Source organism: Streptomyces sp. NPDC016459 (assembly GCF_040632845.1).
Classification (GTDB): Bacteria; Actinomycetota; Actinomycetes; order Streptomycetales; family Streptomycetaceae; genus Streptomyces.
The window spans coordinates 455,099-500,042 of the sequence record NZ_JBEYCR010000004.1 but is presented as its reverse complement, the minus strand read 5'-3'; the positions used below and the strand labels follow the sequence as shown (position 1 = coordinate 500,042).

At 72.4% G+C, this 44,944-nt stretch carries 43 protein-coding genes, 1 tRNA gene and 5 pseudogenes; 14 read left to right on the top strand and 35 right to left on the bottom strand.

The genetic code is table 11. The features are described from left to right. Together ABZ567_RS14750 and ABZ567_RS14745 are read right to left on the bottom strand one after the other, a co-directional pair. Positions 1-95, bottom strand: a pseudogene (locus ABZ567_RS14750) (XRE family transcriptional regulator); the annotation flags it as partial. Between the two features lie 55 nt (positions 96-150). Next, the gene (locus tag ABZ567_RS14745) at positions 151-615 is read right to left on the bottom strand and encodes a GatB/YqeY domain-containing protein (protein ID WP_360788791.1); all 465 of its coding nucleotides are present in this window, start codon (positions 613-615) and stop codon (positions 151-153) included. A 73-nt stretch (positions 616-688) separates the two neighbouring features. On the opposite strand from ABZ567_RS14745, the gene ABZ567_RS14740 reads away from it, so the two are divergent. Together ABZ567_RS14740 and ABZ567_RS14735 are read left to right on the top strand one after the other, a co-directional pair. Next, positions 689-1,627 (top strand): metallophosphoesterase, encoded by a 939-nt coding sequence (locus ABZ567_RS14740; RefSeq protein ID WP_360788788.1) that lies wholly within the window; start codon positions 689-691, stop codon positions 1,625-1,627. Positions 1,628-1,788: 161 nt separating this feature from the next. After that, positions 1,789-1,862, top strand: a tRNA-Pro gene (locus ABZ567_RS14735). A 66-nt stretch (positions 1,863-1,928) separates the two neighbouring features. Here the strand turns inward: ABZ567_RS14735 and ABZ567_RS14730 are convergent. The 5 genes and pseudogenes from ABZ567_RS14730 to ABZ567_RS14710 all read right to left on the bottom strand — a co-directional run bounded on the left by ABZ567_RS14730 (position 1,929) and on the right by ABZ567_RS14710 (position 5,116). After that, positions 1,929-2,129 carry a hypothetical protein gene (locus ABZ567_RS14730; RefSeq protein ID WP_360788786.1) on the bottom strand — a complete coding sequence of 67 codons (201 nt, stop codon included), beginning with the start codon at positions 2,127-2,129 and terminating at the stop codon, positions 1,929-1,931. Between the two features lie 41 nt (positions 2,130-2,170). Then, complete coding sequence (locus ABZ567_RS14725) at positions 2,171-3,151, bottom strand: TerC family protein (protein WP_360788783.1); 981 nt, start codon at positions 3,149-3,151, stop codon at positions 2,171-2,173. A 185-nt stretch (positions 3,152-3,336) separates the two neighbouring features. Next, positions 3,337-3,477: pseudogene (locus ABZ567_RS14720) on the bottom strand (ATP-binding cassette domain-containing protein); the annotation flags it as partial. 208 nt (positions 3,478-3,685) lie between these two features. Beyond that, positions 3,686-3,889: pseudogene (locus ABZ567_RS14715) on the bottom strand (BTAD domain-containing putative transcriptional regulator); the annotation flags it as partial. Between the two features lie 348 nt (positions 3,890-4,237). Then, on the bottom strand, positions 4,238-5,116 hold the full coding sequence (locus ABZ567_RS14710) for a glycosyltransferase family 2 protein (protein WP_360788780.1): 879 nt from the start codon (positions 5,114-5,116) through the stop codon (positions 4,238-4,240). A gap of 277 nt (positions 5,117-5,393) precedes the next feature. Between ABZ567_RS14710 and ABZ567_RS14705 the strand changes: the two genes are divergently transcribed. After that, positions 5,394-6,599 carry a protein kinase gene (locus tag ABZ567_RS14705; protein WP_360788777.1) on the top strand — a complete coding sequence of 402 codons (1,206 nt, stop codon included), beginning with the start codon at positions 5,394-5,396 and terminating at the stop codon, positions 6,597-6,599. Between the two features lie 146 nt (positions 6,600-6,745). Here ABZ567_RS14705 and ABZ567_RS14700 read toward each other — a convergent pair whose 3' ends face one another. Further along, positions 6,746-7,027, bottom strand: coding sequence for a hypothetical protein (locus tag ABZ567_RS14700; RefSeq protein WP_360788774.1), 282 nt, complete (start codon positions 7,025-7,027; stop codon positions 6,746-6,748). 71 nt (positions 7,028-7,098) lie between these two features. Continuing rightward, the gene (locus ABZ567_RS14695; RefSeq protein ID WP_360788771.1) at positions 7,099-8,490 is read right to left on the bottom strand and encodes a tetratricopeptide repeat protein; all 1,392 of its coding nucleotides are present in this window, start codon (positions 8,488-8,490) and stop codon (positions 7,099-7,101) included. A 195-nt stretch (positions 8,491-8,685) separates the two neighbouring features. Between ABZ567_RS14695 and ABZ567_RS14690 the strand changes: the two genes are divergently transcribed. Beyond that, positions 8,686-9,723, top strand: a complete 1,038-nt coding sequence (locus tag ABZ567_RS14690; protein ID WP_360788768.1) for an Lrp/AsnC family transcriptional regulator — start codon at positions 8,686-8,688, stop codon at positions 9,721-9,723. A 68-nt stretch (positions 9,724-9,791) separates the two neighbouring features. Here the strand turns inward: ABZ567_RS14690 and ABZ567_RS14685 are convergent, their stop codons facing one another. Then, entirely contained in the window at positions 9,792-10,622 is an 831-nt protein-coding gene (locus tag ABZ567_RS14685) for a methyltransferase domain-containing protein (RefSeq protein ID WP_360788765.1), read from the bottom strand. A gap of 62 nt (positions 10,623-10,684) precedes the next feature. Between ABZ567_RS14685 and ABZ567_RS14680 the strand changes: the two genes are divergently transcribed. Beyond that, a complete protein-coding gene (locus tag ABZ567_RS14680; protein ID WP_360788763.1) occupies positions 10,685-12,505 on the top strand; it encodes a prolyl oligopeptidase family serine peptidase in 1,821 nt (606 codons plus the stop codon). Positions 12,506-12,529: 24 nt separating this feature from the next. Then, the gene (locus ABZ567_RS14675) at positions 12,530-13,270 is read left to right on the top strand and encodes an SURF1 family protein (protein WP_360788760.1); all 741 of its coding nucleotides are present in this window, start codon (positions 12,530-12,532) and stop codon (positions 13,268-13,270) included. A 90-nt stretch (positions 13,271-13,360) separates the two neighbouring features. Here ABZ567_RS14675 and ABZ567_RS14670 read toward each other — a convergent pair whose 3' ends face one another. From ABZ567_RS14670 to ABZ567_RS14640, 7 genes and pseudogenes are all read right to left on the bottom strand, one after another. After that, positions 13,361-14,554 carry a hypothetical protein gene (locus tag ABZ567_RS14670; RefSeq protein WP_360788757.1) on the bottom strand — a complete coding sequence of 398 codons (1,194 nt, stop codon included), beginning with the start codon at positions 14,552-14,554 and terminating at the stop codon, positions 13,361-13,363. Next, on the bottom strand, positions 14,551-15,279 hold the full coding sequence (locus ABZ567_RS14665; protein WP_360788754.1) for a SigE family RNA polymerase sigma factor: 729 nt from the start codon (positions 15,277-15,279) through the stop codon (positions 14,551-14,553). The genes ABZ567_RS14670 and ABZ567_RS14665 overlap by 4 nt, the downstream gene beginning before the upstream one ends. 258 nt (positions 15,280-15,537) lie before the next feature. Further along, positions 15,538-15,980: pseudogene (locus tag ABZ567_RS14660) on the bottom strand (Asd/ArgC dimerization domain-containing protein). Positions 15,981-16,033: 53 nt separating this feature from the next. Further along, positions 16,034-17,305, bottom strand: coding sequence for an aspartate kinase (locus ABZ567_RS14655; RefSeq protein WP_360788752.1), 1,272 nt, complete (start codon positions 17,303-17,305; stop codon positions 16,034-16,036). A 140-nt stretch (positions 17,306-17,445) separates the two neighbouring features. Next, positions 17,446-18,114, bottom strand: coding sequence for a DUF5063 domain-containing protein (locus ABZ567_RS14650; RefSeq protein ID WP_360788749.1), 669 nt, complete (start codon positions 18,112-18,114; stop codon positions 17,446-17,448). A 35-nt stretch (positions 18,115-18,149) separates the two neighbouring features. Then, positions 18,150-18,749 carry a recombination mediator RecR gene (gene recR / locus ABZ567_RS14645; protein WP_360788746.1) on the bottom strand — a complete coding sequence of 200 codons (600 nt, stop codon included), beginning with the start codon at positions 18,747-18,749 and terminating at the stop codon, positions 18,150-18,152. Between the two features lie 115 nt (positions 18,750-18,864). Beyond that, the gene (locus tag ABZ567_RS14640; RefSeq protein ID WP_360788743.1) at positions 18,865-19,200 is read right to left on the bottom strand and encodes a YbaB/EbfC family nucleoid-associated protein; all 336 of its coding nucleotides are present in this window, start codon (positions 19,198-19,200) and stop codon (positions 18,865-18,867) included. A gap of 250 nt (positions 19,201-19,450) precedes the next feature. Here ABZ567_RS14640 and ABZ567_RS14635 point away from each other — a divergent pair, with 250 nt between their 5' ends. Continuing rightward, positions 19,451-20,176, top strand: a complete 726-nt coding sequence (locus ABZ567_RS14635; protein WP_360788740.1) for an SLATT domain-containing protein — start codon at positions 19,451-19,453, stop codon at positions 20,174-20,176. A gap of 151 nt (positions 20,177-20,327) precedes the next feature. On the opposite strand, the gene ABZ567_RS14630 is transcribed toward ABZ567_RS14635, so the two are convergent. From ABZ567_RS14630 to ABZ567_RS14620, 3 genes are all read right to left on the bottom strand, one after another. Continuing rightward, complete coding sequence (locus ABZ567_RS14630) at positions 20,328-20,978, bottom strand: hypothetical protein (protein ID WP_360788737.1); 651 nt, start codon at positions 20,976-20,978, stop codon at positions 20,328-20,330. A gap of 148 nt (positions 20,979-21,126) precedes the next feature. Further along, a complete protein-coding gene (locus tag ABZ567_RS14625; protein ID WP_360788734.1) occupies positions 21,127-21,837 on the bottom strand; it encodes a GntR family transcriptional regulator in 711 nt (236 codons plus the stop codon). 70 nt (positions 21,838-21,907) lie between these two features. Beyond that, positions 21,908-23,272 (bottom strand): aspartate aminotransferase family protein, encoded by a 1,365-nt coding sequence (locus tag ABZ567_RS14620; protein WP_360788732.1) that lies wholly within the window; start codon positions 23,270-23,272, stop codon positions 21,908-21,910. A 144-nt stretch (positions 23,273-23,416) separates the two neighbouring features. Between ABZ567_RS14620 and ABZ567_RS14615 the strand changes: the two genes are divergently transcribed. Together ABZ567_RS14615 and ABZ567_RS14610 are read left to right on the top strand one after the other, a co-directional pair. Next, positions 23,417-24,022 carry a DJ-1/PfpI family protein gene (locus tag ABZ567_RS14615; protein WP_360788729.1) on the top strand — a complete coding sequence of 202 codons (606 nt, stop codon included), beginning with the start codon at positions 23,417-23,419 and terminating at the stop codon, positions 24,020-24,022. Beyond that, entirely contained in the window at positions 24,019-24,468 is a 450-nt protein-coding gene (locus tag ABZ567_RS14610) for a MarR family transcriptional regulator (RefSeq protein ID WP_360788726.1), read from the top strand. Before ABZ567_RS14615 ends, ABZ567_RS14610 begins: the two co-directional genes overlap by 4 nt. A 69-nt stretch (positions 24,469-24,537) precedes the next feature. Here ABZ567_RS14610 and ABZ567_RS14605 read toward each other — a convergent pair whose 3' ends face one another. The 4 genes and pseudogenes from ABZ567_RS14605 to ABZ567_RS14590 all read right to left on the bottom strand — a co-directional run bounded on the left by ABZ567_RS14605 (position 24,538) and on the right by ABZ567_RS14590 (position 25,751). Next, positions 24,538-24,936: a type II toxin-antitoxin system VapC family toxin gene (locus tag ABZ567_RS14605; RefSeq protein WP_360788724.1), complete on the bottom strand. Its 399-nt coding sequence runs from the start codon at positions 24,934-24,936 to the stop codon at positions 24,538-24,540. Then, positions 24,933-25,199 (bottom strand): hypothetical protein, encoded by a 267-nt coding sequence (locus tag ABZ567_RS14600; protein WP_360788721.1) that lies wholly within the window; start codon positions 25,197-25,199, stop codon positions 24,933-24,935. The genes ABZ567_RS14605 and ABZ567_RS14600 overlap by 4 nt, the downstream gene beginning before the upstream one ends. Next, positions 25,177-25,368: pseudogene (locus ABZ567_RS14595) on the bottom strand (hypothetical protein); the annotation flags it as partial. The gene ABZ567_RS14600 and the pseudogene ABZ567_RS14595, both read right to left, overlap by 23 nt. After that, the gene (locus tag ABZ567_RS14590) at positions 25,365-25,751 is read right to left on the bottom strand and encodes a hypothetical protein (protein ID WP_360788718.1); all 387 of its coding nucleotides are present in this window, start codon (positions 25,749-25,751) and stop codon (positions 25,365-25,367) included. The pseudogene ABZ567_RS14595 and the gene ABZ567_RS14590, both read right to left, overlap by 4 nt. A 183-nt stretch (positions 25,752-25,934) precedes the next feature. On the opposite strand from ABZ567_RS14590, the gene ABZ567_RS14585 reads away from it, so the two are divergent. Continuing rightward, positions 25,935-26,771, top strand: coding sequence for a helix-turn-helix transcriptional regulator (locus ABZ567_RS14585; protein WP_360788715.1), 837 nt, complete (start codon positions 25,935-25,937; stop codon positions 26,769-26,771). After that, positions 26,768-27,004: a DUF397 domain-containing protein gene (locus ABZ567_RS14580; protein ID WP_360788713.1), complete on the top strand. Its 237-nt coding sequence runs from the start codon at positions 26,768-26,770 to the stop codon at positions 27,002-27,004. The genes ABZ567_RS14585 and ABZ567_RS14580 overlap by 4 nt, the downstream gene beginning before the upstream one ends. Here the strand turns inward: ABZ567_RS14580 and ABZ567_RS14575 are convergent, their stop codons facing one another. Together ABZ567_RS14575 and ABZ567_RS14570 are read right to left on the bottom strand one after the other, a co-directional pair. Next, a complete protein-coding gene (locus ABZ567_RS14575; RefSeq protein ID WP_360788710.1) occupies positions 27,005-27,895 on the bottom strand; it encodes a glycoside hydrolase family 19 protein in 891 nt (296 codons plus the stop codon). A gap of 176 nt (positions 27,896-28,071) precedes the next feature. After that, positions 28,072-29,013, bottom strand: coding sequence for an NADP-dependent oxidoreductase (locus tag ABZ567_RS14570; protein ID WP_360788707.1), 942 nt, complete (start codon positions 29,011-29,013; stop codon positions 28,072-28,074). 203 nt (positions 29,014-29,216) lie between these two features. On the opposite strand from ABZ567_RS14570, the gene ABZ567_RS14565 reads away from it, so the two are divergent. Beyond that, the gene (locus ABZ567_RS14565) at positions 29,217-30,755 is read left to right on the top strand and encodes a substrate-binding domain-containing protein (protein ID WP_360788704.1); all 1,539 of its coding nucleotides are present in this window, start codon (positions 29,217-29,219) and stop codon (positions 30,753-30,755) included. Positions 30,756-30,781: 26 nt separating this feature from the next. Then, positions 30,782-32,809 (top strand): serine/threonine-protein kinase, encoded by a 2,028-nt coding sequence (locus ABZ567_RS14560; protein ID WP_360788701.1) that lies wholly within the window; start codon positions 30,782-30,784, stop codon positions 32,807-32,809. Between the two features lie 90 nt (positions 32,810-32,899). On the opposite strand, the gene ABZ567_RS14555 is transcribed toward ABZ567_RS14560, so the two are convergent. Beyond that, a complete protein-coding gene (locus ABZ567_RS14555; RefSeq protein WP_030209822.1) occupies positions 32,900-34,183 on the bottom strand; it encodes an adenylosuccinate synthase in 1,284 nt (427 codons plus the stop codon). A 142-nt stretch (positions 34,184-34,325) separates the two neighbouring features. Here ABZ567_RS14555 and ABZ567_RS14550 point away from each other — a divergent pair, with 142 nt between their 5' ends. Further along, positions 34,326-35,129: a diacylglycerol kinase gene (locus ABZ567_RS14550; RefSeq protein WP_360788698.1), complete on the top strand. Its 804-nt coding sequence runs from the start codon at positions 34,326-34,328 to the stop codon at positions 35,127-35,129. 32 nt (positions 35,130-35,161) lie between these two features. On the opposite strand, the gene ABZ567_RS14545 is transcribed toward ABZ567_RS14550, so the two are convergent. The 8 genes from ABZ567_RS14545 to ABZ567_RS14510 form a co-directional block, all read right to left on the bottom strand. Further along, positions 35,162-36,358, bottom strand: a complete 1,197-nt coding sequence (locus ABZ567_RS14545; protein ID WP_360788837.1) for a cytochrome P450 — start codon at positions 36,356-36,358, stop codon at positions 35,162-35,164. Between the two features lie 80 nt (positions 36,359-36,438). After that, positions 36,439-37,101 carry a response regulator transcription factor gene (locus ABZ567_RS14540; protein ID WP_360788695.1) on the bottom strand — a complete coding sequence of 221 codons (663 nt, stop codon included), beginning with the start codon at positions 37,099-37,101 and terminating at the stop codon, positions 36,439-36,441. Next, positions 37,098-38,420, bottom strand: a complete 1,323-nt coding sequence (locus ABZ567_RS14535; RefSeq protein ID WP_360788691.1) for a histidine kinase — start codon at positions 38,418-38,420, stop codon at positions 37,098-37,100. Before ABZ567_RS14535 ends, ABZ567_RS14540 begins: the two co-directional genes overlap by 4 nt. An 88-nt stretch (positions 38,421-38,508) precedes the next feature. Then, positions 38,509-40,743, bottom strand: coding sequence for a VCBS repeat-containing protein (locus ABZ567_RS14530; RefSeq protein WP_360788688.1), 2,235 nt, complete (start codon positions 40,741-40,743; stop codon positions 38,509-38,511). Between the two features lie 89 nt (positions 40,744-40,832). Next, a complete protein-coding gene (locus ABZ567_RS14525) occupies positions 40,833-41,702 on the bottom strand; it encodes an alpha/beta hydrolase (RefSeq protein ID WP_360788686.1) in 870 nt (289 codons plus the stop codon). Between the two features lie 104 nt (positions 41,703-41,806). Then, complete coding sequence (gene kynU / locus ABZ567_RS14520; RefSeq protein WP_360788683.1) at positions 41,807-43,009, bottom strand: kynureninase; 1,203 nt, start codon at positions 43,007-43,009, stop codon at positions 41,807-41,809. After that, positions 43,002-43,859: a tryptophan 2,3-dioxygenase gene (locus tag ABZ567_RS14515; protein WP_360788680.1), complete on the bottom strand. Its 858-nt coding sequence runs from the start codon at positions 43,857-43,859 to the stop codon at positions 43,002-43,004. The genes kynU and ABZ567_RS14515 overlap by 8 nt, the downstream gene beginning before the upstream one ends. A gap of 124 nt (positions 43,860-43,983) precedes the next feature. Further along, positions 43,984-44,925 carry a DUF3152 domain-containing protein gene (locus tag ABZ567_RS14510; RefSeq protein ID WP_360788678.1) on the bottom strand — a complete coding sequence of 314 codons (942 nt, stop codon included), beginning with the start codon at positions 44,923-44,925 and terminating at the stop codon, positions 43,984-43,986. Positions 44,926-44,944: the final 19 nt, after the last annotated feature.

Here is a 44,944-nt window from a genome sequence, read left to right as displayed (position 1 = left end):
AGGGCGTGCCAGGTGGTGAGGGATCCGATGGTGCGGCCCTGCTCGATTTCGATGAGGGTGCGCCTGGACAGGGCGGTTCTTTCGGCGAGCTCGTCCGCCCCACCAGGTGGGGCGCCCTCTCTCGTATCTCGTACGGCTTCCGGGGCTGGATCAGCCGGCGAGCAGCTTCTTCACGGAGGCGGCGACCCGCCCGCCGTCGGCCTGGCCGGCGACCTTCGGGTTCACGATCTTCATGACGGCGCCCATGGCACGCGGCCCCTCGGCGCCCGCCGCCTTCGCCTCCTCGACGGCCGAAGCGACGATCCCGTCGAGCTCCTCGTCGCTGAGCTGCTTCGGCAGGTACGCGTCGAGGATGACGCCCTCCGCCTTCTCCCGCTCGGCGGACTCGGCACGACCACCCTGGGCGAAGGCGTCAGCGGCCTCGCGGCGCTTCTTCGCCTCCTTGGCGATCACCTTCTGCACCTCGTCGTCGGAGAGTTCGCGCTTGGTCTTGCCCGCGACCTCCTCCTTGGTGATCGCGGTGATGGTCAGCCGCAGGGTCGAGGAGCGCAGTTCGTCGCGCTCCCTGATCGCGGCGTTGAGGTCGGCCTGGAGCTTCGCCTTCAGCGTGGTCATGGGCCAAGTGTGGCAGGTGGATCACCCCACCCGCCCGCGCATTTACGCCCGACGGGTCTGCGACGATGGGGGAATGCGCGCACGGTACGGCATCCCCCTGAAGATCACGGCAGGCCTCACGGCGACGGCCGCCGCCGGAATCGTCTACGCGGCCGGATTCGAGGCCCGCTCGTTCCGGCTCCGCCGGGTGACGGTCCCGGTGCTTCCACCCGGCATGAGCGACCTGCGGGTCCTCCAGGTCTCCGACATCCACATGGTGAGCGGCCAGCACAAGAAGCGGGCCTGGCTCCAGTCCCTCGCGGGACTCCGCCCGGACCTCGTCGTGAACACCGGCGACAACCTCTCCGACCCGGAGGCGGTGCCGGAGGTGCTCGACGCGCTCGGCCCGCTGATGGAGTTCCCGGGGGTGTACGTCTTCGGGTCCAACGACTACTACGGCCCCAAACTGCGCAACCCCGCCCGCTACCTGATGGAGAAGGTGCAGGGCCGGCACGGCCTGAACGGCAACAAGCCCGTCGAGGGCGCCGTCCACAACCCCTGGGAGGGGATCCGGGACGCCTTCGACGCGGCGGGCTGGGTGAACCTCACCAACACCCGCGGACGGCTCAAGCTGCCGCAGGCGGACCTCGCGTTCACCGGGCTCGACGACCCGCACATCAAGCGGGACCGGTACGAGCGGGTGGCCGGCGGCCCCGACGGCGAGGCCGACTTCACGGTCGGCGTGGTCCACGCCCCGTACCTGCGCACGCTCGACGCGTTCACGGCCGACGGGTACGAGCTGATCCTCGCCGGGCACACCCACGGCGGGCAGCTGTGCGTCCCCTTCTACGGCGCACTCGTCACCAACTGCGACCTGGACACCGACCGGGCGAAGGGGCTCTCCACCCACACGGTCGCCGACCGCACCTCGTACCTGCACGTCTCGGCGGGCTGCGGCACCAACCGCTTCACCCCGGTCCGCTTCGCCTGCCCGCCCGAGGTCACCCTGCTCACCCTGACGTCCCGCGCCTGACGCCCGTCGGCGGGGGCATGCCCCCGCCGAACAGCCCGCTCGTACCGGCCTCCACCGCCCGCCGCCCCTGCGCCGCGCCCCTGAAACCGGATTTCGCCTCAGCGCGCGCGTGGGCTAAAGTAAGCGATGTCGCCGCGACGTGAAGAGCAGAGCAGCGACATCGGGGTGTAGCGCAGCTTGGCAGCGCGCTTCGTTCGGGACGAAGAGGTCGTGGGTTCAAATCCCGCCACCCCGACAGCTGAAGCATCAGGTGAGGCACTTACCAGTTTTGGTAGGTGCCTCACCTTTTGGCGTTTGCGGGTCAGGGGGTCTTGTGGGGGGTGGGGGCCGGGGCTTCCGTGGAGGCGGGGCACTCGGCGTTGTGGCAGGGGCCGGGGCGCCATACCGGGACGAAGACCCCGAGGGTCTTGTGCCGTCCCTTCACCGTCGTGGACACGGGCTGCTTGCAGACCGGGCAGGCAAGCGTCCCTCGGGGGTCGGTCTCATGCTCGGTTTTACTCATCCTTTAACGATAGGCGCTGCGGGCACAAAAGGGACATTCGGTCATTCTTTTTGTTCCTGATCGCGGTCGGGGGGCCCCGGGGCGCGGCGGGGCGGAGGCCGTCGCAGGCTCAGGGCCACGGAGCCCCCCAGGACGACGACGATGACCGCGAGGCTGATCGGAGAGGGGATCTCCGGGATGCTCGTGCTGATCAGCTTGTGGGACGCCTGGAGGATGAGCTTCACGCCGATGAAGGCGAGGATGATCGCGAGGCCCTTGCTCAGGTAGTGGAACCGGTCCAGAAGTCCGGCGAGCATGAAGTACAGGGCCCGTAGGCCGAGGATGGCGAACGCGTTGCTCGTGTAGACGATGAACGCGTCGTCGCTGACGGCGAGGACAGCGGGAACGCTGTCGACGGCGAAGATCAGGTCGGCCGCCTCGATCGCCGCCACCACCGCCAGGAGCGGGGTGGCCACCCGCTTGCCGGCCTCTTTGACGAAGAACTTCGTGCCCGCGTACTCGTCGCGCACCGGCATGATCTTGCGCAGGAGCCGTACGGCGAAGCTCTTGCCCGGGTCGAAGCTCTCCTCCTCGTCCTTGAGCAGCTTGTAGGTGCTGTAGAAGAGGACCGCGGCGAAGGCGAAGAGCACGGCGGTGAAGCGGCTGACCACGGCGACGCCGAGGGACAGAAAGATCCCGCGGAAGATCAGGGCGCCCATGACCCCGAAGAACAGCACCCGGTGCTGGTAGGCGCGGGGCACCTTGAAGTAGGCGAAGATCACGGCGAAGACGAAGAGGTTGTCGACGGACAGGCTCTTCTCCAGCAGCCACGCGGTGGTGTACTCCGTGCCGGCCGTCGTCCCCAGGACCAGGAAGACGACCCCGCCGAAGATCAGGGCCAGTCCCACCCACAGGGCACTCCACGCGGCGGCTTCCTTGAAGCCGATCACATGCGCGGTGCGGTGGGCCAGCAGGTCCACCGTCAGCGACAGCACCACCGTCGCGGCGAACACCGCCCACAGCCAGAACGGGACCTCAAGCACGCCTGGTCCTCCCCGTCGGCACGAGCTGTCCTGTCTCACGGGCCTTTTCCACCAGTCTGCGTCCATTCGGGCGCCGGGACGATTCGGCGACCGCAGCGGAGCTGACACGGCTGACAGCGGCCGGTGGGGGCTGTCAGGCGGTTGGCCGGGGGCTGTCAGGCGGGTTCGGCAGTGTCAGGGGTGTCGAGTCCGATCAGCTGCCGCACCCTGACCGGATCCTTGACGATGTCGTGCCCGCCGATGGTGGCGTGCCCGCCGTCGGGGCGCATCAGTGTGGCCAGAATCCGTACGGGGGTGGTCTTGCCGGCTCCATTGGGCCCCAGGACCGGGCAGTACGCCTCCGTGGAGGCCGCCGACGTGGCGCAGGTCGCGGGGATGCTCGCCGAGCTGACCGGGCACACCCCCGCCCAGGACTCCGGCGTGCTCACCGTGCCGGCCGACGAACCGCTGATCGTCGCCGAGCCGTTCCGCTCCGGCCGCCTCGAGGTCGGCCAGGGCCCCTCCGTGCCGGCCGAGTCTCAGCTCGGCATCGCGGCGGTCCTCGGCCGCCGTGGTGCGCAGGCCGTCGAGGCGGGTCGCGACGGGGCTCGCGAAGGGGGCGTCGAGGACGTCGGCGAGTGCGGCGCCCCGCCACAGCCCGAGCGCCGTCCCGAGCAGCGTGGCCGCCTCGGCGGCCCGGCCGGCCGCGAGTTCCCGTCCGCCCCGGACGGTCAGCTCCTCGAAGCTGTGGACGTCCACGTCCTCGGGGCGTACGGGGAGCCGGCAGCCGCCGGACGCGGTCTCCACCGTCGCGGTCCCGCGGAGAGCCCTGCGGAACCGGGAGACCAGCGCCTGGGAGGCGTTGGCCGCGTCGGCGGGCGGGCCCTCTCCCCACAGGCCGTCGACGAGGGAGTCGGCGGAGACCGTCCGGCCCCCCTGGTAAAGGGGGCGGCTCGGGGTCTCTTCGGGGGCAGCACGAAGCCGAGGAAGCGCGGGCGGGGACGGACGCCGTCCCCACGCCCACGGGTCGAGGGCGTGCTCGCCCCGCGTCCGGCCCGAGTTCAACGTCCGGGTGGGGCCCCGTCCTCCAGGGCCGCTCCCCGGCCCCTAGATCACCGGCGGGCGCCCGAGCCGGGTCATGTGGCGGACGGTGGACCAGCGCATCGGGCGGCGGGGGCCGCCGGAGCGGCGCACGCCCTCCGCGAAGCCGGCGAACCAGGACGCGAGGCCCGGCAGGGAGCGGGTGCGGGCCAGGGTGAGCAGGGTCCAGACGCCCAGGTAGACGGGGACCAGCGGTGCGGGCAGGTTGCGCTTGGCCAGCCAGACGCGGTTGCGGGCGGTCATCCGGTGGTAGACGGCGTGCCGGGCCGGGCTGGTCTTCGGGTGCTGGAGCAGGAGCGCCGGCTCGTAGATGACCTTCCAGCCCGCGTCGAGGGCGCGCCAGGCCATGTCGGTCTCCTCGTGGGTGAAGAAGAACTCCTCGGGCCAACCGCCGATCTCGTCGAGCATCGGCATCGAGAGCCCGTGGCCACCGCCCAGGAAGGTCGTGACCTCCCCGCCGCGCATCGGGTCCTTCGCGCCGAGGCGCGGGACGTGGCGCCGCTGCGTCTCGCCCGTCTCGTCGGCGATGCGGAACGACACGACGCCCAGGGCCGGGTCCCCCTCGTACAGGTCGGCGAGGCGCCGGAAGACGTCGGTGTCGACGAGCAGGCCGTCGTCGTCCAGGTCCACCAGGACGTCGACGTCGCCGAACGCGCGCAGCGTCTCGATGGCGACGTTCCGGCCGCCCGACACGCCCCGGTTCTCGGGGAGTTCGACGCCGGTGACGCCGTCGGGGAGCTCCGGGAGCGTCCCGGTACCGTTGCCGACGACGACGATCCGGGCGGCGGGTTCGTCCTGCCGCGCGACGGCGTCGAGCAGTGCCCGCAGCTCGACCGGGCGCGTGCCCATCGTCAGTACCGCCACACCCACACGAGGTCGTGCCACGACCCACTCCGTTCCACGCTCACCGGCGACCGCCGGCACTCACTCCGGGCCGCGATGCTAACCGGACGGCGCCACCTGGCGTTCATCCGGATCACAGTCCACGGCCATCCCGTCGGCCCGCCGGCCACGCGATCGCGGCCTCGGAGGGGCCGGGCGCGGACGTCTTCGCGGGAGCCGGGGCGGGCCCCGGGGGGAGCGCGGCGAAGAGCACGGTCGCGCGGCTCTACGCTGGTTGTCTTCCGTCAAGTTGATCGATCGTCGAAAGGGTGGTCTCCAGGTGCTGGTCGCGGACCGATATCGGCTTCACGTGTGTATCGGCCGGGGCGGCATGGGCGAGGTGTGGCAGGCCACCGACGAGGTGCTCGGCCGGTCCGTGGCCGTCAAGCTGATGCTGGCGCAGTCGACGGACCCCTCCGCCGGTGACCGGTTCCGGCTGGAGGCGCAGACCGCCGCCCGGCTCAGCCACCCGCATGTGGTCGGCGTCTTCGACTTCGGTACGTGGGACGGGAAGCTGTTCCTGGTCATGGAGCTGGTGGAGGGCGACAGCCTCGCCGGGAGCGCCTCCGATCCGCTGGTCCTGCCCCCCGAGCGGGTCGCCGTGGTCGCCGCGCACGCCGCCGCCGGGCTCGCCGCGGCGCACCGGCAGGGTGTCGTGCACCGGGACATCAAGCCGGGGAACCTGCTGGTCGACGGGGACGGCACGGTGAAGCTGGCGGACTTCGGCATCGCGCGGTTCGTCGACGACCCCTCGGCGGCGCTCACGACGACGGGCCAGATCGTGGGCACCGGGCTCTATCTGGCGCCCGAGCGGGCCCTCGGGCAGCCCGCGTCGTCCGCGTCGGACGTGTACTCGCTCGGCTGCGTCCTGTACCAACTCCTCACCGGGCGCCCGCCGTTCCGCGCGGACACGGCGACGGCGCTCCTGTACCAGCACATCGACACCCCGCCGGTGCCCCCGGGGCAGCTCGGGGTGGCGCTGCCGTCCGAGTTCGAGACGTATCTGCTGAGCCTGCTGGCCAAACAACCGGAGCAGCGGCCCTCGGCGCAGGCCATCGCGGACTGGTTCTCCTCCGGTGCCTGGCGCGCCTACGCGCCGGGCATCCCGTCGCAGCCCCGGCCGGGCGCGGCGTCGCACCACCGTGCCGGCCCGCCGCGGGGCGGTGCCTCCCGGGCCACGCCGAGGTCCGCGCCCATGGCGGCGCACGTGTCCGGGCCCGCCTCCGGGTCGATGTCCGGGCCCATGCCCGCGCCCGCGGCCCCGCCGATGACCGTGCCGGGGCAGGCGCACAGACCCGCGGCCGGGCAGACCCGCAGACCCGGGACCGTCGGGGCGCCCGCCGTGTCCCGGCGGCGTGAGCGGCCCGCCGCCGCGAGCGGCGGACTCGCGGAGCTGTCCCGGCGCCGCCCGCGCAAGACGGCCGCCGTCGCCGGGGTCATCGCCTTCGTGGTCTTCCTGATCATCGGGATGGCCTGGCTCTCCTGACCCGGCTCCGAGTCAGGTCTCCCGGGCGACGCCCAGGAGACCGGCGCCCGATCCGGGCCCCCGGCGGCTCCCATGAGCCCGGGGGCCTCGGACAGCCCTCGCAGGGCCCCACGGCGGCCCCCCAGGGCCCTCGCGGGCACGCCCCCTCAGTAGGCTCTCGGCGCCATCACCTGCGGCTCCCCGTCCGCCGTGGCGATCAGTCGGCAGCTCGGCTCGCGGGGCCCCGGGGTCACCCGTACGGACACCGCCGTCGGCGGGTCGGTCGGCAGCTCCACCGGTACGGTGACCGGCCGGTCACCGCGCGTCCTGGCGTAGCCGGTCTCCTTGCCGTCGACGAGGATCTCGACGACGACGGTGTGCCCGGTCTGGACGGTCGTGGAGACCGAATGCCCCAGGTGGTCGATGTGGAAGTGGTGCCGTCGGCTCATGGGTCACCTCCGTACTCTCCAGAGTAGGTACGGAACGCCCCGCGCGCCGCTCCACCGGCCGGCCGGGGCCGCTACGCCGTCTCGGCAAGGGCGAACAGACCGATCCTCGCGCCCTCTTCGTACGCCCGGCGCAGCTCCGGGTCGTCGAGCAGGCCCCGCAGGGCCGTCTCGCTGCGGTCCCGGACCGTCGCGCAGTACTCCGCCGGCGTGTACGAGGCGTCGAAGACGGAGGTCCTCAGCAGGTTGACGGCGCCGAGGAGATGGGCGGCGGACGCGGCCCGGCCCGCCATGAGCCTTAGCTGGGCGAGGAGTTCGGCCGCACAGGCCGCACCGACCGCCGACCCGAGCGCCAAGTGGCCGCGCAGCGCCCGGCGGGCGTGGTCGGCGGCCCGTTCGCGCTCGCCGTCCCAGGCGAGGAGTTCGGCGCGCGCGTGGTGCGTCCACGCCTCCGCCCACAGGTCGCGTCCGGCCCAGGCCCGCCGTGACGCCGGGTCGAGCACCAGCTGGTCCAGGGCCTCCTGCGCGGCCTCCGGGTCGGTACGGGTGAGGCTGAGCGCGAGCGCGGCCCAGCACAGCTCCCGGGTGGGCCCGAAGTCCGGGAAGTGCCCCATCAGGGCCAGCGCGTCCCTGAACTCGGCCGCCGCCGCGCGCGTACGCCCCTGGTAGAGGGCGGTCGCGCCGCGCAGATGGGACAGCAGGCCCAGGGTGCGGTCGTCCCTCTCCCGTACGGCGGCCGCCCAGGCCTGGACGAGGAGCGGGTCGGCGTCCTCGGGACGACCCGACTCCAGCTCCAGGAAGGCGGCGAGCCACAGGGCGCGGGACGACGGCGGTCCGGAGTGCACGGAGAGGGCGTGGCGCAGCCGGGTCCTTCCCTCGGCGACCCGCCCGCAGGCGACCCACAGGAACCACAGGGAGACGGCGATCTCGACGGCCGTGTCGGCCTCGGCGCTCGGCGAGAGGGGCGCGGTCGTCGGGTCCATGGCGACGGCCAGGTCGGGGAGTTCGCGCAGGGCGAGGTCGCGGGCGTCTAGCTGGCGGCCGCTCTGCCACCAGTCGGAGGCTCGCCGGGCGAGCCGCGCGCACCACCCGCGGTGGCGCAGGACGACGGCCCAGCGGTCGCCGCGCGCGGTGAGCCGGCGGGCGCCGACGGCCCGCATGGGGTGCGGCATCCAGTAGCGGGGGGTGTCCTCCTCGCCGTCGAACAGATCGTCGACGGGGAGGAGGGCGACGGGGGCGAGCCGGTCGAGGACCGGCAGGAGGACCGCCGGGGGCAGGGCGTCGGAGGCGCACACCTCACGGACGGCGTCCGTGCCGAAGGCGCCCTCGAAGACGGACAGCCGTTCCCACAGGAGTTGTTCGGCGAGTCCGCAGCGGGCGTAGCCGCGCTCGGCGGCGGCCAGTTGCCCGGCGCTCACCGGCTCGCCCCACAGCAGTTCCGTCCTGGATGCGTCCCCGGTCACCATGTACCCCGTCCCCGTGATCTCCGTGCTGGACCGTGCCCGCGGCCGTGCCCGCCGCCGCGCCCGCAATCCGAGACGTGTGGCGGAGTCGGTGGCGGACAATCGCCGTTACGGCTTGAATGCAGAGGCCCTGGCCCACATCCTGGGGCGCTCCGGGACCCACACCCACGGATTCCCAGGGATCGGCCAAGGAGGAAAATGCGTACCGGGGAATCCGTCCTGGGAGAGGCGGATCTTTCGCTGATCCACGCACTGCAGATAGCCCCGCGGGCCAGCTGGACACAGCTCTCGGCCGTCCTGGGGGCGAGCCCGGACACCCTCGCCCGGCGCTGGGAGCACCTGACGGCCGGCGGATACGCCTGGAGTTCGATGCTCGCCGCCCGCCGCGGCACGGACGCCATGCTCTACGCGTGGATCGAGCTGGAGTGCGCCGCGGGCGACGCCGAGGCCACCGCGACCGAGGTCTCGCGCGACCCCTGCACCCTCGGGGTCCACCAGGTGACCGGCGACGCCGACCTGGTCCTGCTCGTGGCCTGCCCCGACCTTTACGCCCTCGACGGGTACCTCGCCGGACGGGTGCGGCGACTGCCCGGGGTGCTCCGCTCCCGTACCCAGGTCGTCACCCGTCTGCACAACCGCCCGTACCGCTCGCGGATCGAGCAGCTCACCCCCGGTCAGGTGCGGCTCCTCAGCGGGATCACGGGCGACGACCGGCGCCCACGCGCGCGCGGGGGCACCGGGCCGAACCTCACGGAGCTGGACCACCGGCTGGTCGCCGAGCTGGCGGGGGACGCCCGCCGCAGCGCCGCCGAACTGGCCCGGCAGTGCGGTACGAGCGAGTCGACGGTACGCCGGAGGCTGGACGTCCTCGCGGCGGGCGGCGCCCTCCACCACCACTGCCTGCCGGCCCCGAGGTTCTCCGGGCGCCCGGTGTGGGCGATGGTCACGACCGACGTGCCGCCTCTCGAGGTGCCGGAGACGGTGGCGGCGCTCGCCCGGCTGCGCGAGACCCGGCTCGTCACCTCCGTCACGGGGCCGCACAACCTCGCGGTCGCGCTGTGGCTGCGTACGGTCGACGAACTGCACGACGTGACGGCGGCGCTGGTACGGGCCGCCCCGGCGCTGCGGATCGCCGGCACCGCGCTCTCGCTGCGCACCCACAAGATCGGGGCGCAGGTCCTCGGTCCGGACGGGCGCCGTGTGCACCACGTACGGCCGGAGGCGCCGCCGTACTGACCCGGCCGCCGGCACCCCTGCCGGCACGGCCACCGGGGGACCCTGCCGGCACCGCCGCCGGCCTCCGCTCAGGCCGGGCGGGAGGCCCTGATCGAGTACATCAGGGGGATGCGGGGGCGGTCCGCCGGGAAGCGGTAGTAGCCGTCGTCGTGCCGCTGGAGCGCGCCGTAGCGGGGGAACAGCGAGGCGTCGTGCTCGCGCAGGAACTCGATCCGCAGGCCCGCCCCGGCGATCGCGGTGACGACCTCGCCGACCGGGTGCACCCACTCGACGCTGCGGTTGTGGACGGTGGCGGCGTCGAGGTCGGCGTAGGTGCCCGGGGTGGTGTCGACCCAGGGGTCGCGGACGAAGTAGTCGTGCACGACCCGGCTGCCGGTCTCGTCGTCGAGGGAGTCCGTCAGCGGATGGAACTCCGCCACGTAGAGGAAGCCGCCGGGGGCGACGAGCGAGGCGGCGGTCTCCGCCCAGCGCTCCAGGTCGGGCAGCCAGCACAGCGCCCCGCCGCCCGTGTAGACGACGTCGTACGCGCTGTCCGGCACGGCCTCGGCGGCGTCGTACACGTCGGCGGCGACGAAGGCGGCCCGGTCCCGGGTCAGGCCCAGGTCGGCGGCGAGGGAACGGGCGGTCTCGACGGCCGGCTCGGAGAAGTCGAGCCCGACGACCTGCGCGGCGCCGTGGCGGGCCCAGGAGAGGGTGTCGAGGCCGATGTGGCACTGGAGGTGCAGCAGGGAACGCCCGGTGACGTCGCCGACCTCCGCGAGCTCGAAGTCCCTCAGGGGGTCCTTGCCCGCGCGGAAGGCGTCGAGGTCGTAGAACCGGCTCGCGGCGTGGATCGGTACGCGCTCGTCCCAGCGCGCGCGGTTGGCCTCGCGCCAGTCCTCGGGGGTCGGGGAGTACATGTCGGCGAGGTTATCCACAGGTCCGGGGGGACGCGACCTGATTGTCCGCCGCGCGGAGCATCATGGGTGCCATGACTGAGAGCAAGGCAATCGACACCCCCGTCTGGGAGCAGCGCTTCCGCGCGCCGCGCGTCTCCCTGCCCGAGTGGGCCGAGGAGGCCCCCGACCGCTCCCTCTTCGTGTCCAACGCGACGGGGACGTACGAGCTGTACGCCTGGGACCGGGCGAGCGGGGAGCAGCGGCAGGTCACGGACCGGCCGAACGGCACGACGGACGGCACGCTGTCGCCGGACGGCGCCTGGATCTGGTGGTTCGCGGACACCGACGGGGACGAGTTCGGGGTGTGGCTGCGCCAGCCGTTCGGGGGCGGCGCGGACGAGCCGGCCGTGCCGGGTCTCGACGCCTCCTATCCGGCGGGCCTCGCCATCGGCCGCGAGGGCACGGTCGTGGTGGGCCGCTCCACCGACGAGGAGGGCTCGACGGTCCATCTGGTACGCCCCGGGGCCGCCGCCCCGGTCGAGATCTACCGGCACCGGGAGTCGGCCGGGGTCGGGGACCTGTCGTACGACGGTTCGCTGATCGCGATCGAGCACACCGAGCACGGGGACGCGATGCACTCGGCGCTGCGGGTGCTGCGCGCCTCGGACGCGAGCGTGGTCGCCGAGCTGGACGACACCAAGGGCGGTACGGAGGAGCTGGGGCTCGCCGTCCTCGGTTTCGCGCCGGTGGCCGGGGACAGCCGGCTGCTCGTCGGGCACCAGCGGCGCGGCCGCTGGGAGCCGATGCTGTGGGACGTGGCGGCGGGCACCGAGACGGACCTCGCACTCGACCTGCCGGGCGATGTGTCGGCCGAGTGGTATCCGGACGGCTCCGGGCTGCTCGTCGTGCACAGCTACGAGGCCCGGAGCGAGCTGTGGCGGTACGAGATCGCGACCGGCGCCCTGGTGCGGGTGGAGACCCCGGCCGGTTCGGTGTCGAGCGCGACGGCCCGCCCTGACGGCAGCGTGGAGTACCTGTGGTCCTCGGCCGCCGAGCCGCCGGTGGTGCGGTCCACGGACGGGGGTGTCGTCCTCGACCCGCCCGGCCCGAAGGCGCCGCCGTCGGTGCCGGTGGAGGACGTGTGGGTGGAGGGACCCGGCGGGAGGGTCCACGCGCTGGTGCAGCGCCCGGAGGGGGAGGGACCGTTCCCCACGGTCTTCGAGGTGCACGGCGGCCCCGCCTGGCACGACAGCGACGCCTTCGCCTCGGGCCCGGCGGCCTGGGTGGACCACGGATACGCGGTGGTGCGGGTCAACTACCGGGGCTCGACGGGGTACGGCCGGGAGTGGACGGACGCGCTCAAGCACCGGGTGGGCCTGATCGAGCTGGAGGACGTGGAGGCGGTCCGCGCGTGGGCGGTGGCGAGCGGCCTCGCCGACCCGGAGCGGCTCGTCCTGTCCGGCGGCTCCTGGGGCGGCTACCTCACGCTCCTCGGCCTCGGCACCCGGCCGGACGCCTGGGCGGTGGGTCTCGCGGCGGTCCCGGTCGCGGACTACGTCACGGCGTACGAGGACGAGATGGAGGCCCTGAAGGCGCTGGACCGGACGCTGCTCGGCGGTTCGCCCGACGAGGTGCCCGAGCGGTACGCGGCCTCGTCGCCGCTGACGTACGTGGACGCGGTGAAGGCCCCGGTGCACATCTCGGCCGGCGTCAACGACCCGCGCTGCCCGATCCGCCAGATCGACAACTACGTCGAGCGGCTCAGGGCCCGGGGCGCGGTCCACGAGGTGTACCGCTACGACGCGGGCCACGGCTCGCTGGTGGTGGAGGAGCGGATCAAGCAGGTCGCCCTGGACCTCGCGTTCGCCGCGAAGCACCTGGGGACCCGGGCGGCGGGAGGCTGAGGCGGCTTGCGTACCGTGGGGGGCGTGTACCGGTTCCTGAGAACGCCCCGCTGGTGGGGGATCAACGTCTTCGTCCTGCTCGCGATCCCGTTCTGCGTCTTCATGGGGACCTGGCAGCTGGGCAAGTTCGAGGATCGCGTCGACTCCCACCAGGAGGCCGAGGAGCGGCCCGACGCGAGCTCCCTCACGGCGGAGCCGCTGGACTCGCTGCTGCCGGTGGACAAGGAGACCTCGGGCCGGTCGGCCGAGGCGCGCGGGCGCTTCGGGGAGCAGTTCCTCGTCCCGGACCGTGAGCTGGACGGCCGGGCCGGTTCGTACGTCCTGACGATGCTGCGGACGGACGGCGGGCGGTCCCTGCCGGTGGTCAGGGGGTGGCTCCCCACGGGTGCGCAGGCCCCCGCCCCGCCGACCGGCGAGGTGACGGTGGTGGGCGCGCTCCAGGCCTCGGAGACCGCGGGCACGAAGGGCGTCCACGCGGCCGGCGGGCTGCCCGAGGGGCAGCTCGGCATGATCAGCGCGGCCACCCTGGTGAACGTGGTGACGGACGACGTCTACGACGCCTGGATCACCCTCACCGACGCCCCCACAGGTCTCACCCCGGTGCCGGCGGCCGCGGCGGCGGGCACGAGCCTGGATGTGAAGGCCTTCCAGAACCTCGGCTACACGGCGGAGTGGTTCGTCTTCGCCGGCTTCGTCCTCTTCATGTGGTTCCGCCTGGTGCGCCGCGAGGCGGAGGCGTCCCGCGACGAGGCCCTGGGCCTGTAGAGCCTCCTGAGGCCCCTGCGGCCCCCCTGATCCTCCAGGGGGCCCGCAGGGGCCTCAGGTGCTTCAGCTACCTCAGGTGCCTCAGGTGCCTCAGGAGGCCAGCAGCCCGGTGCGGTAGACGGTGCCCGCGCAGGCGCCTGAGATGGTCGCCGAGGCCGCGGGGCCACCCGGTTCGGCGACATGGGTCACCACGACGCTGCCGTCCGCCGAGCCGTCCGCACGGAGCAGCTGGGGCGCCGCGCCGCCCTCCGCGCCCGCACCCGCCTCCGGGCCGGTGTCCGGACCGGTGCCGGTGCCGCCGGCGCCCGAGCCCTCGCTCGGGTCGGGGTCGGTCGTGGGAGCGGTCGTCGGGGGGTCCGTCGGGGGCGGCGTGGTCGGCGGCTCGGTCGGCTCCGTCGGCTCGGTCGGTTCCGTCGGAGTGGGCGTGGGGCCGGTGGGGCAGGTCTCGCTTGGCACCCAGACGAACTTCACCTCGTAGGAGCCGCTCGGCCGCAGGACGAGCGAGGACGACTCCTGCGAGGGGTCGGGCAGCCCGCCGCCGCCGTCCCCCGAGGTGTGCCGGATCACCGAGATCCGTGCCGGGTCGGCCGCGCCGCGAGCCTCGAAGCCGACGATTCCGCTGCCGTCCACGACACAGGCCCGGCCGGAGAAGTTGGTGACGCGGAAGGAGCCGTACACCTTGCCCTCGCCGTCGGGCCCGCCCGCCCCGGCCGAGCTGACGCCGAGCTGGTCGGCCCCGCACGTCGGCACGGAGCCGGGGCCCGCGCCCTGCGTCTGCCGGGGTCCCCCGCCGCCGGACACGCCGGTGCCGGGCTGCTGCGGCTTGCCGGAGGAACCCTCCACCACGCCCTGGGTCGGGGACACGACACTCGCGGGGGCCGTCGCGCTCCGGCCGCCCTCGATGCCGGTCTCGGCGCCGGTGCCGCCCTGGGACTCCTCGCCGTGGCCCGCGTTCACCGGGCTGTCGGCGGCGGAGACACCGCCGGAGGCGGCGACGTGCACGAAGGCCGGCACGGCCGTCCCGATGAGGACCGCCGCGGCGGCCGCGCCGACGATGGCCTGCCGCTTGCGGGCGCGCCGCGCGGGCACGGCGCGGTGCAGGTGCTCCAGCGAACCCTTGGACGGTTCGAGGCCGGACACGGCGCTCTGGAACAGCTGCCGCAGCGCCTGTTCCTCGTCGCCGTCGCCCTCGCCGGGCTCGATGTTCACCATGCGCTGTCCAGTCGGTTCGTCACGTTCTTCTCGGTGGTCACGTTCGTCGTTCTTGCCCAGCTCCCCACTCATGACGTCGCTCCCATGGCGACGCGCAGGGCCGCGATGCCCCGCGAACCGTACGCCTTCACCGATCCCAGCGATATCCCGAGCGCCTCGGCGACCTGTGCCTCGGTCATGTCGGAGAAGTACCGCAGGGCGAGCACCTCGCGCTGGCGCCGCTGGAGCCCGCGCATGGCCTTGATCAGGTCCTCGCGCTCCAGCAGGTCGTACGCGCCCTCCTCCGCGCTGGCCATGTCCGGCATCGGCTTGGACAGCAGCTTGAGGCCGAGGATGCGGCGGCGCAGCGCGGACCGGGAGAGGTTCACGACGGTCTGGCGCAGGTAGGCGAGGGTCTTCTCCCGCTCGCGCACCCGCTTGCGGGCCGAGTGGACGCGGATGAACGCCTCCTGGACGACGTCCTCGCAGGAGGCCGTGTCGTCGAGGAGCAGCGCGGCGAGACCGAGCAGCGACCGGTAGTGGGCGCGGTAGGTCTCGGTGAGGTGGTCGACGGTGGTGCCGGCGACCGTGTCGCTCTCGGCGCTCGTCCGGGGCGACGGGATGCCGTCCATCGAGCCTGCGCGGGATCCGGTGGGCACGGGGGCGATCACCGGCATGCCGCCGAGAGTCCGCGGGCGCCGGTGAGGGGCGGCCGCGGGGGCGCGTACGGGGACGACGGCGACGCTCCGCGGGGGGAGCACCACTGTGCCCGCGCCGCGCAGCGGAGCGATGGTCGCGATGTCGAGTAGCTCAGCCACGCATGTTGGACACGCTTCCCCCCGGCAGGGTTGTACGCGTACGCGACCCTTTTCGACGGTGCGTCGTCTTTCCTCATGCGTAACCGATCTCCCCCGGTGCCCCGCCCTCGCGGCGTCCGCCCCCATGACCGTGACCAACGCGGAGACGCCTCCCACCGGCCACTGGTTGCAGCGAGGGTGAAGAGCATCGTCAACCACGGCATCACCGCAGTTCAAGGGGTATCTGGCGCGTATTTGCTCACAGGACGTCCACAGATCCTACAAAGCTGGGACAACCGATTCCGCGATCTGAGGGGCGTTGAGCGCCGCGCCCTTGCGGAGGTTGTCGACGCGGACGAAGAAGTCGAGCGCCCGTTCGTCTTCCAGGGAGCGCCGCACCCGCCCGACCCGGGCCGGATCGGTGCCGACGACGTCGGCGGGGGTGGGGAAGTCGCCCGCGCCGGGGTCGGGGTCCGCGCGGAAGGCGGCGGAGGTGTCCACGACGACGACGCCCTTGGTGGCGGCGATGGGCGCCCAGTGGGCGGCCACCTCGTCGGGCACCAGGAAGAGCGCCAGGTCCATGCCGTCGAGGGCCTCCTCGCTCAGCGCGAGGGTCTCGCACTCCTCCCGCGCACGGCGGCCTTCCGACCGGCCGAGCGCGGGGAGGAGAGGAGGCGTATCTCGCCCCGGACGTCCGCGTGGTGCGTGAACATCTGGAGCATCACCGAGCCGACGGCTCCGGTCGCGCCGACGACCGCGAGTGTCGGCTTCGGCGTCACCGGCCGGTGCCTCCGTAGACGACGGCCTCGTCCGAGTCGCTGTCCAGACCGAAGGCGGTGTGGACGGCGCGCACGGCCTCGTTGACGTCGTCGGCGCGGGTGACGACGGAGATGCGGATCTCGGACGTCGAGATCAGCTCGATGTTCACGCCCGCGTCGGAGAGCGCGCGGAAGAAGTCCGCCGTGACACCGGGGTTGGTCTTCATCCCGGCGCCGACCAGGGAGATCTTGCCGATCTGGTCGTCGTAGCGCAGCGAGTCGAAGCCGATCGCGCCCTTCGCCTTCTCCAGGGCGTCGATGGCCTTGCGGCCCTCGGCCTTGGGGAGGGTGAAGGAGATGTCCGTGAGGCCGGTGGAGGCGGCGGACACGTTCTGCACGATCATGTCGATGTTGATCTCGGCGTCCGCGACGGCCCGGAAGATGGCCGCGGCCTCGCCCGGCTTGTCCGGCACGCCGACGACGGTGATCTTCGCCTCGGAGGTGTCGTGGGCGACGCCCGAGATGATGGCCTGCTCCACCTTGCGGTCCCCTTGCGGCTCGTTGCTGACCCACGTGCCCTGCAGCCCCGAGAAGGACGAGCGGACGTGGATCGGGATGTTGTAGCGACGCGCGTACTCGACGCACCGGTGCAGGAGCACCTTGGAGCCGGAGGCGGCGAGCTCCAGCATGTCCTCGAAGGAGATCCAGTCGATCTTCTTCGCCTTCTTCACGACGCGCGGGTCGGCCGTGAACACACCGTCGACGTCGGTGTAGATCTCGCAGACCTCGGCGTCGAGCGCCGCCGCGAGCGCCACGGCGGTGGTGTCGGAACCGCCACGGCCCAGCGTGGTGATGTCCTTCTTGTCCTGGGACACACCCTGGAACCCGGCGACGATGGCGATGTTGCCCTCGTCGAGGGCGGTGCGGATCCGACCCGGCGTGACATCGATGATGCGCGCTTTGTTGTGGACGGAGTCGGTGATGACACCGGCCTGGCTGCCCGTGAACGACTGGGCCTCGTGGCCCAGGTTTTTGATCGCCATGGCCAGCAGGGCCATGGAGATCCGCTCTCCGGCGGTCAGCAGCATGTCGAACTCACGCCCGGCAGGGATCGGGGATACCTGCTCGGCGAGATCGATCAACTCGTCCGTCGTGTCGCCCATCGCGGAAACCACGACGACCACCTGGTGGCCGTTCTTCTTGGCGTCCACGATCCGCTTGGCGACGCGCTTGATGCCTTCGGCATCGGCAACGGAGGAGCCTCCGTACTTCTGCACGACAAGGCCCACGTGCGCTCCTCGCTCAGTGTGTGCCGCAGCCGGCGCTGCGATCGCCTCAGTCTAACGAGCGACCCGCGAACGCCTTTGTGATCCCGGATGCTGAGACGGCCCGCTCACGGAATGATCGGGCGGTACGTCGGAGCGGTCCGCTACTTCCTCAGCGGGCGGCTGCGCAGGCCCAGGGGGGCCGCGATCTCCTCCAACATCACGCGGCCCGCCTCCTCGGCGAGGTCGTCCTCGGTGATGTCCTCGTCGATGTCGAGGCCGTCGAGGGCCGCGAGGGGCTGGTCGAGGCGGACGTGGGCGACGAGGGACTGGAGGGCGCGGAGGGTGGCCGAGGCCGTCGGGCCCCAGTTGGAGAAGTACGAGAACTGCCACCACCACAGGGCCTCGCTGGTCCGGCCCGCCCGGTAGTGGGCGAGACCGTGCCGCAGGTCGGTGACGATGGCGGCGAGGTTGTCGGAGATCCGGGCCGGTACCGGGGCCTTACGGGGCTCGTACGGGTCGAAGACCTCGGAGAAGACGTCGACGGGCTCCAGGAGCACGGCGAACCGCTCGCGCAGGGCGTCCGCGTCGGGCTCGGGGCCCGTGTCCGTCTCGTACCGCTCGTCCGGGACGATGTCCTCGTGCGCGCCGAGCCGACCGCCCGCCAGGAGCAGCTGCGAGATCTCCAGGAGCAGGAAGGGGACCGCGCTGTCCGGCTCGTCGCCCTTGGCGACCTCGGTGGTCGCGACGATGAAGCTCTCGATGGAGTCGGCGATCTGGACGGCGAAGTCGTCGGGGTTCTGCGTGATCGCGTGCAGCGTGGGGTCAGACATCGAGGAGCCTCCCTGAGAGCGCGCCGGCCCGGTCGTCATACATCTAGCAGCCTCCGCCCCTCGAAGGCCCGGCCGAGGGTCACCTCGTCCGCGTACTCCAGGTCGCCGCCGACCGGGAGGCCGCTGGCGAGCCGGGTGACCTTGAGACCCATGGGCTTGATCATCCGCGCCAGGTACGTCGCGGTGGCCTCGCCCTCCAGGTTCGGGTCGGTCGCGAGGATCAGCTCGGTGACGGTGCCGTCGGCGAGCCGCGTGAGCAGCTCGCGGATCCGCAGGTCGTCCGGGCCGACGCCCTCGATCGGGCTGATCGCGCCGCCGAGGACGTGGTACCGCCCCCGGAACTCGCGCGTCCGCTCGATCGCCACGACGTCCTTCGGCTCCTCGACGACGCAGATGACGGTCAGGTCGCGACGCGGGTCCCGGCAGATGTTGCACTGCTCCTGCTGGGCCACGTTGCCGCAGATCGCGCAGAACCTGACCTTCTCCTTGACCTCCAGGAGCGCGTGCGCGAGCCGCCGGACGTCGGTGGGCTCGGTCTGGAGGATGTGGAAGGCGATCCGCTGCGCGCTCTTGGGACCGACGCCGGGCAGCCTGCCCAGTTCGTCGATGAGGTCCTGAACCACGCCTTCGTACACGGAACGCCCTTCCAAGGGAGTGCTTGATTCTTACGGTAGTGGCTGGAAGCGAGCCTTAGTAGCCCACGGAGGCGAGGGAAGCCGGAGGCGCGGACGCCCCCGGCCCCCGGGAACCTCAGATGCCGAGGCCCGGCATGCCGCCCATGCCCTGCGCCAGCGGGCCGAGCTTGGCCTGCTGGAGCTGCGTCGCGTTGTCGTTGGCGGCCTGGACGGCCGCCACGATCAGGTCGGCGAGCGTCTCGGTGTCCTCCGGGTCGACCGCCTTCGGGTCGATCACCAGGCCGCGCAGCTCCCCGGAGCCCGTCACGGTCGCCTTCACCAGGCCGCCGCCCGCCTGGCCGTCGACCTCGGTCGCGGCGAGCTCCTCCTGGGCGCGCGCGAGGTCCTGCTGCATCTTCTGGGCCTGCTGGAGAAGCTGCTGCATGTTGGGCTGACCACCACCGGGAATCACGGTCACTCCTGAGGTTCGGTACGTCCGTATGTCGGTACGCCGAGCCTACGTGGTCCCCGCCCGCCCTGCCTCCATCACTCTTTCGGGTGAGAAAGCGCGGGCTCCTCTACCTGATCAAGGCCCTCTTGCGGGCGGAAATCCTGGGATTCCGGGCCCATCGCCCACCATTCGGCGGTAGGAAGGGCGGGCACCACCTGCACCGCACGTCACAGAAGGTCACGAGCGCTGAGCTGAACAGAGGAGTCCCCCGGTGAGCCAGCAGCCGGAGACGCCACCACCGGGGCCCCCCGGGGGAGACGTCCACCGCGATCTGACCGGTACGCCGTTCCCCCTGGGCGACTGGGGCGAGCCGGCCGAGCGGCTCGACGAGCTGTACCGGTGGGTGGAGGCCAACGCCCTGCGCACCGTCGAGTGGTACCTCTCCGACCGGGTCCGCAAGCGTCTCTGCGCCAGGATCCTGCGCATCGGCACGACCACCGGGGTGATCGCGGGCGCCGCCCTGCCCCTGCTCGACCTGACCGGGGTCGCCGAGGGCGCCGCGGGCCTGGGCTACCTCTCGCTGCTGCTCGGTGCGGCCTGTCTGGCCTGCGACCGGTACTTCGGTCTGACGTCCGGCTGGATGCGGGACGTGGCGACCGCCCAGGCCGTGCAGCGGCGACTGCAGGCGCTGCAGTTCGACTGGGCCTCGGAGAGCGTCCGGGAGGTGCTCGGGCCCACGGAGGGCACCGCCAGCGAGGCGGCCGAGCGATGTCTCGGCGTGCTGCGCCGCTTCTCGGAGGACGTGACGGAGCTCGTACGGGCGGAGACGGCGGACTGGATGGTCGAGTTCCGCTCCGGTCCGGCGCCGCTCGCGCTCCAGTCGGTCGGCGTGGTGCCCACCCGGACGGAGGTCCCCCACCCCTCGGGAGCCCGTTTCCCGCTACCGCCCGGCACCCGCCCGAACATGCCGCGGCAGCGGCCCCCGGAGGCCCGCTGAGATCCGCCGGCGCCCCCGGCGGCCCGCTGGGGCCGGTCCGGGGGCTCGGCCTCGCCGCACGCTCGGCTCAGGCCGGCTCGGGCCGGCTCGGCTCAGGCCGGCTCGGCTCAGGCCGGCTCGGCTCGGGCCGGCTAGCTCAGCTCAGCTCAGCTCAGCTCAGGACGATCATCGAGCCCTGCGCCAGGCTCCGGGTCGCCGCCGCGTGCAGTCCCAGCCACACATGGCGCTCCCGTGCGAAGGGTCCCCCGTCCAGCGGGACCGGTACGGCCGGTTCCTCCAGGGCGGTCGGGCGCTCCGGCGGCAGCGGGGCCGCCGGCGGGTTCGCCGGGTCGATGCCGATCGAGGGCGCCACGTAGTGGAGTTCCCGCAGCAGCCCGTACGAGGAGCCGAGCGGTCCGCCGCCCTCGAGGAGCTCGTCGCTGGCGAGCGGCACCGGGAAGTCGACCGGCACGTACGCGCCCGCGTGGTCGTAGTGCCAGACCAGGTGCGACTGTTGGGCGGTCGCCTCGAACATCTCCAGGAGCTGCTCGTAGTCGCCGCCGAGCTCGCCGACCGGCTCGACCGGCAGTCCGCACATCTGGAGGAGGTAGGCGCGCCGCAGGAAGTGCAGGGCCTCGTAGTCGAAGCCGGCCACCGGGGCGACGTCGCCGGAGAGTCCCGGCATGTACGCGTAGACCGGCACGGTCGGCAGTCCGGACGCGCTGAGCACGGCGTCGTACGAGGCGATCTCTTCGGCGAAGGGGTTGTCGGGGCTGTGGCACAGCACGTCGACGAGGGGGACCAGCCACAGGTCACAGGCCAAGGGAGGCTCGCTCTCCGTCAGTTGCGGGGGACGTGTGCGGGAGACACGTGTGGGGACAGTCGCAGGGCGTTGTGCGGGGACGGCCAGGTTAGTCGGCGCCCCACAGGCACCGTCCACCCGCTCTGGACCTGCCCCCGGAGGCCGGCCCTCAACCTCCCCGCCGCTCCAGCCGGTCCGCCCACTCCATCGACTGCGTGTTGTACTGCCGGACCACCGAGACGGCGGACTCGGCGTCGCCGCGCGTGATGGCGTCGACCAGGTCCACGTGCCCGCTCCACAGCCAGCCGAGCATGTCCGGTTCGGAGCGCAGGTAGGGCACGGAGAAGACCCAGGCCTGGACGCGGAGGCGGTGCAGGAAGTCGGCGATGTAGTCGTTGGCGGAGACCAGGCGCCCGAGTTCGCGCCAGTAGCGGATGTCGTACCCGATGAGGATGTCGAGGTCCCCGGCACGGGCCGCGCGGGCGGCCGCCTCGCCGCGGCGCCGTACGGAGACGAGCGCGACCCCGGTCCCGAGGTCGGGTTCCGTGGCCGTGGCGGGGGGCGGGGACGTCGCGGGCGCGTGGCGGCGGAAGATGCCGTCGACGACGAGCATCCGGGCCTCGACCATGCCCCGGTAGTCGTCGACGGAGTACTCGTGGACGCGGAAGCCGCGGTGCTGGTCGGAGTCGAGGAGGCCTTGCGCGCAGAGGTCGACGAGGGCTTCCCGTACGGGTGTCGCGGACACCCCGTACTGCTCGGCGATCTGCTTGACGGTGAACTCCTCGCCGGGTTCGAGACGGCCCGCGAGTACTTCGTCACGCAGCGCGTCCGCGATCTGCTGTCGCAAGGTGTTGCGGGTGACAGCTCCGCTCGCGGGCATCTTGGTCGGTCCCCTCCGTCCGGCTGCGGACACCCTAGTCCAGACGGAGGAGACCTCTCCGGTACGGCGGTTACGCGGTGTGCTCGTCGGCCACCGAGAGGGCCGCGTCGAGGGCCGCGAGGCCTTCCTTGGCCTCGGCCTCGGAGACGTTGCAGGGCGGGACGGCGTGGGTGCGGTTCATGGCGACGAGGGGCCACAGACCGTTCTTCTTCGCCGCCGCGGCGAAGGCGGCCATCGGCGCGTTGGCCTCGCCGGCCGCGTTGTACGGGACGAGCGGTTCGCGCGTCTCGCGGTTCTTGACCAGGTCGAGCGCCCAGAAGACGCCCAGGCCGCGGACGTCGCCGACGGACGGGTGGCGCTCGGCGAGTTCGCGCAGGCCGGGGCCGAGGACGTTCTCGCCGATGTGGGCGGCGTGCTCGACGACCTTCTCGTCCTCCATCACCTGGAGGGTGGCGACGGCGGCGGCGCAGGCGAGCGGGTGGCCGGAGTAGGTCAGTCCGCCCGGGTAGGCCCGCTTGTCGAAGGTGGCGGCGATCTCGGCGTTGATGGCGACGCCGCCGAGGGGCACGTAACCGGAGTTCACGCCCTTGGCGAAGGTCAGCAGGTCGGGCACGACGTCGAAGTGCTCGGCGGCGAACCACTTTCCGGTGCGGCCGAAGCCCGCCATGACCTCGTCGAGGATGAAGACGATGCCGTACCGGTCGCAGATCTCGCGGACGCCGGCGAGGTAGCCGGGGGGCGGGGTCATGATGCCGGCGGTGCCGGGCACGGTCTCCAGGATGATCGCCGCGATCGTCGCCGGACCCTCGAAGGCGATCGTGTCCTCCAGGTGCTGGAGGGCCCGAGCGCCCTCCTCCGCCTCGGTGGTGGCGTAGAAGGGCGAGCGGTAGAGGAAGGGCGCCCAGAAGTGGACGACGCCGGCGGAGGCGGTGTCGGAGGGCCAGCGGCGCGGGTCACCGGTGAGGTTGATCGCGGTGTTGGTGGCGCCGTGGTACGAGCGGTAGGCGGAGAGCACCTTCGTACGGCCGGTGTGCAGCCGGGCCATGCGGACGGCGTTCTCGACGGCCTCGGCGCCGCCGTTGGTGAAGAAGATCTTGTCCAGGTCGCCCGGGGTGCGCTCGGCGATGAGGCGTGCGGCCTCGGAGCGGACGTCGACGGCGAAGGAGGGCGCGAAGGTGACGAGCTTCCCGGCCTGCTCCTGGATGGCCGCCACGACGCGCGGGTGCTGGTAGCCGATGTTGGTGTAGACGAGGCCGCTGGAGAAGTCGAGGTAGCGGTTTCCGTCGTAGTCCCAGAAGTACGAACCCTCGGCGCCGGCGACGGCGAGCGGGTCGATCAGGCCCTGGGCGGACCAGGAGTGGAACACGTGCGCGCGGTCGGCTGCCTTGACGGCGGCACCGGCCTGGGGATCGGGTTCGACGACATGAGGGGTCATGCGGCCGAGGGTAGGGAACCGCAGGTGGGCCGGGCCATGGCCATCTTGTCCATCGAGACCGGGGCGGACGCGACACGTTGCTCCGCCGCTCCCGGACACGACCTTTCTCTTGACAACATGCTGTCGTAATGACAACCTTCTGTCATGGGAATCGAGAGCGACACCACGACCGTCCACCTCGCCGTCTACGACACCCTCGCCGACTGGGAGACCGGCCACGCCACGGCGTGGCTCGCCCGCGCCGGATTCACGATCAGGACCGTCGGTCCGGTCGCCGAACAGCCGGTCACCACCCTCGCCGGGGTCCGGATCGTCCCCGACCTCGCGCTCGCCGACCTCCGCCCCGAGGACAGCGCCCTCCTGATCCTGCCGGGCGCCGAGAAGTACGACGAGGGCGACGACCTCGCCCCCTTCACCGCGAAGGCCCGCGCCTTCCTCGACGCCGGGGTCCCGGTCGCCGCGATCTGCGGAGCGACCGCGGGCCTCGCCAAGGAGGGCCTCCTCGACGAGCGGCCGCACACGAGCGCGGTCTCGTTCTACCTGGCCGCCACCGGCTACAAGGGCGGTGACCACTACGTCGAAGCGGACGCGGTGCGGGACGGGGACCTGATCACCGCCGGCCCGACGGAGCCGGTCGCCTTCGCCCGCGAGATCTTCGCCCGGCTCGGCGCGTACGAGGGCAAGCGGGACGCCTGGTACCGCCTCTTCCACGACTCGGACCCGGCGGCCTTCGAAGAGCTGAACGCGTGAGCCGCGAGCAGCAGGACGCTCTCTCCCGCACGGCCCTCGGCGTCTTCCGCCTCAACGGCCAGTTCCTCGCCGTGTCGGAGAAGCTGGCCGGACCGGCCGGCCTGACCGCCGCCTGGTGGCAGGTCCTCGGCGCCGTCCTCCCCGAGCCCCTCCCGGTCGCCGGGATCGCCCGGGTCATGGGCATCACCCGCCAGAGCGTCCAGCGGATCGCGGACCTGCTCGTACGGGAGGGCCTGGCCGCTTACGAGCCGAACCCGGCCCACCGGCGCGCCAAGCTCCTCGCCCCCACCGAGGCGGGCCGGGCGGCGATCCGCCGCATCGACCCCGGCCACGCGGAGCTGGCCGCCCGACTCCTGCGGGAGCTGGGCGGCCAGGACGCGTTCGACGAGACGGTACGGGTCCTGGACCGGCTCTCGGCGGCCCTGGAGGCGGTCAGCGAGAGGTAGCCGGACCTCCGGGACCGCCCCGCAGCGCCCCCGACACGTACTCCAGCGCCCGGGTGAACTCCGGTTCGGTCAGCCGCTGATCACGTCCACCGGGCAGCGGATGCCGGACGCGCGGGCCAGACGGCCGTCCGCGGTGACCAGCGCACAGCCGTACGCCTCCGCCGCCGCGACGTAGGCCGCGTCGTACGCCGTGAGGTTCCCCCGCAGTTCCCAGATCCGTGGCAGGAGCACGCGCGACAGCGGAACGGCCGGCTCCAGCTTCGCGAGCGCGGCGACGGCGTCCTCGGCGTGCCCTTTGGAGATCTTCCCGCCGAGCAGATTCCCCCGGATCACCGAAAGCACCTCGATCGTCCAGTGCTCCGGCGCGATCCACCTGCTGTCAGCGATGAGGGCGGCCCGGCACCGTTCCCCGACCGTCCCCTCGTCGAGCAGCGAGAACGCGAAGACGGACGCGTCGACGACGATCACTCGCCGCCCTCCGGCACACCGAGCCCGGCATCACGCTCGGCACGCCCGGTCCGCAGGGCCTCCAGTACGTCGACGGTGCGGAGCCGAGTGCCGTACCGCCCGCCGGAGAACCCCTCGATCACGGCCAGGTTGTCGCGGCGCCGCACTTCGTCGGCCAGCACGTCGTACAGGTACGCCTGGAGCGACTGGCCACGCTCACCCGCTATGGCCGCCAGCCGGTCACGCATGTCCTCGGGCACGTCACGAATCTGCAGTGCAACCATGAACGCAGGGTCGCATGCATATGTGCATGCACGCAAGCGCGACGACCTCGGCCTTGCCCGGCGTCCGCCCACGCCCTTCGAACGTACGCGAGAACAGGGGCTCGTCCCAGCGGCGATCGGCCCTGGCCGCGAGGTGGATGCCCTGTCGGATGACCTCCGCCCCGCTCACCGCTCGCCCAGCAGCTCGGACACCGCGCTGCGGAGCAGCAGCGGATGGACGAACCTGTCGGGGCCCGTCGGCGGGAAGCGCCAGGCGAGCGGCCAGGTCCTGCCCGTCAGGGCGGGCACCGGGACGAAGCTGACGTGGGCGGGCCCGGCGTTGAACCGGGTCACCCCGCGCGGCCACGGTTTGCGCGCCGTCGACCCCGGCGGCACGAGGAAGTAGACCCCGCGTCGCCCGTTCGCCTCGACGACGACGGGCCCGGGGTCGCCCCCGGTGAGCGCCTCCATCCAGTCCGCGAGCCGGCGCCCCTCGTCGCCGTCGACGCGGACCGCATCGAATTGCACCCCGGCCTTGCGGAGTTGGAATCCGGAAACTGGAATCCAGTCCACGTTTACTTCCTGATTCTCCTCATTCACGAGGACATGTTCCCGCGCCGGCGCTAGCGTTTTCCACGACTGTGGAGGGCGCGTCGACCACCCCTTGACCTGCGTCAACGGCCTTTCGGGCAGTCGAATTCGGCGGGGAGCGGTTGAGACCGGTTGAGATCGGTTGAGTTCGAATGGGGATCGCGGATGGCGCGAGCGGAGAACAAGGAATCGGTGGGTCCGGCGGCGCGGATGGCGGCGGCGGTGGCGAGGCGAATGCGGATGAAAAGGGGCCTGACGCAGGACCAGCTCGGGGCGCAGATGGGTTTCACCGGCGCGGCGATCAGCGCGATGGAACGGCTGATCCACCCGGTCAGCGACGACATGCTCGTGCAGCTCGAACGCGTCCTGGGAGGCGGGACGGGCATCTTCGAGGAGATGCGGGAGCTCGTACGCCTGGAGAAGCTCCCCGAGCAGTTCCGCGGGTACGCGCCGATCGAGCAGAAGGCGGTGGCGCTGTGGCTGTACGCGAACCACGTCGTCCACGGCCTGTTCCAGACGGAGGCGTACGCGCGGGCGCTGATCGCGGGCGGGTATCCGGAGCCCTCGCAGGAGCGGGTCGAAGAGCTGGTCGTGGCCCGGATGGCCAGGAAGGCGCTGTTCGACCGGAAGCAGGTGTGCGAGATCGAGCTGATCCTCGACGAGTCGGTGCTGCGGAGGCCGATCGGGAGCGAGGAGATCATGCGGGAGCAGCTGGAGTACCTGGCGGAGTGCGCACGGCGGAGGAACGTGAACCTTCAGGTGCTGCCGCTGGACGCGGGGTTGAGCGGTGAGTATGTGGGCGATCACGGCATGATGAACGTGGTCGAGACCCCTGACCACGACCGCCTGGTCTACCTGGAGATCCAGGATGAGAGCCTGCTGATCACCGACCGGGCAAAGGTGAGTAGGTACATGAAGCGATATGCAAAGATCCGGGCACTGGCCCTGGACCCGCGCAAGTCGCTGGGCCTCATCGAACGGTTGGCGGGAGCACAGAGATGAACGACACCCTGCACTGGTTCAAGTCGAGCTACAGCAGCTCCAGTGGGGGCGACTGCGTCGAGGTGGCCATCGCCTGGCGCAAGTCCTCCTACAGCGACAGCGGTGGCGTCAGCTGCGTCGAGGTCGCCACCTGCGCCCACGCCGTCCACCTCCGTGACTCCAAGGTCGGCGACGGGCCCACGTTCGCCGTGGAGCCCGCCGCCTGGACCGCGTTCCTCGCCTGGCAGGACTGATCAGCAGTACAGGTTCGCCCCGGTGGGGACACCCAGGATCTGGGTGAACTGCTGGTACTTGGTGACCCGGCTCTGGACCTGGGCCGGGTTCCTCCCGTCGCACTCCAGCGAGCCGTTGATGGAGCGGATGGTCTGGCCGAAGCCGGCGCCGTTGACCATGGCGTTGTGGGCGGTCATGGTGCCGGGGCCGTTCTGGGTGTTCCAGTACCAGAGGCCCGTCATCATGGCGACGGCCGGCTCGCGCTCGACGCGCCAGGGGTTGTTGAGCAGGTCGATGCCGAGGGCGTCACCGGCGGCCTTGTAGTTGAAGTTCCAGGAGAGCTGGATGGGGCCGCGGCCGTAGTACGCGGCCTGTCCCGCGGGGCAGCCGTAGGGCTGGTTGCGGTCGCAGTAGTGCGGGTAGTTGGCGGTGTTCTGCTCGACGATGTGGACGAGGCCACCGGTCTCGTGGGAGACGTTGGCGAGGAAGGCCGCGGCCTCCTGGCGCTTGACCGTCTCACCGCCGGTGGTGGCGAAGCCGGGGTAGGACTTGAGGGCGGCGGTGAGGCCCGCGTACGTGTAGAACGGGTTCCTGTTCGGGAACATCTGGTTGAACTGGGCCTCGGAGACGACGAACCCGGAGGGGTCCGGGGTGCCCCCGCCGCCGTCCGTGCCGCAGACGCCCTCGTCGCGCCAGACGTCGGAGCCGCCGGGGCGCTCGTTCTGCGTCCACCACTTCGCGTACCAGTTGTGGCCGTTGTACGAGGCGGTCATGCCGCCGGTGTAGACGCTGGCGGAGTTCCAGGCGCCCACGCAGGCGGGGGCGGCGCCCGCCGAGGCGGCGGGGAGGAGTACGGCGAGTCCGACGGCCGTACAGAGCGCGGCCAGCAGGGTGACCAGTTTGCGCAGCATGCATGCTTCCTTCCGGGTGGGGCCGGGTGGGGAAGCCACAGCCAAGCGCGATTGGTCTGAACCTGTCAAGGTCTAGACCAAGACCCGCCCCGGGCGCGGGAAAGCCGCGCGGGTCCACCTGCGACCACGCGCGGCTTCCTCCGGCCGGCGCCGAACTCGGACCCGGGGAGGCCGGTTCAGATCAGCAGCACGATCCGGCCCGGCCTGTGTCCCGCCTCCGCCCTGCGGTGCGCCTCCGCGACCGATTCGAGGGGCATGACGTCCGCCACCCGGGTGATCAGCTCCCGGGCCTCCACCTTCTCCAGGGTCGCCTTCAGACGGGCCGCGTCCGGCCTGGCCCGGACGGTCTCCACGCGGATGTTCCGCTCCCCGACCGGGACGCGGTCGGGGGCGAGCGCGAGGAAGACGCCGCCGTCCTTCAGGACCGGCAGGAGCCCTTCACCCGCGAGGGCCCCGTCGAAGACCGCGTCCACCCGGTACGGATCGCCCTCGGTCACCCGGGCGACCACGTCCTCCGCCGGACCCCGCGTGACGACGTGCTCCGCGCCGAGGACCCTCAGCTCGTGCTCGTCGCCCTCGTGGGCGACGGCCACCACCCGCAGCCCGGCCGCCGAGGCGTACTGCACCGCCAGTCGGCCCACCACCCCGCTCGCGCCGGTCACGACCAACGACGCGCCCGGCTGGAGCCTGAGCCGGTCGAGGCCCTCCAGGGCGGTCGCGGAGGCCAGCGGCACGGACGCCGCCACGGTGAACTCCACGTCGTCCGGGATCGGGGCCAGCCACTCCGGGGCGACCCGTACGACCTCCGCGTACGTGCCCTCGCCCGTCAGTTCCTCGTACCAGGGGATGAAACCGGCCACGCGGGTCCCCGGCGCCATCCCGGGCACCGGGTCGAGCAGCGTGCCCGCGAAGTCCGTCCCGAGGACGAACGGCGGCTTGAGGTCACCGACCGCGTCGGCGTACAGCCCGGCGCGGATCCGCAGATCCGCCTGGTTCACTCCGGCCGCCTTCAGGCGCACCCGCACCCGCCCCGGGACGTCCCCGGCCTCCGGCTCGGGCCGGCGGGCCATCTGGAGGACCTCGGGTCCGCCGTAGGCGGTCACTTCGACGACACGCATGGGGGTCTCCTCGGACGGACGTCAGACGGCATGCCCCCTGGTCGCCATTACACCCACGCCCCCCACCCCCGGCAACCCCGGCCCGTCCACCCGAACGACCCGGCCCACCCGAACGGCCCGTCCATCTGAACGAACGGAGAAGTCCAGGTGGCCGCCCGCTACGCCGCCCCCCCGTTCGTACAGACGTCCGTACCGTCCCGGCCATGGAGTGGATAACCGCCGAGAACGTCATCGCCCTGGGCACGGCGCTCCTCGGTGTCCTGGTCTCGGTCGCGGTCGTCTGGATCGACCGGATCTCGCCGCAGCGCAAGCGGCTCGGCTACCGCGTACAGCTCAACACCCCGCTCCACCGGGAGGAGGACCGGGACAGCGAGGTCATGACGGTGCGGGAGGGCCAGGTGGTCGGGATGGCCCCGCCCGCCAACGAGTCCACGCTCGTCCTCCTCCGCATCGAGAACGACCGGGACCTCGACATCAGCTCCGAGGACTACGGCGCCGCCGCCCACCCCCACGGGCTGCGGATCACCTTCGGCGAGCGGAACGTCGAAGGGGTCGTCGCCACCGTCCCGGCCGGATGGGTGTCCGTACGGGACGACCTGGAGCGCACTCCCCGGCTCGGCCGCGACGGCAGCGCGGTCCTCGTCCCCAAGGTGGCCCTGGAGCGCGGCCAGTACTTCAAGCTGCTCGTGCAGCTCTCCGGCCGGGTCGCCGACAAGGACATCAAGATCGAGGGAACCCTCCAGGGCGGCTCGATCTGGCGCAACAGGAGCACCACCCCCGACGAGAAGGCCGCCCGGTTCAGCCCCACGGCCCGCAACGTCACCGTCATCCTCACCGCCTGCGTGATGGTCCTGGCCTCGATCATCGTCCGGGAGCAGACCCCGCCGCCGATCGGCTGCGCCGAGGGGAGCCTCACCGTCACCGGCTCGACGGCCTTCGCGCCCGTCCTGCGCAAGGTCGCCGAGGCGTACGAGAAGGACTGCGAGGGCTCGACGGTGGTCGTCGACGCGCACGGCTCGACCTCCGGGATCCGGGAACTCGCCGCCGCCGGGGCGAAGACCCCCAAGGGCTCCCCCGCCGTCATCGCGCTCTCCGACGGACGCAGGCCCGGCGGCTACCCCCAGCTGCGGGAGAGCATGGTCGCCGTCTCCCTCTTCACCCTCGTCCTCAACGACGGCATACCCGTCGACGACCTCACCCTGGACCAGATCCGCCGCCTCTACCGGGGCGACATCACCAACTGGAACGCCCTGGTGCCCAGCGTGGACCAGCCGGTCCTGCTCGTCAGCCGCGACGCCAACTCCGGTACGCGCGAGGTCTTCCAGCGCCGAGTCCTCGGCCGCAACGAACCGGCCAACTCCTCCCGCGACTGCGAGAACCTCGACGACCCCGAGGCCGAGGTCATCCGCTGCGAACTCGACTCCACCGAACAGGTCCTTTCCACCGTCGCCCGGCTCCCCGGCGCCATCGGCTACACCGAACTCCGCTCCGGCAGCGGCCTCAAGGGCCTGCACCGGGTGGCCGTCGACGGACGCAGGGCCGTCCTCGACGAGATCGGCGAGTCCAGCTACCCCTACCGGGAGATCGAGTACGCCTACACCTGGGGCGACCCCCCGGCCGACTCGCTGACCTCCAGCTTCCTCACCTATCTGAGCCGGGGCAGCGGCCAGGACGTCATCCGCACCCACGGCCACCTGCCCTGCGCCACCCCCAAGGGGCTGCGGATCTGCGGCGACGGCTGACGCCGGGTCTGGCATCCTCTTTCGACGTGGACCCATTGAACGCGGAAGACCCGGTCAGCATCGGCCCGTTCCGTCTGCTCGGCCGCCTCGGCGTCGGCGGGATGGGCCGGGTGTTCCTGGCCCGTTCGGCCGGGGGACGGACCGTCGCGGTGAAGGTGGTGCACTCCGAGCTGGCCGCCCAGGACGAGTTCCGGCGCCGGTTCGCCCGCGAGGTCGCCGCCCTGGAGCGCGTCGGGGGGACGGGCACGGCGCCCGTACTCGGCTCGGACACCACCGCGAAGTCGCCGTGGGTGGCGATCGGGTACGTGGCGGGGCCGTCGCTGCGGACCGTCGTCGGCGACGAGTTCGGGCCGCTGCCGCCCGCGACCGTGAAGGCCCTGGCCGCCGGACTCGCCCGCGCCCTCGTCCACATCCACACCGCCGGGCTCGTCCACCGCGACCTGAAGCCGTCGAACGTGCTGCTCACCGTCGACGGGCCCCGGATCATCGACTTCGGCATCGCCCGCGCCGTCGACACGGTCGCCGAGGGCGGCAACCTCACCACCACCGGGGCGGTCGTCGGCTCGCCCGGCTTCATGTCGCCGGAGCAGGTGCGGGGCGAGCACCTCACTCCCGCATCGGACATCTTCTGCCTCGGCTCGGTCCTCGCCTACGCGGCGACCGGCCGCTCCCCCTTCGGCACGGCGGACAGCGGCGTCCACGCCACCATGTTCCGCATCGCCCACGACGAGCCCGATCTGACGGATCTCGCACCCGAACTGTCCGGGCTCATCCGCGCCTGCCTCGCCAAGGACGCGCTGGGCCGCCCCTCCGCCGCCGAGATCGCGGAGACACTGCCGGTACCGGACCCCTGGCTCCCTGCGGACGTCCTGACCCGGCTCGGACGGCACGCGGCGCGACTGCTCGAGGCGGAGACGGGGGCGGTGACGGAGGCGGGGACGGGCGCGAGCGCGGGTGGCGGGGCGGCCGGGACGGGGGCCGGGCCCGAGACGGGGGCCAGGAACGGGACGGGGGCGGGGTCCGGGCCGGGCTCGGGGTCCAGAGCGGGCGCGGGGTCCCGGCCGGGGGGTGCCGTATCCGCCGCCGGGGACCCCACGTCGCCCACTCCCCTGCCGTCCACCGCCTCCACGGCTCAGCAGCCGGCGCCCGTACGACGGGGACGCCGTACCGCCCTGGTCGCCGCTCTCGCGGCCCTCGCTGTGGCGGCCGCCGCCACCGCCACGTACACCCTGTGGCCCGACCCGGGCGCCGGCGGCGACGGGCAGAAGGACCGGGGCACCGGTCAGACGGGCGGGACGGTCGGCGGCTCCGCCCGGCCCGCCGGGATCGTCCCGGCCGCGTTCCTCGGCGCCTGGGAGGGCGTCCTGCAGGGCTCTCCCGACCATCCGAGGGAGACCACCCGGATCGAGATCTCCCAGGGCGCGGCCGGCACCAAGAACGCCGTCTACGTCCAGGTCACCGAGAACCGGCTGTGCATGGGCCGCTCCCGGCTCGTCTCGGCCGACGAGGACAAGGTCGTCCTGGGCGAGTCCGACGTGACGACCAGCGTGCCCCAGCAGCGCTGCACGCCCGCCGCGCACCAGACCCTCACCCTGCGCTCCCCCGACGTCCTGGAGTGGACGTCGGGAGCCGCGAAGGCCACCTTCCGCAAGGCCCCCACCGGCACCGAGGTGGTGCCCACCCGCTTCCTCGGCCGCTGGTCCCGCATCCCCGCCCCGGAGGTCTACGGCGAGAACGACGACCGCTACACCTCCGAGGTGACGATCACCCAGGGCCCGGTCGGCGCCCCCGTCGTCGGCGTCATCAACGGCTACCCACGCGTCGTCGACGGCGTACCCACCTCCGAGGACTGGTCCTGCGGCACCACGGCCGTCCTCGCGGGAGCAGGCACCATGCTGGTCGTCGGCCCCGCCACCCGGGACACCGACGCCTGGGACCGCGAATGCCAGGAAGGCCTCTCCGGCTACCTGGTCGTCGACAGACTCAAGGGCAGGGACCGGCTCCTGATCTACCCGATGCTCGACGGCGAACCGAACGAGTACTACCGGTCCTGAACGACGCACGCCGTCCGCGCCTCGGGAAGGAGGCGCGGACGGCGTGCGTCGTCGTGCGTCGTCGTGCGGGTCCGCCGCGGGCGGCAGGTCCTACAGGAACGAGTTGATCTCGATCGTCTCGGTGCGGCCGGGGCCGACGCCGATCGCGGAGATCGGGGCGCCCGACATCTCCTCCAGCGCCTTCACGTACGCCTGCGCGTTCTTCGGCAGGTCCGCGAAGGTCTTCGCCTTGGTGATGTCCTCGGACCAGCCCGGCAGCATCTCGTAGATCGGCTTCGCGTGGTGGAAGTCGGTCTGCGAGTACGGCAGCTCCTCGACGCGCTTGCCGTCGATCTCGTACGCGACGCAGACGGGGATCTGCTCCCAGCCCGTCAGCACGTCGAGCTTCGTGAGGAAGAAGTCCGTCAGGCCGTTGACCCGGGTCGCGTACCGCGCGATGACCGCGTCGAACCAGCCGCAGCGACGGTCACGGCCGGTGGTGACACCCCGCTCGCCGCCGATGCGGCGCAGCGCCTCGCCGTCTGCGTCGAACAGCTCCGTCGGGAACGGGCCGGCGCCGACACGGGTCGTGTACGCCTTGAGGATGCCGATGACCCGGCTGATCTTCGTCGGGCCCACGCCGGCACCGGTGCAGGCGCCGCCCGCGGTCGGGTTCGACGAGGTGACGAACGGGTACGTGCCGTGGTCGACGTCCAGGAGCGTGCCCTGGCCACCCTCGAAGAGGACGACCTTGTCCTCGTCGAGCGCGTTGTTGAGGATGAGGGTGGTGTCCGCGACGAACGGCTTGATCTGCTCCGCGTACTGGAGCATCTCCTCGACGATCTGCGCGGCGTCGATGGCGCGCCGGTTGTACAGCTTGGCGAGCAGCTGGTTCTTGCCCTCCAGCGCCGCCTCCACCTTCTGGTTGAGGATCGACTCGTCATACAGGTCCTGGACCCGGATGCCGACGCGGTTGATCTTGTCGGCGTACGTCGGGCCGATGCCGCGTCCCGTCGTGCCGATCTTGCGCTTGCCGAGGAACCGTTCCGTCACCTTGTCGAGGGTGACGTTGTACGGGGTGATCAGGTGAGCATTGCCGCTGATCAGGAGCTTCGACGTGTCCACGCCTCGCTCGTTCAGCCCGCTCAGCTCGGAGAGCAGGACCGCCGGGTCGACGACGACACCGTTTCCGATCACCGGGGTACACCCCGGCGAGAGGATTCCGGAAGGGAGAAGATGCAGCGCGTACTTCTGGTCGCCGACGACGACGGTGTGGCCGGCGTTGTTGCCGCCCTGGTAACGCACTACATAGTCAACGGATCCACCGAGGAGATCGGTGGCCTTTCCCTTGCCCTCGTCACCCCACTGAGCACCGAGCAGCACAAGTGCGGGCACAGGCGTACACCCCTTCCGGGTGGGGCATGTCCAAGGTCAGGGGCATACGCCGCCTCACCGGTGTGCCCCGGAATAGACGAAGCCCCTGGCGCAATAGCGCAAGGGGCTCTTGCACAAAGATGCTACCCGAGGAAGGACCGAGGTGTCGGATCACGACCAGCTGCTGGTCATCGTCGACCCGGTCGCCCGCCGAAGTGACGGCGAGTCCGTACGGATCGCGAAGGATGTGCTGTCCGCGGGCGCGGAGGCGAAGATCTGCCTGCCGGACACCCCAGAGGAATTCTCCCGGGCCCTGGCCCGACGGGGCTCCCGGCGCCTCGTGGTGCTCGGGGACGACCGTGCGCTGTTGCGTACGGTGGCGTTGCTGCACCGGGACCGGGAGCTCGCGGGGGCCGTCCTCTCCCACGTCCCGATAGGCCCTCCGGGCGCCCTGGAAGTCGCCCACGCCCTCGGCGTGCCGCGCTCCACCCCGGCCGCGGCCCGGACGGTCCTCGCCGGGGCGGTGCGACGCCTTGACCTCCTCGTCGACGACAGCGACGGGGTCGTCATCGGCGACCTCCTGGTCCCGGCCGCCCCCGCCCTCTCCTCTGCCCCGTCCGTCTGGGGCACCTGCCGCTCCCTGGTCCGCACCCTGGTCCGCCCGGCCCCGGCGCCCGTCGCCACCCCCACCCACCGGCTCCGGGTGGAGGCCGACGGGGTGCTGCTCACCGACATCGACACCCCGCTGGAGAGCCTGACGGTCCGCTCGGTCGCCGGTGCGGCCGAGGTGACCGTCCACCCCTGGTCCGCCCCGCCCCGGCACACCACCGCCGCCGTCCTCACGGTCTCGGGCCCCGACTTCCGCTACCGCGCGGACAACCACCTCAGGGGCCCGGTCCGCCGCCGCACCTGGACGGCCAGGGCGGGGGCGTGGGGACTGGTCCTGCCGCGGGGCCCCCTCGCGTGAGCTCGGGCCGCTGTCGTCCGGTCGACGGGCTCTCACACCTGCACCAGCAGTTCCTCGAAGCCCCGGATGACGTAGCCCGGTTTCCGGACCGGTTCAGCCGCGAGGGTCAGGTGTGGGGCCCGGGTCAGTAGCTCGGTGAAGACGGCGGTCAGTTCGAGGCGGGCCAGGGGGGCGCCCAGGCAGTAGTGGATGCCGGCGCCGAAGGTGACGTGGGGGTTGTCCGTGCGGGTGAGGTCGAGGGTGCCGGCGGTGGGGCCGAAGCGGGCCGGGTCGCGGTTGGCGGAGCCGAAGAGGAGGGCGACCTCGGAGCCGCGCGGAAGGGTCACCTCGCCGAGCTCGATGTCGTCGAGGACCCAGCGTTCGAACATCTGGAGCGGGGTGTCGTAGCGCAGAAGTTCTTCCACAGCTGTGGACAACTTCTCCGGATCCGGACGGACGCCCTCCTGCAGGAGCGTCCACCAGCCGTTGACCGTCGTGTTCACCGTGGCCTCGTGGCCCGCGTTCAGGAGCAGCACACAGGTGGAGATCATCTCCTGTTCGGTCAGCTCCTCCACCGCGATCAGGGACGAGATCAGATCGTCCCCCGGCTCCCGGCGCCGCCGCGCGATCAGCCCCCTCAGGTAGTCCGAGAACTCGATCGAGGCCCCGACCGCCCGCCGCGCCGCCTCCTCCGTCGGATTCAGCTCGAACATCCCGCAGATCGCCGCCGACCAGGGCCGCAGCCGCGCCCGCTCCTCGTCCTCCTCCGGTACGCCGAGCATCTCGGCGATCACCGCCACCGGGAGCGGCTCGGCGACCGAGGCGAGCAGGTCGCCGCCGCCCGCCGCGACCAGGTCCCCGACCAGACCGGCGGCGAGCCGCCGTACCGTCGGCGCCAGGTTCTCCACCGTCCTCGGCGTGAACGCCTTCGACACCAGCCGCCGGATCCGCGTGTGGTCGGCCGCCTCCAGATCGAGCAGCCCGTGGTCGTTCAACGTGTGGAACGGCTCGTGCGCGGCGGCCGGCGGCTCCTGCCCGAACTCCTCGTGCGTGAAGCGATGGGTGTACGTACGTCCGAGCCGCCGGTCCCGCAGGAGCGCCGACACGTCCTCGTGGTGCGGGATCAGCCACTGGCGGGTGGGGGCGAACCAGTACGCGCGGCCGGTGGCCCGGAGCCGGGCGTACGCGGGGTACGGATCGGCGACGAAATCGGCGGACCAGGGGTCGAAGGCGGTCTCGGTGGCGTCCATGGCGTCCATGACCGGACGCTACCGTTTCGAGCCGCGTCAGCCGCCGGCCTCGTACCGGAGCCGGGCTCGTACGGACCGCGTCAGCCGCCGACCCGTACCAGGCCCGCCTCGTACGCGAACACCGCCGCCTGCGTCCGGTCCCGTAGCGCCAGCTTCACCAGGATCCGGCTCACGTGGGTCTTGATCGTGGACTCGGCGACGACGAGATGGTCGGCGATCTCGGCGTTCGACAGGCCCTGGGCGATGAGGACGAGCACCTCCGTCTCCCGCTCCGTCAGCTCCCCGATCCGCGCCATCGCCGGCGGGCGCGGGGAGCTGCCCGGCGCCTTCGCGAACTCGGTGATCAGCCGCCTGGTGACGGTCGGCGCGAGCAGCGCCTCGCCGGCCGCGACGACCCGTACGCCCTCCGCGAGCTGCCGGGCCGAGGCGTCCTTGAGGAGGAAGCCGGAGGCCCCCGCGCGCAGCGCCTGGTACACGTACTCGTCCAGGTCGAAGGTGGTCAGGACCAGCACCTTCGCCTCCGCGTCGGCGGCGACGATCTCCCGGGTGGCGTCGATGCCGTTCAGCTCGGGCATGCGGATGTCCATGAGGACCACGTCCGGGTGGAGCGCCGCGACCTGCGCGACGGCCTCCCGGCCGTTGACCGCCTCCCCGACGACCTCGATGTCCGGCATCGCGCCGAGCAGCACCGAGAAGCCCTCACGGACCATGATCTGGTCGTCGACGATCAGTACGCGGATCACTTCGCTGCCTCCTCACGGCTGACGGGGATGAACGCCGCCACCTCGTAGCCGCCGTCGCCGGTCTCCTCGGCCGTCATCTCACCGCCCAGCATCGTCACCCGCTCCCGCATCCCGGTGATGCCGTGCCCGGCGCCCGGCGAGGGCTTCACCAGCCCGCGCGCCGGGCCGTTGGCGATCCGCAGCCCGAGCCCGCCGAGGACATAGCTGACCTCGACCTTCGCCGCCGCGCCCGGCGCGTGCCGCAGCACGTTCGACAGGGCCTCCTGGACGATCCGGTACGCGGAGAGCTCCACGCCCTGCGGCAGCTCCCGCACCGCGCCGGTGACCGTCTTGTCGACGGCGAGCCCGGCCTCGGCGACGTTGCGGACGAGGGCGTCCAGGTCGCCGAGGGTCGGCTGCGGGGCGTCGGGCGCCTCGTAGTCCTCCGCGCGGACGACTCCGAGGATGCGGCGCAGCTCGGTCAGCGCGGCCACCGCGTTCTCGCGGATGGTGCGGAAGGCCTGTTCGAGCTCCGGCGGCGGGTTCTCCACCCGGTACGGGGCGGCCTCCGCCTGGATCGCGACCACCGACATGTGGTGGGCGACGACGTCGTGCAGCTCGCGGGCGATGGTGGTGCGCTCCTCCAGGACGGTCCGCTTGGAGATCTCCTGGGCCGTGACGGTCTGCTGCGCGGTGACCTCGCGGTCGGCCTGGCGGCGGACCTGGATCACGGTGACGGTGAGCAGGACCAGGGCCGCGACGAAGAGCAGCGGGACGGAGTCGGAGCTGCGTCCCACGCCGAGGAAGATCTCGGCGAAGAGGCAGTAGCCCGCCGTCATGAGCCACATCCAGCCGGCGGTGCGGGGCCGGGTGCGGGCGGCGACCACGGCGAGGACGACCAGGTGCGCGGCGAACGAGTTCTCGGCCCAGGGCCAACCGCCCCCGAAGCCGCCGAGGGCCCCCACGACGGGGGTCGAGGCGAGCGAGACCCAGAAGGCGAAGACCGGCCGGACCAGGGTGAGCAGCACGATCGCGGCCGGGACGCAGGTGATCAGGAGCGCCGGCAGGCCGAAGCTGTAGTAGATGCGGTCGTACCCGACGGCGAAGACGATCACCGCGCAGAACGCGACGAACGCGTGCGGCAGCAGCCCCGTGTACGCGCGTATCCGCTTCGGCAGGAAGCGCGTCGGCCCGCTGTGCACGTCCATGCGCGCCAGCGGCCGGTAGGCGAGGGCGTCGTGGAACAGTTCCTGGCGCAGCCCGCCGAGCGCCGCCTGCACCAGGCGGAACTCGGGGCTGCGGCTTGCCTCGGTGGGCTGTGTCTGGGTCACGGGAACCACGGTACGGGCGGCGGGGGACCCGGTCGTCCCGCTGGATGCGGATCCTTCCGGGTCCCTCCTGAGGACTAGGAGGGACCCGGAGGCGGGCCTAGGCGACGCTGTTGAAGCGGGTGCCCTCGCCCGCGTACAGCGACGTCGTCCAACGGCTGAAGGGGGCGTTGACGACGCCCGTCGAGCGGTAGGCGTAGGTGGCGCCCGACCCGTAGGCGATCAGGTCCGGGCGCCCGTCGTTGTCGAGGTCGCCGGCGCCGACGAGCTGGGAGAAGACGCCCCAGCCGCCGCCGATCCGCACGCGGGAGGTGAAGCCGCCGCGGCCGTCGCCCTGGTGCAGCCAGAGGACGCCGGCCGTGTCCCGCGCGACCAGGTCCCCGGCGGCCGTGCCCGCGATGTTCCCGACGGCGGTGACCTGGTTGTAGACCTGCCAGCCGCCGGCGACCTTCACCCGGGGAGCGAAGGGCTTCGCGTAGCTGCCGGTGCCCTTGTAGAACCACAGGTACCCGGCGCTGTCCGTGGCCACCAGGTCGGCGCGGTTGTCACCGTCGAGGTCCGAGCCTCCGCTGATCTTGTTGTAGACCTGCCAGCCGGTGCCGACCTGCACCCGGGGGGCGAACGTGCCGTCGCCCTTGCCCAGGTGGAGCCACTGCACGCCGGAGCCGTCGACGGCGATCAGATCGCCGTGGGCGGCACCGCCCACGGTGCCGACGGCCTCGATCTGCTTGTACGCCCCCCAGCCCGCGCCGACACGGGTGCGCCCGGCGACGTCGACCTGGCTGTTGTCCGGACGGTCCCGCAGGTCGTCGCGCCACAGCACGCCGGAGGCGTCCCGGGCGAGGACGTCGGTGGAGCCGTTGTCGTTGTAGTCGTGCGGGTTCGCCGTGCGCACGACGTTCGTGAACCAGCCCTGGTAGGCGGGCTCGCCGACGCCGTCGAGCGGCGTCGCCTCGGCCTCCACGGCGTACTTGCCGTTCGGCGCGTCCACGTCCCCGGCCGCCGTCTCGATGACGCCGTCCCACGCGAAGGAGAACAGGGTGCCACTCGCGGGCGCGGTAAGGCGCTTCGTGAACTCCTTGCCCGTGGCGACGTGCGTGAGCGTGACGTCCAGGGAGGCGTCGCGGCGCGACAGCGTCCAGCCCAGGGTCACCTCGCCGCCGGTCCTGTCGAGTTCCGCCACGTCGGGGACATGGACCTGGTCGATGACCAGCGGGATCTCCACCGGGCCCGTCTCCGCCACCTTGGTGACCGTCGGGGTGCCGTCGGCCGCGGCCGTGACGCGGAACAGCCCGTCGCCGTCGTCGGTCCGGCTGCCGTGCAGCACCACGCTGCCGTCGGCCGCGGCCGCCACGCCGGCCGCGCGGTCGGCGAGGTCACGGGTCTCGCCGGTGACCAGGGAGCGCGCCCGGACGGGCGTCGAGGGGTTGCCGTAGACCAGCCAGTCGCCCACGAGCCCGTGGTACCACCCGTCGCCGCGGGCGCCCAGCACGGTCTGCTTCTGCTCGCCCGTCGCGCGATCCGCGGACGTGACGTACAGCCCGAGGCCGGACTTCCAGTCGACCCAGGCCACGTGCGAACCGGAGAACATCAGGCTGGTGAAGTCGTACCCGGACTCGACGGAGGGGTACGTCTCGGACACCGTCCCCGCCGCAAGGTCGATCAGTGCCCGGCCGCCGGTCCGCGCGTCCTGCGGACCCGTCGCGTACCCGACGAGGACGTGACCGTCCCGAACCTCCGAGCCGGTGAACTCGGTGGCGTCCGCGGGCAGGCCCGCGATCTCGCGGCTGGTCGTCGTGGTGCCGTTCTTGGTCACGACGTGGAGTTCGGCCGTGCCGTCCTCCTTCGTCACCTGCGCGAGCACGCTCGTGGGGCTCAGCACGGCGACGTAGTTCCCGTTCAGCGCCCCGAGGTCGATGTCCACGCCCGGGGCGGACGGGTCGGCCATGTCGCGCAGGGTGAGCGACCGCATCTCGCCGGTCCAGCTCGCGTCGCCGAGGACGACCACGTCACTGCCGGCCAGGGTGAAACCGCCGCCTTCGGGCTGCTGGAGCGGGGTCGGCGTTCCCCCGTCGTACGGGGTCCAGAGCAGGTTCCGGGTCCCGTCCTGGGCGAAGGAGTAGGTGAGGAAGCCGGTGGTGCCGGTGCCCGCGAGATCGGATCCCTCGGGGAAGACCGGAAGCGCGGCGAGCTGATCTGCCGAGCCCGGGGCGGGAGCCGGGGCCGAAGGGGCCGCGAAGGCCGCCGGGGCGGTGGCCAGTGTGCCGGCGCCGACGGCCGTGGCCGCGAGGACGGCGGTGACGGCCAGGGCGAGACGGGTGCTGCGGAACTGCAAGGTGAACCCCCACGAGAAGATCGGACACGGGAGTGCCGTGCCCGATGAGACTCGTGATCGGTTCGAAGGGTTGTACGGGAGGTTCGGGGTCACCAGGCCAGTTGGGTGAGTTCTTCCGCCACCACCGCGCACGCGTCCGCCGACGGGTCGATCAGGGGGAAGTGTCCGACGTCCTCGAGGAGCGTCAGGCCCACCGTCTCGCCCGCCGCGGCCGCCGCCTCCGCGTACGCGTCCGCCACCGGGTACGGCACGTCCAGGTCCTCCCGGCCCTGCACGAGCGTCGTCGCGATCCCGGTCGGGAGCAGGGCCGAGGGGTCGGCGTACGCGGCCCGCTCCTCGTACGTGGACGGGCCGCCGAGGAGTTCGGTGACCGCCCCGCCGCAGACGCCCAGCTCGACGGCCCGCCCGAAGTGGGCGATGGGGGCGAGGGCGACGACACCGCGCAGCGGGGGCGGGGCGGGCAGGCGCCACGGGGAGCCGGCGGGCAGCACGTGCCGGGCGGCGGCCCACAGGGCGAGCTGGCCGCCCGCCGAGTGCCCGGTGAGCACGATCCGGCCGGTGTCGGCCGCCGGCAGGTGCGCGGCGGCGAGCGCCGGGACCGCGTCGAGCGCGGCGGCCACGTCGTCGAAGGTCTCCGGCCAGCGCCCGGCGACCGGGGCCGCTCCGCCCTGCCGGGGGATGTCGCTGCCGCGCCGGTACTCGACGTTCGCCACGGCGAAGCCCCGGCGGGCCAGGAAGTCCACGAACGGGGTCAGGTGCCGCCGGTCGTACGGGGCCCGCCAGGCGCCGCCGTGCAGGGCGACGACGAGCGGCGCCCGGGTCGCTCCGCCGCGCGGGGCGTAGAAGTCGATCACCTGGTCCGGGTGCTCGCCGTACGGGGCGGAGGCGTCGGGGGCGACGGCCGGGTGCGAGAACGCGGAGGCCTCTTCTGCGGCACCGCGCGCGGCGGGGTCCGGCATGCTGTTCCAACCTCTCGGATACGCGGCCGAATTGGCCTGACCTGCGGGGACGGTACCAGGCGTCCAGCTCCCCGCAGTTCAGGTGATCATCGGACCGTCACACCTCAGGAGGCGAGGTCGGCCAGGACCTCCGAGAGGACCCGCGCCGCGCGTTCCGCGTCCTGGAACCCGACGTACAGCGGGGTGAAGCCGAACCGCAGCACGTCCGGCCTGCGCAGGTCGCCCACGACTCCGCGCCGGATCAGCTCCGCCATGACGGCGGAGGCGTTCTCGCAGGCCAGCGCGATCTGGCTGCCGCGCTCCTCGTGCGCCTCCGGGGTCACGGAGCGGACGCGGCCCTCCGGTACGTACGCCCGCACGCACTCCAGGAAGAAGTCCGTGAGCGCGAGGGACTTGGCCCGTACGTCCTCGATCGCGACCCCGTCCCAGACGTCCAGCGACGCTTCGAGGGCCAGCAGGGAGAGGATGTCGGGCGTGCCGACCCGGCCCCGCAGGGCGCCCGCCGCCGCCTCGTACCCGGGGGTCATGGCGAACGGGTCGGCGTGCGAGTTCCAGCCGGGGAGCGGCGAGTCGAAGGCGGCCTGGTGGCGTTCGGCGACGTACAGGTAGGCCGGCGAACCGGGCCCGCCGTTCAGGTACTTGTACGTGCAGCCGACGGCCAGGTCGACCCCGTGCGCGTCCAGGCCGACGGGCAGGGCGCCCGCGCTGTGGCACAGGTCCCAGACGGCGAGCGCGCCCGCCGCGTGCAGCGCGGCCGTGATTCCGGGCAGGTCCCGGAGGCGGCCGGTGCGGTAGTCGACGTGGTTGACGAGCGCGAGGGCCGTGCGGTCGCCCACCGCGTCCGCCATGGCGGCCGGGTCGCACGCCACGATCCGGTGGCCCGTCATCCGGGCGGCCGACTCCGCGATGTACCCGTCCGTGGGAAAGGTCGTCGCGTCGACGAGGATCTCGTCCCGGCCTTCGCCGCTCAGTCGGGCCGCCGCGACGACCGCCTTGAAGACGTTCACGCTGGTCGAGTCGCCGGCCACGATCTGTCCCGCGGCGGCGCCGACGATCGGCGCGATCCGGTCGCCGACCCGCTCGGGCGCGGTCCACCAGCCGGACTCGTCCCAGGAGCGGATGCGCAGCTCGCCCCACTCGCGGGTGATGACGTCGGCCATGCGGGCGGGGACGTGGGCGGGCAGGGCGCCGAGGGAGTTGCCGTCGAGGTAGACGGTGTCCGCGTCGAGGGCGAACTTCTCGCGGTGATCGGCGAGGTCGTCGGCCGCGTCGAGGGCGCGGGCCCGGTCCCTGAGGAGGTCAGACATGGCTGCGCGCCGTCCACAGCTCGGGGAACACGTTCTTCTGGGCCCGCTTCTCCAGCCAGGCCACTCCCGCCGAGCCGCCGGTGCCGGTCTTCGCACCCATCGCCCGGCGGGTCGCCACCAGGTGGTCGTTGCGCCAGCGCCAGACCAGTTCCGCGACGTCGCTGAGGGCCTCGCCGAGCCGGACGAGCTCGCCGTTCTGGTCGGCGTCCGTGTAGATCCCGGCCCAGACCGCCTCGACCTCGGGGGACGGCTCGTACCGCTGCGACAGGTCACGGCCGAGGACCGCGGCGGGGACGGGCAGGCCGCGGCGGGCGAGGAACGCGAGGACCTCGTCGTACAGGCTCGGTTCCTGGAGCGCCTTCTCCAGCTCGGCGTGGACGCGGGGCGCGCCCCGGTGCGGGACGAGCATCGACGCGGACTTCTCGCCGAGCAGGAACTCCATCCGCCGGTACATCGCGGACTGGAAGCCGGAGCCCTCGCCGAGCGCGGACCGGTAGGCGTTGAACTGGGCGGGGGTGAGCTGGGCGAGCGGGCGCCAGGAGTGGTTCAGGGCCTCCAGCTCGCGCACGGAGCGCTTGAGCGCGTCCATCGCGACGGGGACGCGGTCCTCGCGCAGGGCGCGGCTCGCGGTCTCCCACTCGTGGACGATCACCGTGAACCACAGCTCCATGACCTGGGTGGTGACCAGGAAGACCATCTCGCCCGGGTCGTCCGAGCGGAGGTGCTGGAGGTGGGTGAGGACGTCCGCCTGGACGTAGTCCTCGTACGGTGTCGTGCCGGCGAAGTCGAGATTCGGGTCTTCGGTGACCGAATCGGCTCCGGAATCGGGAGAACCCGGGAAGAGTGACATTTCTGTCTCCTCGATACGAACTACCGGGTAGCGGTCTGCTCCACCGTGTCCGCGTCGTTCCGTGCGGCACGGGAGCCCCGGTCCCCTCGGGAGGCGCGCTTCGTCGCGCGACGTCCCAAGCGCATCATGACACGATCGGCCCGGTGATGTAGATCCCGTCTTCGTCATACGGAAACGCGTTCGATCTGCAGCCATTCAGGCCCTTGATCTGCTGCATCATGGCGGGCGCGAGCCTGCCCGGACCCGGGCAGCCGAGGTGCTGCCGGATGCCGATCTCGTGCCCGACCTCGTGGTTGATGATCAGGTGCCGGTACTCGGCGGGCTCCCCCGCGAAGGTGGGCGAGCCGAGCATCCAGCGTCTGAGGTTCACCACGACACCGTCGGTCGTCTCGCAGTTCAGCTCGCCGCGGGTGTCGAGGCCCTGCCGGGCGCAGAGGGCGTCGGCGGTGTCCGGGGTGGCGATCCGGATGACGAAGTCGGCGTTCTCCGAGACCAGCTGGAACCGGCCCCTGCCGTGCGCGGCCCAGCCGCGCGGATGGGCCAGGATCCGCTGGATCTCGGCGGCCGTCCCGCGCGCCGAGAGCGCGATGCCGTCCTCGACCTGCACCCGGTAGCGGCGCAGCTCACCGCTGTCGCCGACCGCCTCGCCCGAGGCCTGCGCGGTGGTGAAGGTCCCGGCGCCGGACTGCGGCACCACGGGCTTCACAGGGGTGGGCTTGGGCTCGGCCTTGGGCTCGACGGGCGGGGCCGGCCCGGGTTTCGGCTTCACGGGCGGGGTCGGCCCGGGTTTCGGCTTCGTGGCCCGGGGGGCCGGGGTGGCCGATTTCGGAGCCGGGGCCGGGGAAGCGGTCGCCGGGGGCGGCGCGGTGACGGGGGCGGGGGCCGCGGCCGCCGAGTCGTTCGACCCCGGACCGTTGAAGTGGGCGAGGGCCACGCCCGCGCCGAGCGCGAGCGTCATCAGGACCAGGGCCGGCAGCGCGAGCCGGCGCGCGGAGCCGCGTCCGTCCCGGCCCCTCCGCCGGCTCGGCGGTCGTCGCCGTCCTGCGGGTGCGGCACGCTCGGCCACGACAGCCTTCTCCCCTGCG

What these genes read in the sequence shown, in the direction of transcription:
- ABZ567_RS14740 (WP_360788788.1), top strand. Translation starts at nt 689, where the DNA reads ATGCGCGCACGGTACGGCATCCCCCTGAAGATCACGGCAGGCCTCACG.
- ABZ567_RS14695 (WP_360788771.1), bottom strand. Translation starts at nt 8,490, where the DNA reads ATGGTGACCGGGGACGCATCCAGGACGGAACTGCTGTGGGGCGAGCCG.
- ABZ567_RS14685 (WP_360788765.1), bottom strand. Translation starts at nt 10,622, where the DNA reads ATGTACTCCCCGACCCCCGAGGACTGGCGCGAGGCCAACCGCGCGCGC.
- ABZ567_RS14580 (WP_360788713.1), top strand. Translation starts at nt 26,768, where the DNA reads ATGAACGACACCCTGCACTGGTTCAAGTCGAGCTACAGCAGCTCCAGT.
- ABZ567_RS14615 (WP_360788729.1), top strand. Translation starts at nt 23,417, where the DNA reads ATGGGAATCGAGAGCGACACCACGACCGTCCACCTCGCCGTCTACGAC.
- ABZ567_RS14730 (WP_360788786.1), bottom strand. Translation starts at nt 2,129, where the DNA reads ATGAGTAAAACCGAGCATGAGACCGACCCCCGAGGGACGCTTGCCTGC.
- ABZ567_RS14625 (WP_360788734.1), bottom strand. Translation starts at nt 21,837, where the DNA reads ATGCCCGCGAGCGGAGCTGTCACCCGCAACACCTTGCGACAGCAGATC.
- ABZ567_RS14620 (WP_360788732.1), bottom strand. Translation starts at nt 23,272, where the DNA reads ATGACCCCTCATGTCGTCGAACCCGATCCCCAGGCCGGTGCCGCCGTC.
- kynU (WP_360788683.1), bottom strand. Translation starts at nt 43,009, where the DNA reads ATGTCTGACCTCCTCAGGGACCGGGCCCGCGCCCTCGACGCGGCCGAC.
- ABZ567_RS14575 (WP_360788710.1), bottom strand. Translation starts at nt 27,895, where the DNA reads ATGCTGCGCAAACTGGTCACCCTGCTGGCCGCGCTCTGTACGGCCGTC.
- ABZ567_RS14515 (WP_360788680.1), bottom strand. Translation starts at nt 43,859, where the DNA reads ATGTCACTCTTCCCGGGTTCTCCCGATTCCGGAGCCGATTCGGTCACC.
- ABZ567_RS14670 (WP_360788757.1), bottom strand. Translation starts at nt 14,554, where the DNA reads ATGAGTGGGGAGCTGGGCAAGAACGACGAACGTGACCACCGAGAAGAA.
- ABZ567_RS14745 (WP_360788791.1), bottom strand. Translation starts at nt 615, where the DNA reads ATGACCACGCTGAAGGCGAAGCTCCAGGCCGACCTCAACGCCGCGATC.
- ABZ567_RS14690 (WP_360788768.1), top strand. Translation starts at nt 8,686, where the DNA reads ATGCGTACCGGGGAATCCGTCCTGGGAGAGGCGGATCTTTCGCTGATC.
- ABZ567_RS14680 (WP_360788763.1), top strand. Translation starts at nt 10,685, where the DNA reads ATGGGTGCCATGACTGAGAGCAAGGCAATCGACACCCCCGTCTGGGAG.
- ABZ567_RS14525 (WP_360788686.1), bottom strand. Translation starts at nt 41,702, where the DNA reads ATGCCGGACCCCGCCGCGCGCGGTGCCGCAGAAGAGGCCTCCGCGTTC.
- ABZ567_RS14585 (WP_360788715.1), top strand. Translation starts at nt 25,935, where the DNA reads ATGGCGCGAGCGGAGAACAAGGAATCGGTGGGTCCGGCGGCGCGGATG.
- ABZ567_RS14565 (WP_360788704.1), top strand. Translation starts at nt 29,217, where the DNA reads ATGGAGTGGATAACCGCCGAGAACGTCATCGCCCTGGGCACGGCGCTC.
- ABZ567_RS14545 (WP_360788837.1), bottom strand. Translation starts at nt 36,358, where the DNA reads ATGGACGCCACCGAGACCGCCTTCGACCCCTGGTCCGCCGATTTCGTC.
- ABZ567_RS14700 (WP_360788774.1), bottom strand. Translation starts at nt 7,027, where the DNA reads ATGAGCCGACGGCACCACTTCCACATCGACCACCTGGGGCATTCGGTC.
- ABZ567_RS14650 (WP_360788749.1), bottom strand. Translation starts at nt 18,114, where the DNA reads ATGTCTGACCCCACGCTGCACGCGATCACGCAGAACCCCGACGACTTC.
- ABZ567_RS14600 (WP_360788721.1), bottom strand. Translation starts at nt 25,199, where the DNA reads ATGGTTGCACTGCAGATTCGTGACGTGCCCGAGGACATGCGTGACCGG.
- ABZ567_RS14570 (WP_360788707.1), bottom strand. Translation starts at nt 29,013, where the DNA reads ATGCGTGTCGTCGAAGTGACCGCCTACGGCGGACCCGAGGTCCTCCAG.